The following is a 56,261-nucleotide window of genomic DNA, read 5'->3' as shown; positions in this document are numbered from 1 at the left end:
GCACCGGGCCCGCGCATGGCACCTTCGCGACCACCTGCACCCCCGGCCCCTGGCACATCGCCCGGATGATCGAGGCTGCCGACAGCTTCCCGATGAACCTCGCCTTTGCCGGCAAGGGCAACGCCTCCCGCCCCGAAAGCCTCGTCGAGATGGTGCGGGCCGGGGCCTGTGCGCTGAAGCTCCACGAGGATTGGGGCACGACGCCCGCGGCGATCGACACCTGCCTGTCGGTGGCGGACGCCCACGACATCCAGGTCATGATCCACACCGACACATTGAACGAGTCGGGCTTCGTCGAGGACACGATCGCGGCCTTCAAGGGGCGCACCATCCATGCCTTCCATACGGAGGGCGCGGGCGGCGGTCACGCGCCGGACATCATCAAGGTCGCCGGGCTGCCGAACGTCCTCCCGTCGTCGACCAACCCGACCCGGCCCTACACGAAGAACACGATCGACGAGCATCTCGACATGCTCATGGTCTGCCACCACCTCGATCCGTCGATTCCCGAGGACCTCGCCTTCGCGGAGAGCCGGATCCGGCGCGAGACGATCGCGGCCGAGGACATCCTGCACGATATCGGTGCGCTCTCCATGATGTCGTCGGACAGCCAGGCCATGGGCCGGGTCGGCGAGGTGGTGATCCGCACGTGGCAGACCGCCGACAAGATGAAGCGCCAGCGTGGCGCGCTTGCGGGCGACGCCTCCGGCACCGACAACCTGCGCGCCCGGCGCTACGTCGCCAAGTACACGATCAACCCGGCCATCGCGCACGGCGTGTCGAAGCATATCGGCTCGGTGGAGCCGGGCAAGCTCGCCGATCTGGTGCTCTGGACTCCCGCCTTCTTCGGTGTGAAGCCGGATCTGGTGCTGAAGGGCGGCTGCATCGCGGCCGCGCCGATGGGCGATCCGAACGCCTCGATCCCGACGCCGCAGCCGGTCCATTACCGTCCGATGTTCGGCGCCTACGGCCGCGTGCCCTACGCGACGGCCCTCACCTTCGTCTCCCGGGCGGCGGTGGAGGACGGGTTGCGGGAGCGGCTCGGGGTGCAGAAGCAGCTGGTCCCGGTGGAGAACGTCCGCGGCGGTATCTCCAAGAAGGACATGGTGCTGAACGACGCGACGCCGGTGATCGAAGTCGATCCCGAAACCTACGACGTGCGGGCCGACGGCGAACTCCTGGTCTGCGAGCCCGCCGAGGTGCTGCCGATGGCGCAGCGCTATTTTTTGTTTTGAACGATCACTGGGCAGTCTGACGTGAACGTCCCCAATCACGGGCGGCTCATGATTGAGCCGGCACTGGACGAAGGATTCCTGCCGAGGGGGTCCACCTCGATGGATCGGCGGTGAGATCATGATCCGCGCCACTCGCATCCTCCGCCGTGAGCATCTGTCCGGCGGCGAGATCGTCGACCGGGTCGTACTCGATTCCGGCGCGCGCCATCGCCGCCGCGTCGCCATGCGCGGCGCCGGGGGATTGGCGTTTCTGCTCGATCTGCCGGGGGCGGCCGTGCTGGAGGACGGCGACGCGCTTGTGCTGGAGGATGGCCGCCTCGTCTGGGTCGAGGCGGCACCGGAGCGGCTCCTTGAGATACGTGCCGCGAGCGATCAGGCCCTCAAACGGCTGATCTGGCATATCGGCAACCGGCATATTCCAGCCGAGATCGGTATGGAGGCTGTCTGGATTGCCTACGACCATGTCCTGGCCGACATGGTCCGGGGCCTGGGCGGCACCGCCGAACCGGTGGACCGTCCGTTCCGGCCGGAGGGCGGCGCCTATTCCGGCGGTCATGCCCACGGCCATGATCACCCGCATGGTGGGCATCATCACCACCACGCCGATGGCTGAGGGCCTGGACGCATTGCGCCTGATGGCGTGGTTGTCACCGGGCTATCCGGTCGGCGCCTATGCCTATTCGCACGGGCTGGAATGGGCGGCCGAGACCGGTGACGTGCGTGATGAGGCAAGCCTTACCGACTGGCTGGCCGATGTCTGCGAGCACGGCACCCTGCACAACGACCTGATCCTGGCAGCCCATGCCCATCGGGCGGCATCCTCGTCCGAACCGGAGAGGATCGTCGAGATCAACGATCTTGCTTTGGCCCTTGCGCCGTCGCGCGAGCTGCATCTGGAAACCAGCCAGCAGGGCCGCAGCTTCCTCGACGCCACCCTGGGCGCCTGGCCCTGCGAAGCCCTGGCGGCTCTGGCTGGGCATCTCCCGGGCGCGGTGGCCTATCCGGTGGCGGTCGGTGCGGCGGCGGGCGCCCATGGAATGGCGCTGCCGTCCCTGCTGGCCGCGTACGGCTTGGCCTTCATCCAGAATCTCGTTTCGGCGGCGCTGCGGGCGGCCCCGGTCGGGCAGGCCGCGGGCACGCGGGTGATCGCGGCCCTGACACCGCGCATCGTCCGACTCGCCGAGGCGGCCCGAACGGCGGATCTCGACGCGATCGGATCCGCCACGTTCCGCCTCGATCTCGGCTCCTTCCGGCACGAGACGCAATATTCCCGCATCTTCCGATCCTGAGGACGCAGCATGACATCCGCGAACGGCCCTCTCCGCGTCGGTATCGGCGGCCCGGTGGGCTCCGGCAAGACGGCGTTGATGGAGCAGCTCTGCAAGCGTTTCCGCGACCGCTACGAGATCTGCGCGATCACCAACGACATCTACACCAAGGAGGATGCCCGGATCCTGACCGTGGCCGGGGCCCTGCCGGAGGACCGTATTCTCGGCGTCGAGACCGGCGGCTGTCCGCATACGGCGATCCGCGAGGATGCCTCGATCAACCTCGCCGCAGTGGCCGAGATGAGCCGGCGCTTTCCGAAGCTCGATCTGGTGCTGATCGAATCGGGCGGCGACAACTTGGCGGCAACGTTCTCGCCGGAACTCGCCGATATCACACTCTACGTCATCGACGTGGCCGGCGGCGAGAAGATCCCACGCAAGGGTGGCCCGGGTATCACCCGCTCCGATCTCCTGATCGTCAACAAGACCGATCTGGCGCCGCTCGTTGGGGCCGACCTCTCGGTGATGGAGGCCGACACCAAGCGCATGCGCGGCACGCGGCCCTACGTCTTCGCGTCCTTGCGAGGCGGCGACGGGGCCGATGATGTCGCCCGCTTCGTCGAGGAGGCCGGTGGCCTCGGCCGCTGATCGCCCCTCAAGGCGTCGAGTTCAGCGACCGGCCTCCGCCGAGCGCGATCTTGCCGACGCCTTCGGCGTCAGGCCCATCAACGCATCGAGCCGGCTCATCCGGGCATCGAAATCCTTCACCACCGTTTCCCGCGCCTTGACGGCGGGATCGGGCAGCGGCTTCGCGTGGACGCGGGCCGAGCGGGCGTCGGCCGCTGAAACGAGGAGGAGCGTAGCAAGGGGTAGCAATGTCAGAGCGCGAATCATGACGAGGGTCCCTCATGGATTCACTGCTTGGCGCAGCGGGCTCACCGCGAGAGTATGGTCGCTGAAAGCTTGGCTGCGTGCGCGAGCGCACCTCTCGCGCGACGCCTTCGGCGCGCGGCCGGACGACGATCGCGTTAGGCCTGCGAGCGCCGGACGGTGAGCCACGAGGCCAGGAGCACGAAAGCGCTGACCAGCACGACGAGCAGCGTCGAGGCGGCGTTGATCTCCGGATTCACCCCGAGCCGGACCTGGCCGTAAAGCCGCATCGGCAGGGTGGTCGCGCCCGGGCCCGAGACGAAGCTCGCGATCACGAGGTCGTCGAGCGAAAGCGTGAAGGCGAGGAGGGCCCCGGCGAGAACCGCGGGGGCGAGCAACGGCAGTGTGATGGTGAGGAACACCCGCAACGGCCCGGCGCCGAGATCGGCGGCCGCCTCCTCGAGACCCTGATCCAGGCCGCGCAGGCGCGCCGCCACCACGACGGCCACGAAGCCTGTGCAGAAGGTTGCATGCGCGATCACCAGGGTCGCGATGCCCCGGTCGACGCCGATGCCGATGAACATCAGCAACAGAGATAGGCCGATCATGACCTCCGGCATCACCATCGGCCCGAAGATCAAACCGGTGAACAGTGCCCGTCCGCGGAAGCGGCCGTGGCGCTCCAGGGCGAGGGCTGCGAGGGTTCCGAGAATCGTGGCGATCAGGCTTGCGAGCAGCGCCACCTGCAGCGAGACCCAGGCCGCCGCCATCAAGGGGGCGTCGGCCAGAAGCGCACTGTACCACTTCGTAGAGAAGCCGCCCCAGACGGTCACCAGGGATGAGGCGTTGAACGAGTAGGCGATCAGCACCAGGATCGGCGCGTAGAGAAAGGCGAGCCCGAACACGAGGGCGGTGCGGGTCACCCAGGTCACGGGCGGCCCTCCTCGCCGGAGCGCAAGCTGTCGCGGAACAGCACCACCGGGCCGATGATGATCGCGAGGATCAACACCGCCACCGCCCCGACGAGCGGCCAGTCGCGGTTCGAGAAGAACTCGCTCCACAGCACCCGGCCGAGCATCAGGGTCTCTGAACCGCCGAGCAGGTCCGGGATGACGAACTCGCCCACCATTGGGATGAAGCAGAGACCGGCGCCGGCCGCGATCCCGGGTAGGCTCAGCGGCAGGGTCACCGTCCAAAAGACCCGGGTCGGCGAAGCGCCGAGATCCGCCGCAGCCTCGCGCAGGGCTGGGTCAAGGCGGTTCATCACCGCGTAAAGCGGGAGGACCATGAACGGCAGGTAGGCGTAGACCAGCCCGACGATCACCGCGGCGTCGGTGTTCAGGATGATCAGCGGCTGCGAGACTAGGCCGAGCCGCAGCAGGATCAGATTCAGCAGGCCCTCGGGCTTGAGGATCGCGATCCAGGCGTAGATCCGGATCAGGAAACTCGTCCAGAACGGCACCACCACCAAAGCGACGAGGAGGGGCTGCCGATGCGACGGCGCCCGGGCCAGCGCGTAGGCGAGCGGCGTACCGACCGCGACGAGGATCAGGCTCGCGACTGCTGCGTAGGCCAGCGAGCCGAGGGCGGCGTCGCGATAGAGCGCGTCCGCGGCGAGCGTCGCGTAGTTGTCGAAGTTCAGGGCTTCGAGAAAGGCCGACCAGCCGTCGAGGCCGCCCTGCCAATCCAGCACCGGTAGGTAGGGCGGGATCGCCGTGGCCGGCTCGGACAGGCTGATCTTCAGGGTGATCGCGAAGGGCAGCAGGAAGAAGGCCGCCAGCCAGAGAAGCGGCGGCAGGCGCACCAGCCGGTCGAACAGGCGCCATGGACTTCCGGCTCTCATGGCCGCCATCCGCGGAGGCCGACCGTACCGGCAAGCGTGATCCGAGGCCGGGTCATGCCGGCAGGATCACGGCATCGGCGCTGGCGAAACAGGCGCGGGTTTCCGTGCCTATCGGATCGCCCGCGTCGTCCGGCCGGCCGCTCGACCGCAGCAACGTTCCATCGGGAAGGCGCAGAGTCCGGCGCAGACGGTCGCCCAAAAAGGTCGCGTCGGCGATCGTCACCGGCAGCCCTTCGGTGCCGACGATCAGGTTTTCGGGGCGCACCGCGACGACCACAGAAGCGCCCTCCGACAGCGCGGTCGCAGATGCATGGACAGGCCCGTGCGGGGTCTGCACCATGCGGCTGTCGCCCGCCTCGACAGGGCCGAGCCGTCCGGGGATGAGGTTCACATCACCGAGCAGGCCAGCCACGAACCGGTTGACCGGGCGGCGATACAGTTCGGAGGCCGGTCCGACCTGAGCGAGCCGGCCGCCTTCCATGACGCCGATCCGGTCGGCCAGCATCATCGCTTCCTCCGGATCGTGGGTCACCACCACGAAGGCGGTTCCGAGGCGGCGCTGCACGGCCCGCAACTCGGCCTGGGTCTCCTCGCGCAGGCCGCGATCGAGGGCGCCAAGGGGTTCGTCCAGCAGGAGCAGCTTCGGCTCGCGGGCGAGCGCGCGGGCCAGAGCGACCCGCTGCCGCTGGCCACCGGAAAGGGACTCCGGCCGACGATCGGCGAAGCCGTCAAGCTGGACGAGGCGCAGCAACTCCGACACCCGGGCGGTGGCGGCGGTCCGGCCCAGTCCCGCGAGGCCGTAACCGACATTCCTGGCCACGCTCATATGCGGGAACAGGGCGTAGGACTGGAACATCATGTTCACGGGCCGCCGATGGGGCGGCAGGGCGGTCAGGTCCTGGTCACCGAGGCGGACACGGCCCGAACTCGGGGTCTCGAAGCCCGCGATCATGCGCAGCAGCGTGCTTTTCCCGCAGCCGGACGGCCCGAGCAGGCAGAAGAACTCCCCGGGATCCAAGTCGAGGTTGACCGCATCGACGGCGACGTGTGTGCCGAAGCGTTTGGTCAGATCCTCCAGCCGCAGGCGCAGCGCGGGTGCATCCGCCAAGGCGTCAGGAATCCTCGCGCAACGCCTCGGCCACGCGCGCCTCGAGCAGGTCCGGCCGGCGCAGGACCAGGGCGCCGCGGGTGCGGTCGACCAGCCCCTCGGCGGCCATGGCGGTGAACTCGCGGGTGACCTGTTCGCGGCGGCAGCCGATCCGGGCGGCCAGCACATGATGGTAGGGTGGCGGCGACACGACCCGCTCCCCCGACGTGCCCGACCGCGGAACCGAGAGGCGCAGCAACTCGGCATAGAGCCGGTGCTTCAGGTCGAGGAGCGCATGCTCCATAAGCCGGGTGTTGAGTTCGCGCACGCGCTTGGCCAGCAGACGGAACAGCCGGTCGGCGATGGCTTCGGAGGCGAACACCATCTGCCGGAACACGGCGGCCGGTACCACGCAGACCTCGCCGCGGGTCAGCGCCGTGACGTTGGCCGAGCGGCCGATGCCGTCGATGGCCGCGAGCTCGCCGAAGAAGGCGCCGCCGCGCATCTCGCCCAGGATCACCTCCTTGCCGGACTGGGTCCGGTTCAGGATGCGGACCTCGCCGGAGGCGATGAAATAGACGTCCGTGGAGATGTCGTCGAAATCGACCAGCACCTCGTTCTCGTCGAAGCGGCGCCAATGGCAACGGGTCTCGAACGGACCGAGCTCGATGCCCGGATCCTTGAAGAAGGGTATGGTCCCCAACCGCGCCATCGATCCTGTTCCTTCGGCCCCGGCCTCCGTCCCTGCCCTGACGGGGCCGACCAGCAACTCTGGGCCAGCAACACTTGGGACGGGAGCTGCCCGCATCTCGGAGCCGCGCGCCGACATGGCCGCGCTCGATCGATGAGGCAAATGTGATCGTGACGGCCGCGCGCTGGCCGGTCAAGCCGCGCTTGGTTGAACAGGAGTTTATTAGCGGGAATCGGTGAGGAGGGATAATTTCCCGCGCCATGGCGCCCGACGAATCCCGATGCACCAAGAGTTCGACCTTGCAGATTTCACGTCCGGCCCGGTCATGCCGATCAGCCGGTGCCAGGCGACATTGGCCGATGCGTTCGAGCGGTCCGGCCACAGCTTGCATTCGGGCCGCTATGCCACCATCCGGGTCTACCCGGCGCCCGCAGGGCACGGGATCGTCTTTCGGCGACGCCTGAAGACTGGCCGCACGATCGATGTGCCCGCCTTGTGGCAGTATCGGGAATCGCAGCCTCTCTCGGCGGCAATCCGGCGCGACGGTGCGCTGGTGCGCACCATCGAGCATCTGATGGCATCCCTGCACGCGCTGCGCATCGACAACGTGCTGGCCGAGATCGATGCGGACGAATTGCCGATCTTCGACGGCAGCGCGCTGCCCTGGTGCGAGGCCATCCGGGGCGTCGGCCGGGCCGAGCAGCCCTTCCCCTGCCGGGTCATCCGGATGCGCCGGACGGTGGCGGTCGAGGATGGGCGCCGCCGCATCCAGATCGAGCCAGGCGCGGGCCTTTACGTCACGGGCCATATCGCGCTGGCGCATTTCGGCTCGATGGACTGGTCCGGCCCGATCACGCCGGACAGCTTCGTGCGCGAGATCGCGCCGTCACGCAGCTTCGGCCGATACTTTCGGGCCATGGCCGGCCGCGCCTATGGCTATGCAACGGGACGGGACTTCCTGCAGGGCGTCTCACCGCGCACGGCGGCGCTCCTGATGCGCGGTCGCGTGGTCGGCGGGATGCACGTCCCGGCCGAGCCGGTCCGTCACCGCGTCCTCGACCTCATTGGCGACTTGATGCTGGCTGGCCATCCCGTGGAGGGCCGGGTCGCGGCCTTTCATACCGGGCACGAGTTGAACCACGCCTTGGTCGGGTCGCTGCTGCGCCAGATCAACGCCTGGGAGCTGGTCTGAACGGACATTGGCTCAAGCCGTCATCCTCTGGGCCGGCTGTTCGCTGGCCACGGCGACTTGGCGGAAGGCCCGGACGAGATCGCCATCGAGCTTCGGGCCCATCGCCGTCAGGATCGCGTAGGCTTCCCGGATCGACTTCGGAGCCTTGTAAGGGCGGATTTCGATGAGCGCCGCGAAAATATCGCAGATCGTGATCAGGCGGACGAGATCCGGAATCTCGGAAGCCCGCAGCCCGTCAGGATAGCCCGACCCGTCGAGATATTCGTGATGCGAGCGGACGGCTGCGAGCGTCCCGGCGTCGTAGCTCCCGTCGATCAGCATGGCATGGCCAATTGCCGGATGCCGATCCATCTCGATCCGCTCATCCGGGGTCAGCGGCGCCGGCTTGTTCAGGATAACCAAGGGGATCCGCGCCTTGCCGATGTCGTGCAGCAACGCGCCCTTGGTCAGGTGATGAGCGTCGGCCTCGTTCAGGCCCAGGCTCTGGGCGAAGGCTGCGGCCAAGCCGGCGACCGTCAGGCAATGCCGGTGCGTCACATCGTCGAAGCCAGCGACGATGTTCAACCAGTCGCGGACCTTCGTTTCGCGGATTGCCCGGTTGACGATGGTGGTGCCGGCATCGACAAGCGCGGCAGGCGGCGCCGTGTCGCCGCGGAAGATCGCCGCGAAGGCGGACCGCGCCTCCTCGGCGCAGCGCCGCAGGTCACCACCGTCCCCGAGCTCTGATCCGGCCTTGCTGAGGGCGGAGATCGTGTTGGCGAGCAGCATGTTTGCCGCCGAGGCGGGAAGGCTCCGGGTGGCCCCAAGGGCGGTCGCCTGGATCTCGCCGCGCCCGAGATTGCCATGAATCAGCGCGAGGAACGGCGTGGCCCTGTTGCGCGCGACGGCGAGCGCCCGGCGCAGCCGGAGGACGGCATCCGATGTCAGCGCGCTCACGTCGCTGATGACCAGCGTGGCGCCCGTCGGCGGCTCTGCGTCGCCGTAGAGATCGTGGACGACGAGGTCCGGACCCCCGCCGAGATTGCGCACCAGGCGCTCTCCACGGCCGAGATCATCGGTCAGGATCACGGTGCGACCCAAAACGCCTCTCCCACCACACGCCTTCCGACGGGCGTACCAATCAGCGGAACGGCCTTCACCGTCCCGCACCGCAACCTGGAAAGCCAGGCTTCCGGTCAACCGCCGCTGATCGAGCGGCTCAATGTCTACGGCATAAGCACCGATGAATGTCACATATTCGTCCGAGAGTGATGCGATTCCGTTAAAGGGACCTCCGACGTTTTCGGATTTCAGCACCACAATAAAGTTTCCGCCAATGCGACTGCTTGCTCAGCCCGGCGGCAGACGACAGCGCTGATAGGGCGCTTGCCTCCCCGGGCTCGGACGGCCAGAACGCCGCCATGCTGCGCGTCCATGACCTCACCTATCGCATCGGCGACCGCCTGATCCTCGATGCTGCGAATTTCTCGATTCCGGAAGGGGCGCGGGTGGGGCTTGTCGGGCGCAACGGCGCCGGCAAGACGACGCTGTTTAAGGCGATCCTCGGCGATCTGTCGGTGGACGCGAAATCGGTGTCGCTGCCCAAGGGCATGCGGATCGGCGCGGTCGCCCAGGAAGCCCCGGCCGGCCCGGAGACTCTGCATGCGGTGGTGCTCGCCGCCGACACCGAGCGATCCCGGCTGATGGCGGAAGCCGAGCATGCCGACGGTCTGCGTCGGGCCGAGATCGAGACCCGGCTGGTCGATATCGGCGCGCATTCGGCGCCCGCGCGCGCCGCCGCGATCCTGCACGGGCTGGGCTTCGTCGCGGCCGCGCAGGCACGCCCCTGCTCGGACTTCTCCGGTGGCTGGCGGATGCGCGTGGCCCTCGCCGCCGTGCTGTTCTCCGAGCCCGACCTGCTGCTCCTGGACGAGCCGACCAACTACCTCGATATCGAGGGCACGCTCTGGCTCTACGATTATCTCGAGCGCTACCCACGCACTGCGATCATCATCAGCCACGACCGCGACCTGCTGGATACCAGCGTCGATCACATCCTGCATCTCGACCGCGGCAAGCTGACGATCTACCGCGGCGGCTATACGAGCTTTGCCAAGCAACTCTCCGAAAAGCGCATGCTGCTCGCTAAGGCGAAAGTGAAGCAGGATGCCGAGCGAGCGCATCTGCAGAGCTTCATCGACCGGTTCAAGGCGAAGGCGACCAAGGCCCGCCAAGCCCAGTCCCGGGTGAAACGGCTCGCCAAGATGGAGCCGATCGCGGCCCTGATCGAGGACGACGTGCCGGTCATCCATCTGCCGAGCCCGGAAAAGCCGCTGTCGCCGCCGATCGTCGCGATGGAACGGGTCAAGGCTGGCTACGGCGACCGGGTCGTACTCAGCGGGCTCGACCTCAACCTCGCGCCCGACGACCGAGTCGCTCTGCTCGGCGCCAACGGCAACGGCAAGTCGACCTTCTGCAAGCTGATCGGCGGGCGGATGGGGCCGATCGCCGGGGAAATGCGGCGCTCGTCCAAGATGGAAGTGGCGTATTTCGCCCAGCATCAGCTCGACGAGCTGCGCCCGGCCGAGAGCGCCTACGCGCATGTGCGCACGCTGATGCCGGACGTGCCGGAGGCGAAGGTGCGCTCGGCCACCGCCCGGCTCGGCTTCGGCGCCAACAAGGCCGACACGCCGGTGGAAAAGCTCTCCGGCGGCGAGAAGGCGCGGCTGCTCATGGGGCTCGCAGCCTTCCACGGCCCGCACCTGCTGATCCTCGACGAGCCCACCAACCATCTCGACATCGAGAGCCGCCAGGCCTTGGTCGAGGCGATCAACGACTACGAGGGCGCCGTCATTTTGGTGAGCCACGACCGCTTTCTCGTCGAGGCCTGCGCCGATCGGCTATGGCTGGTGGCCGACGGCACGGTGAAGACCTTCGACGGCGATATGGACGATTACCGCCGCTTCGTCCTGTCCGGACCGGAGCGCGAGGAGACGCGCGACGCGGAGCCGGCGGGCGGCCAGAAGGCCGAGGCCCGCCGGGCCGGCGTCGAGCGCCGAGCCGCCCGCGCCCCGTTGCGGAAGAAGCTCGACGGGATCGAGGCCCGCATGGCCAAGCTCATCGCGGCGATCCAGAAGATCGACGCGGCGCTAGAGGATGGTTCGGCCTTCCGGGAGAATGCCGCGAAGGCTGGCGAGATTGCCAAGATGCGCGCGGACGCGGCAAGCGCGCTGGCCGCCGCCGAGGAGGAATGGTTGATGGTCAGCGAAGAGATCGAGGCGGCCTGAGGCATTGTTTCCAGGACTGATCACGATAGCCCCGGTTTCAAAAGGTCTCCGACCTTTTGCGGGTCCCAGGCAGAGCCCTGGTCTCTCGTGGGCCAAGCCCTGAAGTCTTGTCCCGAACACCGCCAAAGGACCTGCCCTTTGGTATCCCGGTCTTGGGCGCCTTACACCGAGGCTTCGAGGGCACGCTCAAGGATGTCGACGCCCTGATCGATTTCCGCATCCGAGACGGTCAGCGGCGGGGCGATGCGGAACACGCCGCCCATGCCGGGCAGCTGAACGATGTTCATGCTGAGGCCGCACTCCAGGCAGCGCCGGGTGATCGCATCCCCGAGTTCCGGCGCCGGGACCTTGGTCCCACGATCCGCCACGATCTCCATTCCTTGCAGCAGCCCGCGCCCGCGCAGGTCGCCGATGCAGGCGAAGCGCTGCTGCAACGCTCGCAGGCGCGCCGATAGCCTGTCGCCGGCTTCCGCGGCTCGAGCAGCGAGGCCGTCCCGCTGGACGATCTCCAGCACCTTCAGGCCCACCGCCGCCGGAAGCGGGTCGGAGACGTGGGTGGTGTAGAACAGGAAGCCGCGCTCGTGGCAGCGTTCCTCGATCTCGGCCGTGGTGACGAGTGCCGCGAGCGGCAGGCCGGCCCCCAGGGTCTTCGACAGGGTGAGGATGTCCGGCACCACGCCGTCGCGCTCACAGGCGAACATCAGGCCGGTGCGGCCGATGCCGGTCTGGGCCTCGTCGAGGATGAGAAGCATGCCCCGCTCGACGCATTTGCGCTTGAGGGCCGCCAGATAGCCGAGAGGCAAGTCGATGATGCCGCCTGAGCTGAGGATCGGTTCGGCCAGGAAGGCTGCGAGATTGCCGGTGGATTGCTGGTCGATCAGAGCGAAGGCGTAGTCCAGCTCGGCCTGCCAATCCACGGCGCCGTCCTTCTCAAAGGTCGGGCGGTAGGCATTCGGAGCCGGGATCGCGAAGGATCCGACCGCGGCCGGGCCGTAGCCCTTGCGTCCGGCGCTGTAGGTCGCCGCGGCGGCGCCCGCGGTCATGCCGTGCCAGGACTGGGCGAAGCTCACCACCTCCCAGCCACCGGTGGCCAGCTTGGCCATGCGCAAAGCCGCCTCGTTGGCCTCGCCGCCGGTGGTGAGCAGCATCGCGCGCTCCAGGCTGCCGGGCGCGAGGCGGGCGAGTTCCGTGGCAAGATCGACCACCGGGCGGGTGAGCATGCCGCTGAACAGATGGTCGAGATGCGCTGCGTGATCGGCCACCACGGCGGCGATCTCAGGATGGCCGTGGCCCAGAATGGCGCTCATCTGGCCAGAGGTGAAGTCGAGGATGGCGCGACCGTCGGCATCGTAGACGAAGCTGCCCTGCGCGCGCTCGATGATCAGTGGCGCGAAGGTCCCCCCGTAACGCACGAGATGCCGGCGCGCCCGGGTCCAGAAATCGGGGTCTGCGTTTCGGGACATGGCTTGCTCCGATCCATTGAAAGCCAAGCCATGCTAAGGACGGGAACTCCATCATGGTAGCTTATAGATCTGAACCGAGGCTTCAGAAATCCTGATGGCTGCAAGCCTGGACATCGACCTCTTGCGCAGCTTCGCCCACGTCGCCGAGAGCGGCGCTTTGAGTCGGGCCGCGGAACGGGTCGGACGCAGCCAAGCCGCGCTCAGCATGCAAATGAAGCGCCTGGAGGACATCGTGGGCCATCCGCTCCTGAGCCGGACCGGTCGCGGTGTGGTCCTGACGGTCCATGGCGAGCGCCTTCTGGTCCATGCGCATCGGATTTTGGCCTCGCACGACGACGCCCTGGCAGAACTCACCGGTGGTCGCCTGGACGGGACGCTGCGCTTCGGCTGCCCGGACGATTACGCTGACGCCTTCTTGCCGGCGTTGCTGCGCAGCTTCGCCCAGCTCCATCCGGCCGTGGTGATCGAAGTCGTCTGCGCCGCGACGCCCCGGCTCGTGAGCCAGTACGAGCGGGGCGGCCTCGATCTGGCGCTGATCTCGGTCCCCCTCGATGCCGAGCGGGCGATCCTGCGCCGCGAGGCGCTCGTCTGGGTCGGTGCCAAGGATGGCGCGACCGACCGGCCGGACCCGCTCCACCTCGCGCTCGGCGACCCGGATACGCTCGACCATCGCGCGGCGCTCGCGGCCTTGTCTCAGGCCGGGCGCAGCTACCGGATCGCCTATGCGAGCGGCAGCCTCTCGGGCCTTCTCGCTGTGGTGCGGTCCGGGCAGGCAATCGCGGTGCTCACCCGGGCCGCCGTACCCGGCGATTTGCGCGTCCTTTCGCGAACCGCCGGCTTACCGCCCCTGCCGAAGATCGGTCTCGTGGTCCGGCTCGAGGAGCGACACGCCTCGCCGCTCACCCGCGCCTTCGCGGCTCATATCCGGACCCTGCTGCCAGTTCTGTGAAGCGTCAGAACTGGTCTGAATCGCCGCCCGCCCGCCGCTCAGCCGAGCGCAGATGGACTGAACGTGCAGGCCGATATCTCTGCCCCGGATCACCGCGGCGGGAACCACTGGTCCGTGATTTTGGGCCAAACCGAAACGATCTTCTTGTTATCGACATTGATCCAGTGGATATCCAAGCCCGGATGCTCGGTTTTGAAGTCCTTATAGTGCGAATCGTTGCACAACAGGTAAAGGTGATTGCGCTCACGAGGTTCGTGTCCACTTGGGTGATGCCATCGAGATGGGCATCCCATCGCGCGGCTTCTTCCGCTTGGCGAACCGCCTTGCGCTCGACTGCGTTCGGGTCCGCCGAGGCCGGCGTATCGCTACCGCCAACCGGATGCGCTGGGTTCGCAGACGCACTGCCGGCTTCGATATCGGAACGAGCATATCCGTCGCGCGCAGGTTCAACGGCATTCTGAGCGTCGTTGGTCTGTGGCGGCTCAGGCGACTGCGGAACTATCGCAGCTGTATCCTGCCCCGGGGCTCTCGCTTGGACAAGGGACAGGACGGCATCAGCTGTCTGTGTCGAGAGGGCGTAGGTCAACCGCGGATCCAGCGCCACTGGCACGGGCAGCGCACCCGCGATCACCGATGCCACGCGCTCCGGAGCATGCGCCTGTAAGGGCGTCAAGGCAGCAACGGAGGACGGCCCTACAGGACTGACAGCGAACATGTTACCGGCTCCGGAGGATTGGCCTAAGGCCATGCCACATGATGATCACACCTCGACGTAGATTGATTTGCTCAATCGCCGAAACGACGATGGTCGAATATTTTGTTATTGTGGTGGTTTCGCAATAAAAGAGCGGCAAATATATCGTTCCTGTTTTCGAGCGCTGCGCGTTCGAAATTGTACATTCCCGAAGGTATTGCCGGACACACTGGCTGGCGCATCCCGGTTCAAAATCAGAACACATTACACATGCATCAATATACGCAGGTCAAAAATTAATATGCACTGTCAGCCGAAATAATCTGCGCAACACAATTGTGAAATTATCGACATCTAATGCATGGCGCACGGTCATCATGCGATCATCTTCCGAAGGCTATCGTGGCCGAGGAAGTAAAGGCTCGGACCGTCATACTCCAAGCTTTGCAATAGGCACACCGTAGCATTGGCTTGTCAATGTGCCCTGCCGTCTAGCGGCGCACATGGAGACCTACAACAATCCCTCGCAGATAGTATTTATACCGATCGAAAGAGCGCGCTGAAAGCTCATTAACGTCGGGAGAAATTGGCGACACTGGTCCTGTGTCTCGATCCACCATCTATACCGGCCGCCCTTCTAATTGTCGCCAAACCATAGAAATCTATGGGCTGGACGGGCAACGCGCCGGTCAGAAGGCCTGGGCCGCGGTCGAAGCGTGTATGCGCAAGTCATGGACCCGTCGCGAGAGCGTGCTCGGCCAGCGAATCGGCGGCTGGCTCAAGCCCTAGCCGCCGCAGCGTTCTGAGCGCGACCACGCCCGAGCCCGATCACCAGCAGACAGCCGGCGCCCGAGAGCGCAACGAGCGGCAGCAGGCCGAGCGGGTAACTGCCGGTGGCGTCCTTGATGACGCCGAGCAGGTAGGTCCCGACGAACCCGCCGATATTCCCGATGGCGTTGATCTGCGCGATACCGGCCGCCGCAGCGCCTGCCGACAGCCATTCGGTCGACAGCGCCCAGAACGGGCCTTTCACCATGTATGTCGCGGTCACGGCGAGGCACAGGATCAGGATCGTCGGAAGCAACTGGGTGGTGGCGATCGAAGCCGCAAGGCTCAGCGCCAGCAGGCCGAGCGGCAGCGCGGTGTGCCAGACACGCTCGCGCCTCCGATCCGACGAGCGGCCCCATAGGATCATCAGCACCGAGGCGATGCCGAACGGAATGGAATTCAGTAGTCCAGTCTCCAGGTTCGTCAGCCCGAACGACTTGATGATCTGCGGCTGCCAGAGTGACAGGCATTGACTGGCGCCCGAGGCGCCTGCGTAGATCAGTGAGGCGGCCAGCACGTAGCGGTTACGCATCACCTGCCAGACCGAGAGATGGCGGGCTGGCGCCGCCTCGCCCGCGACCATGGAGCTGCGCTCGGCGGCAAGCCGGTCTTGGAGCCACGCGCTCTGCTGCGGTGTCAGCCAGCGCGCCCGGCCGGGCCCGTCGGGCAGCACTGCGAAGGCGATGATGCCGAGCAGCACGGCCGGGAGGGCCTCCAGGATGAACAACCACTGCCAGCCGCGGAAGCCGAGCATCCCGTCGGTGTTGAGGATCGAAGCGGAGATCGGCGAGCCGAGGAAGCTCGAGATCGGGATCGCCACCATGAACACGGCCACGATCCGTCCCCGATAGGCCCGGGGGAACCAGTAGGTGAGGTACAGGATCACCCCGGGAAAGAAGCCCGCCTCGGCCGCACCGAGCAGCAAGCGCACCGCGTAGAACGAGGCAGGTCCGACCACGAAGGCCATGGCCGCCGATACCAGCCCCCAGGTGATCATGATCCGGGCAATCCAGATCCGGGCGCCGAATCGCTCCATAGCGAGGTTGCTCGGCACTTCGCACAGCACGTAGGACACGTAGAACAGGCCGCCGCCCAGCCCGAACTGCGCCGCCGACAATCCGATATCGTGGTTCATCTGCAAGGCGGCGAAGCCGGCATTCACCCGGTCCACGAAGGCGATGAAGTAGGCGAGCATCAGGAACGGCAGGATCCGCCAGGTCACCTTGCGTAGGGTCGCCCGTTCGATCTCCGGGATTGCATCCGGCACGTTTGTCGGGGCCATCGTAATCCTCCGGGCTCTGGCACGTCCGGCTTGGATCAGAGGCGACGGGGCTTCCAGTACCAGCGCACGACAACTTCGCTCGACTGTCATGGCTCCGCATGACGCGCGGCTTCGCACCCACGATACGCCTCAATAGCCGCCGGTCCGGTTTGCCCGCGACCCGCGGACATGCGAGAGAAGCCGCATGTTGACGGTCGATAGCCTCTGGCGCGTGCGGCACCGGCTCGCGCAGATCGGGAAAAAGCGCACGGGCTCGCCCCGCATCCTGGTGGTCGGCGTCTGCCAAGCCGGCTCCATGGCCAAGGTGCTGCGCTTCCTCCTGCCCGACGCGCAGGTGGACTTCGTCTCGGCCTTCACGGCAAACCGCCGCTTCCCGAAGCTGGTCGACCTGATGGCGCATGCCGACGGCTACGACCACGTTTATTCCAGCATCTACCTACCGCGGTTCAAGGACGGCGGCACGATCGACCGGTTCCGGACCCATCCGAAGGTCCGGCTGATCCCGACCATCGTGTTCGGCGCCTACCATCCCGACCTGATCCATGTCGGCGTGCAGGATGCCGTCTCGCTCAACGGTCTGATCTCCGGGCCGATGGGGCATTCGCACTCGGCGATCACGCTTTATGCCTACCTGGCCGGGTTCTCGCAGGCGCAAGCCTTGCGCCTGTTCGCGGAGCCGGTGTTCGAGCGCCTCGGCTATTTCGATCTGTGGAACGAGTCGGTCTCCTACCTGCGCGGCCTTGGCACCCAGGCGCAGTACGATCTCGACACGCACCTCACGCGCTGGGCGCGGCGGGGCTGCTTCATGCACTCGATCAACCACACCAAGCTCTACGTGGTCGCCGATCTCGCCCGCGGACTCCTGACCAAGTCCGGCGTCGCCTATCCCGAATGCGATCTCGACGCGTTCGTACCGGACGATCTCGGTGGGCAGGGCAGCTGGCCGGTCTATCCGGAGATCGCTGCCCATTACGGCGTTCCCGGGAGCGCCCTGTTCTTCAAAGCCGAGACACGTCGCTCGGGCCCCGCCCGCACCATGACCCGGCAGGAATTCGTGGCCGCGGCCTACGCGAATTATGACCGGCGCCCGCGCGAGGCGCTGGTTTCGCAGCGCGTTCAAGGCTGGCGCAACGATCCGGCGACGGTGGATTTCTTCCGCGAGGCCGCAGGCCGCGAGATCAGTCCGATTCGCCCTGCCGAGCGTGCTCCGGCTCTCGCCGCGGGCGGCTTGGCCGGTCACGCATCCTGATTGGACGGCACAGTCTCCCCTCAACCGGCGCTCGCGCTATCCGGGCTGGGGCCTTACCGAGGTCGAAGAACCCGATGAGCCGTCCGCCTGGCAAGAACGGTCGTGCCGGACCCTATGGCTTAGCCGCCGTCCTGACGTTCATCGGCTCGGCCGCCGGACTCGTCGGCTGGAGCCGGTTCGCCGTGAATCGGCATATGGACCTGCCGCCCGCCCTGCCCGGCCAGCTTGAAACACTGGCGACGGAGCGTGCCGGCGCGGTCTCACTCTACGGTTCGCCTGAGCAGGAGGGTGTACCGCTCCTGTTGATCCATTCGATCAACGCGGCGGCGAACGCCTATGAGGTCCGGCCTCTCTACAAGCACTACCGCACGTCCCGACCCGTCTATGCCCTCGACCTGCCGGGCTTCGGATTCTCCGAGCGGTCCCGCCGCCGCTACACCCCGCGGCTGATGGTGGAAGCGATCCACGCGGCTGTGGCTGAGATTCGCAGCCGGCACCGGCACGGCGCGGTCGACGCCATGGCACTGTCGTTGTCGTGCTCCTACCTCGCCCGCGCGGCGGTGGAGCGTCCCGACGATTACCGCAGCCTCGGGCTGATCAGCCCGACGGGCTTCGACGCCAGGCTCTCCGGCGAGGGACCGCCGGACGGCCATCGCGGCCGCGACACCCTGCGTGATCTGCTCGACCGTCCGCCGTTCGGCCGGCCCCTGTTTGACGCGCTGGCCTCGCGGCCAAGCATGCGCTTCTTCCTGCAGAAGACATTTGGAACGAAGGATATTGACGAGGGCCTGTTCGCCTACGATTACGCCTCGGCACATCAGCCGGGGGCGGAGCACGCCCCTTATTGCTTCATCGCCGGCCACCTGTTTCCGACCGACACGACGCGGCTCTACGAAGAGCTGCGCCTGCCGGTCTGGATGGTGCATGGACGCCGCGGCGACTTCGTCGATTACCGGCTCGCGCCCCGGGTCGCCGGACGGCCGAACTGGCGCGTCATCAGCTTGCCGACCGGCGCCTTCCCCCATTTCGAGCGGCTGGGCGACATGACGGCCGATTACGACGCGTTCCTGGCCGACCTCACCTGGGCGCCGCCTCGGTCACCGGCGTGATGCGGTAGCGCAGCCACACGACACCGCCCGAGAGGGTCTCGCAGGCGGTCAGGTCGAGCTTGCATCGGCCGCCCATCGAGTCTGCTTCCTCGCCGGCGAAGTCGAACAGGGCCGGCGTGCCGGACACTCCGTCGACCGCCGGGGCGAGCAGCAGGCTCAGCTCGTCGATGACGCCGGCTTTCAGCATCGAGCCGTTGATGTGGCCGCCGCCCTCGACGAGCAGCCGCTCGATCCCGAAGAGGGCGCGCAGCTTGGTCACCGCCAGCGCGAAATCGACCGTCCTGTCGCCCGCGAACAGGTAGGACTGGCCGCCGGCCGCCGGCGCCCGCAGGCGGGCGTCCGGTACGGATTCGGTGAGCACGACCACGATGTGGTCACCCTCGATCTCGTTCCGGGCACCCCAATCCAGGCGCCCCCGGGCGTCAAGGGCCACGGCGTAGCCGGACGCCCCGCGTTTCGCCACATGGTCCTCCCGGGGGATCGGGTTCGTTTCGTCGATGACCGGTTCGGGCAGGGGATCGGCGCTGTCGGCGTAGCCCTGCATGGTCACCCGCCCGCACATCCAGGCATCGCCTTTCAGCTCGCCGTGGACGCGCTCGTAATGGCTGTCGGCGTCGAGGGTCTTCCAGCGGCGGACTTTGATCCGGCCATCCACTGAGGTTGTCATGTGACAGATGACGTAGGGGTGCTGTGCGTCGGCCATATCGTGTTCCGGGTTCAGGATCCGGCCGGAACGATAGGGGCGAGAACCTCGCCGGCAACGCGCGGACCGCCTTTTGCCGCGTCAGCGCAGGCCCAGAAGGCGGCGCAGCCGGTCGACGAGGTTGGGGTTCAGCTCCCGCCGCACCCGGCTTTCCGCGAAGGCGTCGACTGAGAAGCGGTCGGTGGGCACGCGCCGCAGGAAACGCTCGGCGATCTCGTAGACCACGAGATCGGGCTTCACCGCGGCGACGTAGGCCCAATCGATCTCGGCGGACCAGATCGCGTGCACCTCGGCAAAACTTTCGGCCAGCATCGCGGTGAGGCGCGGCCCCTGGTCGAAGACGTAGGAATCGCCGAACAGCACGATCCGCCGCGGGTCCGCGGCCTCAGGGTTCCGCATGACCGCACGCGATCCAACGAAGAACCCGCCCCGGCCGGCGACCCGGCCGGTCTCGCGCAGCTGCACCAGCGCGTTGGCTTCGCTGCGCTGCGCCAGCCGCGGAAACGCGTGGGCGAAGTAGGTTTCATCCACCGGCGGCTTGAGCTTGCCGCCGAGGTCGAACACGAAGCGCGCGGTCTCGCCGGACGCCGCGAGCACATGCGCAGCCGGCGTCACGCCGAGGGCAGCGCAGAGCGCCCGGTAGGCGGCGATGTAGCCGCGATGGTTCCAGTGCGTGTCGGTCTTGAGGTAGACCGGCCCCTCCGCCCGGGCCGCCCGCAGGGGCTCATAGAGATCAACCAGTTCGGCCTCGGATTCCGCGAGGAGCCGGCCGAGGCGCTTGCCGGGCGGGTCATTCAGGCTGGGAAACGGCCTGTCCAGCGTGTCGGCATGGATCGCCAGTTTCTCCGGCACGACCGCGTGGACATAGGTCGCGCCGAGCGCCCTCGCCCGGCGGACGCGGGTTCCGACCAACCGGCCCCAACGGCGCAGCAGGCGCCGGGAGGCCGGGGAATCGGTGTAGAGGTCGACCAGCTCGTTCTTGCGGCCGATCCAGAACAGCCAGCCGTCCCGCCCGACCGCGATACCGCGCGCGCCTGTCTGAGCCAAAGATCCGCCATCTCTCGTCAACGCCTTCCGGCGACGCGAAGCCATGCCGTTCGCGGCCGCGGGACACAAGCCGGAAACATCGCTTTGCAGCGGAGCGTCCGATCGCGTCATGGCCAGTGACGGCGCAGTCCTGGCATCACTTGCGCCTAGGAGGCGTGCAGCAGGACGGCCCCGCACAGGACAGCAAGTCTTTGGATCGCCGTTGAGCACGCAGGAGCGCTGTCGATCGACGACCCATTAGATTGAGCGGCGCATTGCCAAACCCGGAGGTGCAGTCCAGCTGGATCAAGATAAATCCCGAGTGGCTATTCATCGCCTGATAGACCGCTGTCATGCAGTTCCCGAACGGCATTTGGACGAAGCTGGCGTAGCGCGTCCGGTCGGAGGCCGATGGCTGATGCTTCTACGATACGGAGCCTGCCGGCTCCGAACTCTTCTGAATTTACGTCGCGCGGTGTCTCAGCTTCGCCAGAGAGATTTGCTCTGATACCTGGCCCGGTGCAGATCTTTGGGACGTCTGAAACCCGCATCGTGGTGGAATACTCATCGCGAACGCCGGAGGCGATCGATCGGGCTGGCACGCTGCTCGGCCGGCTGATGCGCGTCAGCTGAGGCTCCGCCATCGCCTCACGGTGGACCGGTCCGGTCCCGGTCTTTAAGTGAGTATCGGCCGCCCGGAGCGGCGACAGCCCGTGGAATCCGATGATCGACCTGACGCTCGAGGCCGCCCGCAGCATCGTGGACACCGCCCTGCGGGAAGCCCGCACCCGCGGACTGAAGCCGATGGCCGTCGTGGTCTACGATGCCCGGGGCGCGCTCAAATCCGTCGCCGTCGAGGATGGCACATCCCTGCGCCGGGCCGAGATCGCGAGCGGCAAGGCCAACGGCGCCCTGGCTTTGGGCCTCGGCTCCCGGGCGATCCATGCCCGCGCCGAGGCGCAGCCCTATTTCGTGGCGGCGGTGAGCCACGTGGCGGGCCCGGCCGCACTCGTGCCAGTGGCGGGCGGCGTACTGATCCGCTCCCAGGAGGGACGGCTGCTCGGCGCGGTCGGCATCTCCGGGGACACCTCGGACAACGACGAGATCTGCGCGGTGGCGGGCATCGAGGCCGCCGGCCTGATGGCCGAGACCGGCGCCTGAGGATGGCGATCCGCCGGCGCGCGTGGCTGGCCGGCGCCACCGCCCTCGCGGTCGCGCGGCCAGCCTGGGCCGGCGAAGCCGCGCTCTACCGGCGCGGCAACGACGCGGACCCGGAGACGCTCGACCCGCACCGCTCCTCCTCGGTGGCGGAAGCGCATATCCTGCGCGACCTGTTCGACGGCTTCCTGACTTACGACAATCACGGCGCCATCATCCCAGGCGCCGCCCGATCCTGGACCGTCTCCGAGGACGGCCTGACCTTCCGCTTCGTCCTACGCCCTGATGGAAAATGGTCCACCGGCGAGCCGGTGACGGCGGAGGATTTCGTCTACGCGTTCCGCCGCATGCTCGCCCCGGCCACGGGGGCGAAATACGCCGAGATTCTTTCGCCGATCCGCGGGGCGGCGGCTGTGAACCGCGGCGAGATTGCCGGCGATGCCCTCGGGGTGATTGCGGAGGGATCGCTCGCTCTCTTGATCACCCTCGAACAGCCGACGCCCTATTTCCTCGAACTCCTGACCCACCAGACCGCCCTGCCGGTGCATCGGGGCTCGGTGGAGCGGTACGGCGACTCCTTCACCCGGCCGGGCAACTTCGTCACCAACGGGCCCTACCGGCTAATCGACCGGGTGCCGGGCGGCGCCATCACCCTGGAGGTCAATCCGCACCATCCCGACGCTGCCGCCATTGCGATCCGGCGCGTCGCCTTCCTGCCCATGGCGGACATGTCGGCGGCCGTGCGCCGCTACGCCGCCGGGGAGCTCGATTCCCTGTCCGAGCTGCCGGTCGACCAGATCGTCGACCTACGCCGCCGCTTCGGTAGCCAAGTGGTGCTCGGGCCCTCGCTCGGTCTCGAAGTCCTGGCGATCAACACCCGCAAGGCGCCCTTCTCAGACCGGCGCGTCCGCCAGGCTCTGTCCCTGCTCATCGACCGCGAATACCTCGCCGAAGGGCTCTACGGCGGTACGATGAGCCCGGCCTATTCCATCTGCCCGCCGGGCATCGACAATTACCGCACGCCCCCCGAGACGGAGGGCCGGCAGGGCCTGCCGATCGACCACGAGGCGGAGGCGCGGCGCCTGCCGCGGCGGCCTGGGTTCGGCCCCGGCCGGCCGCTCACCGTCGAGTACCGGTTCAATGTCAGCGACAACAACCGCAACACCGCCGTGGCGGTCGCCGAGATGTGGCGCGACCTCGGGATCGAGACCCGGTTCGTCTACACCGACGCCAAGACGCATTTCGCCTTCCTGCGCGACGGCGGGGCCTTCGACGTCGCCCGCTACGCCTGGATCGCCGACTATTCCGACCCGCAGAATTTCCTGTTTCTGCTCCAGAGCGGAAACGATGGATTGAACGCCGGCCGCTGGTCGGACGCGGGCTATGACGCACTCCTGGCCAAGGCCGCCTCCGAGCGTGACCTCACCCGCCGGGCCGACATGCTCTACGACGCCGAGACCATCGCGCTCCGCGAGCTGCCCTGGATCCCGCTGATGCATTACCGCTCGAAGGCGCTGATCGCGCCGCGGCTGCACGGCTACACACCGAACGTTCGCAACGCCGCGCCGACCCGCTTCCTGAGGCTCGACGCGTGATCCGCTTCATCCTGTGGCGCCTCGCGCAGTCGGTGCCGACGCTGTTCGCGGTCGTCGCCGTCAGCTTCTTCCTGATGCGGCTCGCGCCTGGCGGCCCCTTTGACCTGGAACGCCCGCTGGCGCCGGCCGCCATGGCGAACCTGCGCCGGGTCTACGGTTTGGACCAGCCGCTCATCGTCCAGTTCGGCAGCTACCTGGCGGCCCTGGCGCAGGGCGATCTGGGCCCCTCCTTCTCGTTCCGTGACATGAGCGTCCTCGACCTGATCGCCCGGGGCCTGCCGGTTTCGGCGACGCTGGGCGCTCTGGCGCTGGCGCTCGCGGCCTGCCTCGGCATCGGGCTCGGGACCGTGGCGGCGCTCCAGCGCGGCGGCGGAATCCACCGGCTCCTCGGCCTCGGGGCGGCGCTGACCCTGTCGCTGCCGAGCTTCGTCGTCGCGCCGCTCCTGCAGATCGCCTTCGGGCTGAGCCTCCGCTGGCTGCCCTTAAGCGGCTGGGAGGGCGGGGCGCCGAGCCACCTGATCCTGCCGGTGGTGACCCTGGCGCTGCCGCAGATTGGCGCCCTAGCCCGGCTGACGCGGGCTTCGCTCGGCGAAGTCCTGCGCACCCAGCCGGTGCGGACCATGCGCAGCCTCGGGCTGCCGCCGGCCGATATAACCCGGCACGCCCTGCGCGGCGCGCTCCTACCTGTGGTGGCATATCTGGCGCCGCTGGCGGCGGCCCTGCTCACCGGATCCGTGGTGGTCGAAACGATCTTCGGCCTGCCCGGGATCGGGCGCTACTTCGTGGAAGGCGCGCTCAACCGCGACTACACGCTGGTGATGGGCACCGTCCTGCTGGTCGCGGCCCTGGTGATTGCCCTCAACCTGATCGCCGACCTCGCCTGCGCCTGGCTCGATCCGCGCCTGCGGAACGCCGCGTGAGAGCCACCCGTGCCATGGCCGGTCCGGCCGCTCGCACCCTGTCGCGTCTCGCGCGCGAGCGGGTGGCGATGGCCTCCCTGACTGTCCTGATCCTGATCACGCTGGCCTGCCTGTTCGGGCCGGCGCTGACCGGGCACGATCCGACCCGAGCCTATCCGGACCTGCGCCAGCTCCCCGCCGGCCTGACGGCGCAGCCCGATCCCGACCATCTGCGCCCGGCCCTGGAACGCCTCGCCTTCCGCATGCGCGCACGCCTCGACGACGTCGCCCGTGACGGCGATGCGCTGCGCCTCACGCTCAGCTCCGAGGTCGGGGTAGACCGGCGCAGCCTCGTCTACCTGCCGCGCTCCGACCTGTTCGGCGAGCCGAACGTGATCGCCGATCCAGAAGGCGGGAAGCGCCTGATCGTGGCGGTGCCGCTCCGGCGACTGTCCTTCCCGCTCGGCACCGATGTGCACGGCCGCGACCTGCTCACCCGCTGCCTTGTCGCCGGCCGGGTCTCGCTGCTGATTGGGCTCACCGCCACCCTGGTCGCGCTGCTCATCGGCGTCGGCTACGGCGCGACGGCGGGGTTCGTCGGCGGCGCCGTCGATGCCGTGATGATGCGGCTGGTGGATGTGCTCTACGCCCTGCCCTTCGTGTTCTTCGTCATCGTGCTGCTGGTGTTCTTCCGGGCGAGCCTGACGCTGATGCTGGTTGTGATCGGCGCCGTCGAATGGCTCGACATGGCCCGCATCGTTCGGGCGCAGACCCTGTCGTTGCGCGAGCGCGACTTCGTCCGCGCCGCCCGCGCCCTCGGGCTCGGCACGCCCCGGATCATTCTGCGCCACATCGTGCCGAACACGTTCGGGCCGGTGGCGGTGGCCGCGACCCTGCTGGTGCCGCAGGTGATCCTGCTGGAGAGCTTTCTGTCGTTCCTTGGGCTCGGCGTGCAGGAGCCGCAAACGAGCTGGGGCGTGCTGATCGCCGAGGGTGCCCGAGCGATCGAATCCGCGCCGCACATGCTGGCCGGCCCGGCCGCGTTTCTGATCACGACGCTGGTTGCCCTGACACTGCTCGGCGACGGCTTGGCCGATGCCGTCGACCCGCGGGCCGAGTAGCCTCAGCTCAGCAGCCGTATCGGCGCACCGGCGAGCCACGCCTCGATATCCTCCACCGCCTGGGTGAAGAACGTCCGGTAATTGTTAAGTGTGACGTAGCCGACATGCGGCAGCGCCAAAACATTCGGCAGGTGCCGGAATGGGCTGTCGGCTGGGAGCGGCTCAGTCTCGAACACGTCGAGCCCCGCCCCCGCGATCCAGCCCTCCTCCAGGGCCCGGACCAGGGCGGCCTGATCGACGATAGGCGCCCGCGATGTGTTCACCAGAATGGCGCTCGGCCGCATCCGGTGCAGCTCGGCCTCGCCCAGTAACCCGCGCGTCCGGTCTCCGAGGACGAGGTGGATCGTCACCACGTCGCTCGCGTCCAGCAATGCCTCCTTGGCTTCGGCGCGCTCGACCCCGGCGGCGGCCGCCCGGGCGTCGTCGAGGTTCGGGCTCCAGGCGATCACCCGCATGCCAAAGGTGCGGCCGATCGCGGCGACCCGCGTGCCGATCTTGCCGAGCCCGAGCACGCCCAGGGTCGCCCCGGCCAGATCTGTCCCCACGGTGCTCTGCCACGGGCCGCCCTCGCGCAGGTTCCGGTTCTCGAACGGGAGATGGCGGGCGAGGCCGAGGATGAGCGCCCAGGTCAGCTCCGTCGGTGGCGTCGGGCTCGACTCCGTGCCGCAGACCGTTATGCCGCGTGCCCGCGCCGCCGCCACGTCGATCGCCAAGTTGCGCATGCCGCTGGTGACCAGCAGCTTCAGCCGGGGCAGACGCGCCAGCAGATCCGCCGGAAAGGGCGTGCGCTCGCGCATGATGACCAGAATCTCGGCCTGCTCGATCCTGGAAACCAGGGCGTCCCGATCCGCGATGTGATCGATGATGGTCGAGACCGCGACCCGGTCGGACAGACGCGCCCAATCAGCGAGGCCGAGCGCTGCGTTCTGGTAATCGTCGAGGATCAGGCAGGTCTGCACGGCGGTCTCTCTTCAGGGCTCGGGCTTGCAACGCCCTCGAAAGCGCGGCGTTCGTCGGGCCCACGCACCGGCTTCCGGAAAAGGCGTTACACGCGATCGCCGACGGCCCTCGACGATCAGCCAACGACCGTCAACCGGCGGCCGCCAACGCCGAGGCCGCCGCCGCGACCCCAGCTGCCCCGGGATCCTCGACACCGGCGAGATCCGCGGCCGCGAGGTAGCTGGACCGGCCGGTGGCGGCTCTGTCCATCCGGGCCGTGGCGGCGGCGCCCGTGCGAGCGGCGGCGGAAGCGGCATCGAGGCCCCCGGATTTCAGGGCTTCGAGCGCCGGGATCAGGGCGTCCAGCAGCGTGCGGTCGCCCGGGCCGGCGCCGCCGTAGTTCCGCACGCGGGCCACGCCCTGGGCCAGGGCGTCGGGCCAGGAGGCGCCGTCCGTGAGCGCGGACGCGGCGGCAGCGAAGAAAATAGAGGCCAGCACGCCGCTGGAGCCGCCGACCGCGCGGCCGATCCGCTCGGCGAGCGCACGGCACAGGGCGGGCGGATCGGTCTGCGGCAGCCGGTCGAGATCTGTCGCGACCGCCCGGGCCGCGCCCGCGAAGGTGGTACCGGTATCGCCGTCTCCGACTTTCGCGTCCAGGGCGTTGAGCGTCCCCTCGGCGGCGATGAGCGCCCGCGTCACGGCGGCGATCCGGGCGGCCACGATCGGATCCCGCGACGGCGTGAAGGCCTCGCCCGCTAGTCCCTCCGGGATCGGGCGCAGGACCGGCGGGGCGATCCGCACCGCGCCGGGCCAAGCCGGCATGGGCACCGGCGCTAGGAGGGCCGCTTCGATCTCGTCGTCCAGGGGCAGGATCGACAGCGAGGCACCGTGCATGTCGAGGGCGGTCATCAGCGGTGCCGGACCCAGCAGAAGGCGCACGCGCCGGCCGAGCTCCGTGCTCAGAACGGCCTGTGTCAGAACCTGCATCTCCAGGGCGGTCGCCGAACCGAGATTGTTGACCAGCAGCGCCAGCGGCCCAGCGCCCGAAAACCGCTCGGTCATCAGCTGCGCCAAATCGCCCGCCTGCGGCAGCGTGATCCGCTCGACCCCGGGCTCGCCATGAATGCCGAGGCCGAGTTCCGCCTGCCCCTCGGCTAACCGCTCGCTGCGCGGCGACCCGGCGGCCGTGGCGGTGGAGACCGCGATGCCGAGAGACTGGGCCGAGTCCGCCACCCTTCGGGCGAGGGCCGCCACAGTCTCCAGCGACGCGCCATTCTCCGCCGCGTGACCCGCCACCTTGTGCACGAACAGGGTTCCGGCCACGCCCCTGGGCTGCTTCGCCTCCGGCAGAGCGATGTCGTCGGCCACGATCACGGTCTCGACCTTTTTGCCGAGCGTTCGGGCGCGTTCGGCGGCGAGACCGAAATTCAGGCGGTCACCCGCGTAGTTCTTGATGATCAGCAGGCAGCCGGCCGGTCCGGTCACGGCCAAGATGCCGGCGAGCACCGCGTCGACGCTGGGCGAGGCGAAGACATCGCCGCACACCGCCGCGCTGAGCATGCCCGGGCCAACGAAGCCGGCATGGGCCGGCTCGTGGCCGGAGCCGCCGCCGGAGATCACCGCGACCTTGCCGGGATCCAGTTCGGCCCGCAGCACGACGCGGATCCCGGGATCGCCGTCGAGCCGGGCGAGGCGACCGCCGCTGGCGGCCAGCAGGCCCGCAATGGCGTCGGTGACCAGGGTGGCGCGGGTCTCGATGAAATGGGCCATGGCGTGACCTTCTGCGATCGCGGTCCGCAGGTGTTTCCCTGCGCGCCGTCACAGCGGATTGTCTGAGCAATCGCGGCCGCCGGCGCAACGGCCGGCGGCAGGTTTCCTCAGGCCCCGGCCTATTCCTTCACGGCGCCGGTGAGCGCGGAGACGTAATACTCGACGAAGAACGAGTAGAGGATCACCAGCGGCAGGGAGCCGAGCAGGGCGCCGGCCATGAGCGAGCCCCACTTGTAGACGTCGCCGTCTACGAACTCGCTGACCACCGCGATCGGCACGGTCTTGTTCTGCGTCGAGGATAGGAAGGTCAGCGCGTAGATGAACTCGTTCCAGCACAGCGTCAGCGAGAAGATGCCGGCCGAGATCAGGCCCGGGAAGGCGAGCGGCAGGATGATCTTGGTCAGGATCTGCCAGCGGCTGGCTCCGTCCATGAGCGCGCATTCCTCCAGCTCGTACGGGATGGTCTTGAAGTAGCCCATCAGGAGCCAGGTCGAGAACGGGATCAGGATGGTCGGATAGGCCAGGATCAGGGCGATCGGCGAGTCGAACAGCCCGTAGGCCTGGATGATCGTGGCGAGCGGGATGAACAGGATCGAGGGTGGCACCAGGTAGGCGAGGAAGATCGCGGCGCCGACCCAGCCCGCGCCGTTGAAGCGGACGCGCACACAGGCATAAGCGGCGAGCACGCTGGCGAACAGCGACAGGATCGTGGCGGCCACCGACACGTACATCGTGTTCCAGAGCCAGCGCGGATACTGCGTCTCGAACAGCAGCTTGTTGATGTGCTTGAGCGTCGGATCCACCACCCAGAACGGGTTGAACCGCTCCATATCGATCAGCTGCTCGTCCGGTTTGATCGCCGTCAGCGCCATCCAGTAGAACGGGAACAGCAGCACCGCGAGGATGATCAGGAGCGGCAGGTAGGTGGTGACGAGCCGCCGGGGCAGGCGCTCGAGATAGGCCATTCCCTCGCTGTCGTCGGTTAGGCCCGCGGGACGGGCGGCCATGACCGGCGCGAGGCGCGGGTCGGCATGGGCGGGCGGAGCGGGCGCGCTCATCGGTCGGTTCCCCCGGATTGCCAGGCCCGGCGCTGGAGGCCGAACCACGAGATGCCGATCGCGGCGAGCAGGAACGGCACCATCGCGGTGGCGATCGCCGCGCCCTCGCCGAGCGTCCCGGAGAGGACGCCGCGCTGGTACGACAGGGTCGCCATCAGGTGTGTGGCGTTGACCGGGCCGCCCCGGGTCATCGCCCAGATCAGCTGGAAGTCGGTGAAGGTGAACAGCACCGAGAAGGTCATCACCACGGCGATGATCGGCGTCAGCAGCGGCAGGGTGATACGCGAGAAGATCTGCCAGTTCGAGGCGCCGTCGAGCGTCGCGGCCTCGTAGAGCGAGGGCGAGACCGTCTGCAGCCCCGCCAGCAGCGTGATCGCGATGAACGGCACGCCGCGCCAGATGTTGGCGAAGATCACGCAGGCCCGCGCCATGCTGGGCTCGCCGAGGAAATCGATGTTGCCGTCGATGACCCCGAGGTGGCGTAGCGACCACGAGATGATCGAGAACTGGCTGTCGAAGATCCACCAGAACGCGATCGCCGAGAGCACCGTGGGCACCACGAACGGGATCAGCACGATCGACCGGACGATCGACTTGAACGGCATGTTCTTGTTGAGCAGCAGCGCCAGGTAGAGGCCGACCGCGAACTTCACTACCGACGCCACGGCCGTGTACAGGCAGGTGTTGAACACCGAGAGCCAGAACACGTCGTCGTCCCAGAGCCAGGCGTAATTCTCCAGGCCGATGAAGACGCCCTCCCGGCCGATCCGGGTGTTGGTGAAGGACAGCCAGATGCCCTTCAGCAGCGGATAGGCCAGGAACAGGCCGAGGATCAGCGCGGTCGGCAGCATGAACCAGAAGCCCGCCCAGCCGCGGCTGACGCGCAGGCGCTGCCAGGCCGAGCGCGTCGGGACCGCGAGCGGGGCAGGCTGGGTCAGGGCCGTGTGCGCCATGGGTTCGCCTCGGGAAATGGGCCGGGATGCGTCGCCGCCTCAGGTGTTGCGGAAGATGCGCTGGGCTGCGCGCTCGGCGTTGCGGATCGCCGTCTTCACGTCCTCACGGCCGGTGCAGTGGCTCGCGAACATGTCGACCACCACGAAGTCGGCCAGCACCGCGGCGATGCGCTCGCTCACCGGCGCCTGGCCGCCGGCCGCGAGTGAGCGCCGTCCCGCCTCGGCGAAGACGGCGTTCTTCGGGTCGCTCGTCCAAATCGGATTCTTGGGGTAATTCGACAGCGGCTCACAGAGGTAGCCCTGCGCGCCCTCGATCCAGGGATTGTAGTTCGACGCCTCCATCATGAAACTGATGAACGCCTTACAAGCGTTGGGCGCCTTCGAATACTTGAACGCCAGGATCGGGAAGGCGAGCTGGAACTCGGTGGGTTTGCCGGCCGGGCCGATCGGCCAGACCGCGTGGTCCATGTCCTCGGCGAGCTTCGGGTTGTCCTTCTTGACGGCGGCGTAGATCGAGATGCCGTTATGGGTGAGGTACAGGTCGCCCGCCAGGAACGCCTTGTTGTTCGAGGAATCATTCCAGGACACGGTTCCGGGCACGAAGGTCTCGTACATCGACTTGACGTATTCGAGCGCCTTGGCGGTCTCGGGCGAGTTGATCACGATCTTCTCGTTGGCGTCGACCAGGTTGCCGCCATGGGACCAGAGCGCCCAGTGGCACCAGGTGTTGGCGTCGCCGGTGGCGTGCCCGAGGGCGAAACCGGCGGGGGTGTTGTTCTTCTTGAGCGCCCGGCACAGCTCGAGGAAGCCCGCGGTATCCTCGGGGAACTTGCTGAACCCGGCTTTCTGCATGGCCGAGATGCGATAGTTCGGATAACCGCCATTGAAGCCGACCGGGATCGCGATCCACTTGCCCTTGACCTTGCCGTAGGCCTCTGCCGACGGGAACCAGGGGCCGTACTTCTTGGCCAACGACTCGGCGACGTCCTCCAGCGGCAGGCACTTGTCCGGGAACAGCGCCGGGAACGAGAACAGACCCCAGACCATGTCGGGCCCCTGCCCGGTATTGGCAGCCACGGATGCTTTCGGCTGAATGTCGTCGAAGGATTCGTTGGTCACCGAGACCTTGACGCCGGTCGCCTTGGTGAAGGCATCCACCATCCGCAGGAACGCCTCGTCCTCGCTGGGGATAAAGCGTTTCCAGCGCAGAATAGACAGGCTGGCGCCGGGCTCAGGCTTCCACTCGGCATTCTGCGCCCAGGCCCGGGCGAAGCCGAGGAGGTCGCCGCTGGCGGCGAGGCCGGTCGCGGCGGCACCCGCCAGGAGGGAACGGCGGTCGAGTTTGGGCATCGTGGCGTCACTCCCTGGATGGATCGGGTGCGATCAGGTCGGCAGGCGCCGGCCCGTCTCGGCATCGAAGAAATGCACGCGGTTTGGCCGCAGATGGACGGTCTCGCCCGGCCCTTCGCTCACGCGTTCGCGCAGCACGCAGGTAAAATCCTGGCTGTGGGCCCGCACCGCCAGCATCGTCTCCGAGCCGGTCGGCTCGACCACCACGACCTCGGCGGCGATCCCGTCCGGCGCGAGATCGAAATGCTCGGGCCGCATCCCGAGGACGAGCTTGCGGCCCTCGGCGCCGGCCGGCGCCTCGGCCAGGGGGATGATCAGCCCCGAATCGCCGGCGAAGGCCAGATGGCCGTTCCTCCGGACCGTCCCGAGCACGAAGTTCATCGCCGGGGAGCCGATGAAACCCGCCACGAACAGGTTGTCGGGCCGGTCGTAGAGTTCCAGGGGCGGGCCGATCTGCTCGACCACGCCGTCATGCATCACCACGATCCGGTCGGCCATGGTCATGGCCTCGATCTGGTCGTGGGTGACGTAGATGGTCGTGGTCTTCAGGCGCTGATGCAGTTCCTTGATTTCGGTGCGCATCGCCACGCGCAGCTTGGCGTCGAGATTCGAGAGCGGCTCGTCGAACAGGAAGACCTGGGGGTCGCGCACGATCGCCCGCCCCATGGCGACGCGCTGGCGCTGCCCGCCCGAGAGCTGGCGCGGGTAGCGGTCGAGGAGGGGCGCCAGGCCAAGGATCTGCGCGGCCTTGCTGACCCGCGTATTGATCTCGGCCGACCCCGCCTTCCGGATCCGCATGGAGAAGGCCATGTTCTCCCGCACCGTGAGATGCGGATAGAGCGCGTAATTCTGGAACACCATCGCGATGTCCCGCTCCTTGGGCGGAACATCGTTGACGACACGCTCGCCGATACGGATCTCGCCGCCGGAGATATTCTCCAAGCCGGCGATCATGCGCAGCAAGGTCGACTTTCCGCAGCCCGAAGGCCCGACCAGGATCACGAACTCACCATCCCGGATGTCCACGGACACACCGTGCAGGACGTTCGTCGACCCGAAAGCCTTGCGAACCTCGCGGATTCCCACCGAGGCCATGCTTCCTCCCGATCAGGGTCGCTCTGATGGCGACTCCTCTACAAGCAGTACAGAGGAGTGCCTTTCGGAAAGCAAGCCGACCGCACCTGAATTTTAAATCATAGGCGGCTTCTGTCAGGGGGAGCCCTGTGGATTTTTTGTGCAGGCGGTGAAATTGCGCGGCGCGGCTGCCAGAAGATCGACGGTCTCAGTTCGCAGTTCCGGATCGGTGACGAGCCTGTCCGCATGAAACATTCTCCCGGAGCCCGAATCGACGGCCGATGCTAAGGCGGGACCACAGTGGATCCGCCGGCGCCGCGCCTTTCCAGACGGAGCGCGCGCAGCCGCAACGCGGCACGATAACCCGACGCATGAGGACAGCATGGCTTTATCCGGTCTGACCGCCCGCGAGATCCTGCCCGCCGATGCCGGTCGCGGTGCCTTAGTCGGGCGGGTGTGGCGCCCGGATGTCGGTGGCCCAAGCGTCGTGGCGATTCGGGCGGGTTCGGAGGGCGAGATGCGGGTCGTGGACATCACCGCCCAGTTCGCCACCGTCAGCGACCTGTGCGAGGCGCCGGACCCCGCCACGGCCCTGCGCGCCGCCGAGGGCGTGGATCTCGGCAGCCTCGAGACAATCGTCGCCAACACCCCGCCCGACAGCCGCGATACCGGGCGTCCGTGGCTCCTCGCCCCGGTAGATCTCCAGGCGCTGAAGGCCGCCGGTGTCACCTTCGCCACCTCCATGCTGGAGCGGGTCATCGAGGAGCGGGCACGGGGCGACCTCGCTGCCGCTTCGGCGATCCGCGCCGAGGTCGAGCGCTTGGTCGGCCGCGACCTGCGCCGGCTGAAACCTGGCTCGCCGGAGGCGATGGCGTTGAAGGAGGTGCTGGTCGCTCAGGGCGCCTGGAGCCAGTATCTCGAGGTCGGAATCGGGCCGGACGCGGAGATCTTCACCAAGGCGCAGCCGCTCTCCGCGGTCGGCTGCGGCGCCGATGCCGGGCTTCACCCGGAGTCGTATTGGAACAACCCCGAGCCGGAAGTCGCGCTGGCCGTCTCATCCCGCCAAAACATCGTCGGGGCGACGCTCGCCAATGACGTGAACCTGCGCGACTTCGAAGGGCGATCTGCGCTGCTGCTCGGTAAGGCGAAGGACAACAACGCCTCCTGTGCTTTGGGGCCGTTCCTTCGCCTGTTCGACGAAACCTTTGGCCTCGACGACATCCGGCGCACCACCGTGACCCTCGAAGTCATCGGCACCGACGGGTTCCGGATGGAGGGGACCTCGCCGCTGTCCGAGATCAGCCGGGATCCGGAGGAATTGGTCGCGGCCCTGATGGGGCGCACGCACGATTACCCGGACGGGGCGGTCCTGCTGTTGGGCACGATGTTCGCGCCAATTCAGGATCGGTACGGCCCCGGACTGGGCTTCACCCACGCCGAGTACGACCGCGTCGTCGTGGCGAGCCCCGAACTCGGCCGCCTCGTCAACCGCATGCGTCCCTGCGATGCCTGCGAGCCCTGGACGTTCGGCGCCGGCGCGCTGATGCGCAACCTCGCGGCACGCGGCATTCTGTGACAGAGCCTCGCGCTAAAGCTCTCCGGAACAAGCCGATGACAGAAGCCGGATCCATCCTCGCGCGTCTTTCCGACATCGTCGGACCGTCCGGCCTCGTCACCGGCGAGGAGCTGCGCGGCCGCTCGGCGAACTGGACCCGGCCGACCGAACCCTGCGCGGCGCTCGCTCTGATCCGACCGCGGAACACCACCGAGACGAGCGCCGTGATGGCGGCCTGCCATGAAGCCGGGGTCGCGGTGGTCCCGCGCGGCGGCGCCACCGGCCTGGTCGACGGCACCCTCTGCGCCCCGGACGAGATCACCCTGTCCACCGAGCGCATGACCGGCATCGAGCCGGTGGATCCACTGGGCATGACCGTGGTGGTCGGAACCGGCGCGACCATCGAGAGCGTGCAGAACGTGGCCACCGAGAACGGCCTGTTCTTCCCCCTCGATCTCGGCGCCCGCGGCTCGGCCACGATCGGCGGCGCGATCTCGACAAATGCTGGCGGCCTTCGGGTGCTGCGTTACGGCATGATGCGCGAGATGGTACTGGGTCTGGAAGCGGTGCTGGCCGACGGCACGATCGTCTCATCCATGCGTCCGCTGATCAAGAACAACACCGGGCTCGACCTGAAGCAGGTCTTCATCGGCACCGAGGGGACGCTCGGCATCGTCACCCGCGCCGTCCTGCGCCTGCGACCGGAACCGGCCGGCTACGCCACCGCGCTGATCGCCTGCCCGGGGGTCGATGACGGCGCACGGGTGCTGCGCGCCACACAAAGCGCGTTCCAGGGGCGCGTGTCCTCCTTCGAGGGCCTCTGGCCGGACTTTTATAAGCTTATGACGGCCCCCGGCCGGGCGACGCCTCCGCTGAGCTACGACTACCCGTTCTACGCCATCATCGAGGTCGAGTGCGTGCCGGAGGAGGCAGACCGGTTCCTCGGCCTGCTGGAGGGCCTGATGGGCGAGGGCACGATCCTCGACGCGGCGGTGGCCTCCTCGGAGGAGCAGCGCCGGGGGATGTGGCGCATTCGCGACCGGGTCGAGCACCTGAACGCGGACGGGATCGAGCGCGCCTTCGACGTCAGCGTGCCGCTCTCTAAGATGGACGGCTACGTTCTCGGAGCGCTGGACGGTCTCGCGGCGATCCCCGGCTGCCGGGCCGTCGTCTACGGCCATATTGGCGACAACAACCTGCACTGGAACACGACCCGCCTCGACGCCGCCGGCAACGCGGCCATCGACGCCGCGATCTACGCGCCGCTCGCCGAGCTGAACGGCTCCGTTTCTGCCGAGCACGGGATCGGACTGGAAAAGCGCGGCAAGCTGTCCCTGTCGCGCTCACCGGAGGAGATCGGCGCCATGCGGCTGATCAAGCGTGCGCTCGATCCGGATAACCGGCTGAACCCGGGCAAGATCTTCTGAAGGCGTGTGGGGTGGCACGAGTTCCATCGGAGACGGCGGTCAAACCGCTGCGGCTGACCGTCCGGCTAACCCCGCGCGGGGGACGCGACGCCGTGGACGGTTGGATCCGCGACGCGGACGGCGTCCCGTGCCTCAAGGTGCGCGTGGCCGCCCCTCCGGTTGATGGCGCCGCCAACACGGCGCTAGAACGATTGATTGCCAGCTCTCTCAGGATCGCGGCCGGCGCCGTTCAGATCGTCGCCGGCCATCAGGGCCGGGTGAAGCGCCTGGAGATTACCGGCGTGGATGATGAGGCCGTTGCCAAAGTTTTTGGTGTGCCGGGATAGATGCCCCATCCATTTCCGAATGCGAAGAACGCCATCGGCCCTCACCGTCATCGCTAGCGTAGCAAAGCGACCCAGGGTAACGCGCGATCACAGAACGTGGCGCAACACTGGGTCGCTTCGCTCGCGATGGCGACACACGGCGAAAGGACCGTCGGCACGCGAGAGCGCTCAAAGTACGATGGCTTCAGCGATGAGGTCGGGGATATCGTCCAACATGTCCTCGGGCTGAAGCGGCGCGAGCGTCGCCATAAGCATACTGAGCTGAATTGCTGGCTGGATGGCAGGATTACCGTCAAGCCGCGGCGCATTCATCACTCCCTTCTCAGGAAGTTCTAAGTCCCGCTTATGGCGATTGGATCGGATACGCCTCTTTAGGATTGCACGCACGCTGTGCTTCACGGAAACCTCCCGAGCACACACCGCGACGTATGCCGGCATTGGAGGGTCCACAAGCGCCCTCCCCCCGGTCACGGTTGGATCAACGATCCATCTCGGCCCGAACGCTCCTCAGAACGCGACCTTATCCCCGCCCTTCAGCGCCAGCATCTCGCGCGCCTCGTCGGGCGAGGCGACCGCAAGGCCCAGCCCCTCGATGATGGAGCGGACGCGGCGTACCTGCGCCGCGTTGGTCTCGGCGAGCTTGCCGGGGCCGTCCCACAGGCTGTCCTCCAAGCCGACGCGGACGTTGCCGCCCATTGTGGCGGCCATGGCGGCGATGTTCATCTGATTGCGGCCGGCCCCCAGCACCGACCATTGATACTGATCACCGAACAGCCGATCGGCGGTGCGCTTCATGTGCATCACGTCGTCTGGATGGGCGCCAATGCCGCCTTGCAGGCCGAACACCGTCTGGATGAACAGCGGCGCCTTCACCAGCCCGCGGTCGAAGAAGTACTTGAGATTGTAGAGGTGGGCGGTGTCATAGCACTCGAACTCGAACTTTGTGCCGTTCGGTGCGCAGGTGGTCAGGATATGCTCGATCTGGCCGAACGAGTTGCGGAAGATGATATCCTTGTTGCCGAGATAGTCGCGCTCCCACTGGTGCTTCAGGTCCTTGAAGCGGTCGAGCATGCCGAACAGGCCGAAATTCATCGAGCCGAGGTTGAGCGAGGCCACCTCCGGCTGGAAGGTCGCAGCCGGACGCACCCGCTCCTCGATCGACATGGTCGGCGCGCCGCCGGTGGTGAGGTTCACCACGCAGCCCGAGCGCTGCTTGATCACCGGCAGGAACTTGGCGAACGCCTCCGGCGACTGATCGGGCTGACCGGTCTCGGGATTGCGAGCGTGGAGGTGGACGATGGCCGCCCCGGCCTCGGCGGCACCGATGGCGGCGTCGGCGATCTCCTCCGGCGTCACCGGGAGGTGTGGCGACATGCTGGGCGTGTGAATCGCGCCGGTGACGGCGCAGGTGATGATGACTTTCCGCTGGGGGGCCATGCTCAGTCCTTCCGTGAAAGCTTGTGGGCTCGCAGGGCCGCGAGCCGGGCGTCCCGGCGGCGCATGCGGGCGGGGAGATCCGCGGGCGCCCGCCATTGCGCCAGGATCGCCTCGGTGGCCGGCGCCTCGTAGACAGCGGGCGGGGCCGGGTCGGCGGCGAGGCTCTTGTAGAAGCCGGTGTAGCGCGCACAGTAATCGGCGATGCCGCCGGGGGCGTTCAGCTCGATCGTCTCGAATGGCCCCATGAAGCTCCAGCGCAGGCCGAGTCCATCCGAGACGGTCTTGTCGAGATCCTGCGGCGTGACGTAGCCCTCCGAGGCTAGGCGGAACGCCTCGGCCAACAGCGCGCCCTGCAGTCGGTTGAGGATGAAGCCCTCGATCTCCTTGAGGACGGTGATCGGCACCTGCCCGATCGTTTCGTAGGTTTCCCGGGCGCGTGCGAGAGCGTCGGTGTCCGTCCAGGGCGCCCCGGAAATCTCTACCAGCGGGATCAGATGTGGCGGGTTGACCGGATGGCCGATCAGGCAGCGCCCGCGCCCGGGCAGATCTTCCGTGAACAGCGAGCAGCGGATCGCCGAAGAAGACGAGGCGATGACCGCATCCGGGGGGGCCAGCGCGTCCAGTTCAGCGAACAGGGCCCGCTTCACATCGAGCCGTTCCGGCCCGTTCTCCTGAACGAAGCCGACGCCGTCGAGACAGGCAGCCAGGCTTTCGGGCGCCCAGATGCGATCCGCCGCCCCTTGTGGATCCGGACAAAGCCCATGCTCGGCCAGAGTCCTCAGGCCCTCTGCACAAAGCGGGATCGCGGCCTCGGCGACGTCGTCCACGGCATCAAACAGCCGCACATCCCAGCCCGAGCGGGCGAAGATCATCGCCCAGGCTCGGCCGATCAGGCCGGCGCCGATGATCGCGACGCTATCGGTCATAATCACAAAACCTTCCGCCGCAGCTCCTGATCCTCGCGCGGCTCACGCGGCTCACTAGGCCGAGCATTCTCGATGGACTCCGGCAGCTCTCACTCAAACTGTGATCACAGATCACTAGCGCGATAGTGCCGGATTCGTCTAGTCTCGGCATATGACTTCCACGTTGGCCCTGGCCGAACTGCCTCAACTCGATCGGCGCACCCTCGCCGACACCGCCTACGAGGCCCTGGCGGATCTCCTTGCCGCCGGGCGGCTGGCGCCCGGCGACCGGCTGTCCCTGCGCCAGAGCGCGGCGGCGCTCGGCGTCTCGGTAATGCCGGTGCGCGAGGCTGTGAGCCGCCTCGTGGCCGACGGCGTGCTCGAAGTCGCGCCGACGCGCGCGATCCGGGTCCCGATCATGACCGCGCGGGACTTCCGGGCGCTCGCCGAGACCCGCATGGCGATCGAAGGCATGGCCGCCGCCCGCACCGCCGAGCATCGGAGCAAGGCGGACCTCGCCGCGATCCGCCGGGCCGAGGCGGCGTTCCGGGCCGAGGCCGAGTCTGCGGAGCCCGATCGCACCCGTGCGGTCCGGCTCAACCGCGACCTGCATTTCGCGATCTACGCCGCCTGCGGGCTGGCGCCGCTCCAAGAGGTCATCGCCCGGCTGTGGCTTAAGGCGGGGCCGGTCATCAACCTCGACCTGCGCGCCCATCCCGAGCGGCTGCTCCAGGGCTTCGCGCTGCGGCGACATGCCGAGGCGCTCGTCGCGATCGAGGCCCGGGACGGGCCTGCCGCCGCAGCAGCCCTGGCTGCCGATATCCGCGAGGCGGCAGATTTCATCCTGTCCCGCGGGGGTCTGCGGGACGCGTAGTTTTGGTGCCCATCGTCCGCGTCAGAAAGGCGGCAAGCGCCTTCGGTACGATGGTTAGGACGGGAGGAACGATATGGATCTCGGAATCGCCGGCTTACGCGTGCTCGTGACGGCGGGCGCCGCCGGCATCGGACGCGGCATCGTCGATGCGTTCCTCGAGGAAGGGGCGCGGGTCTTCGCCTGCGACATTGACGAGGCGGCGCTCGAGGCGCTGCCCGCGGAGGTCGCCCGCAGCCGGACCGACGTCGCCGACCGGGAACAGGTCGCCGCCATGATGGATCAGGCGGTCGATCACCTCGGTGGCCTCGACGTGCTGGTGAACAATGCCGGCATCACCGGGCCGACCGGGCGGGTGGAAGAGATCGCCCCCGAGGAGTGGGACCGCTGCCTCACGGTCTGCCTGACGAGCCAGTTCAATTGCGCCCGGCTCGCTGTGCCTTACCTGCGCGCGAGCAGCAACGGCTCGATCGTCAACCTGTCCTCGGCGGCCGGCAAGTTCGGCTTCGGCCTCCGCAGCCCCTACGCGGCGGCGAAATGGGGCGTGATCGGCTTCACGAAGTCCCTGGCGATCGAGCTGGGCGAGGCCGGCATCCGGGTGAACGCGATCCTGCCCGGTCTGGTCGCGGGCGATCGCCAGCGCCGAGTCCTGGAGGCCAAGGCGCAGCAGCAGGGCACGAGCTTCGCCGAGATGGAGGCCCGCGCCTTCTCGTTCGTGTCAGTGAAGAACTACGTCACCGCCCGCCAGCTCGCCGACCAGATCCTCTTGCTCTGCTCGCCCCGGGGCCGGACCATCTCGGGGCAAGCGATCTCCATCGACGGCGACACCCGGATGCTGTCCTGAAACACTTCGCCCTGGCTTACGCTGCGGCCCGGATCGCGGCAGATTGGAGCCGAAGCGGCACGACGACCGCGCCAAGGGGAGGATCGGAGCATGCGTCTCGCCGGCAAGACAGCATTGGTCACGGCCGCAGGCCAGGGCATCGGCCGGGCCAGTGTCCTGGCGATGGCGCGTGAAGGCGCGCAGGTGCTGGCCACCGATGTCCGGGCGGAGGCGCTCCGGACCTTCGACGGGGTGGAGAACGTCACCACCGCGCCCCTCGACGTGCTGGACCGGACGCAGATCGAGGCGGTAGCCGGCGGGCTCAACCGGATCGACGTGCTGTTCAACTGCGCCGGCTACGTCCATTCCGGCACGGTGCTCGACGCCAGCGATGCCGATTTCGACTTCGCGGTGAACCTCAACGTCCGGTCGCAGTTCTGGACGATCCGCGCGGTCCTGCCCCGGATGCTGGAGGCCGGCGCCTGTAGCATCGTCAACATGGCGAGCGTCGCCGGATCGCTGCGCGGGCTGCCGAACCGCTTCGTCTACGGGCTGACCAAGGCCGCGGTGATCGGCCTGACCAAGTCGGTGGCGGCGGATTACGTCGGCCGCGGAATCCGCTGCAATTGCATCTGCCCCGGCACGGTCGACACGCCCTCGCTCGCCGACCGGATCAACGCGTTCGACGATCCCGCGGAGGCCCGCAAGGCCTTCATCGCCCGCCAGCCCATGGGCTGGCTGGCGAAGGCCGAGGAGATCGCCCCGCTGGTGGTCTTCCTGGCGAGCGACGAGGCCGCGTTCGTGACAGGCCAGAGCTATTCTATCGACGGTGGCATGACGATCTGACGGTCCGCCCGACGGGGCTAGCCGGAGTCGATTGATCGTCCACATCGCCGGTGCGGCACGACCACGGCTTTCCCGATCGTGAATTTTGAATACAATCCTTTCAATGGGCGGGGACGCGCCCTTGGGAGGAATCGGCCGTGACGCAAGCCAAGGCTCGGAGTGCGGTGTCGCCGCGCGCGGCGGCGCGTCACGATGGCGGATTGGCCCGCAAGCTCGCGGAACAGCTTCAGGGGGAAGCGCGGTTCGACGCGTTCACCCGCGGCCGCTACAGCACCGATGCCTCGATCTACCAGATCATGCCGGCCGGCGTGGTCCTGCCGCGCTCGGCCGCGGATATCGCGGCCACCCTACGGATCGCGGCCGATCACGGCGCGCCGGTGATCCTGCGCGGGGGCGGCACCTCGCAGAACGGCCAGCCGATCGGCTCGGGGCTGGTGGTCGATTGCGCGCGCCACTTCAACGGCGTCCGCGCCTATGATCCCGAGGCCGGGACGATCACGGTCGAGCCCGGCATGGTGCTGGAGCGCCTGAACACCCGGGTGAAGGCCGATGGCTGGTTCTTCCCCGTCGAGCCCTCGACGGCGACCCGCTGCACCATCGGCGGCATGGCCGGCAACAATTCCTGCGGCGCCCGCTCGCTGCGCTACGGCAAGATGAGCGACAACGTCCTTGCGATGGACGCGCTGCTGCCCGACGGCGAGGCGTTCGGCTTCGGCCTGACCGGCAACGCGACCACCGGCGTTACCGGCTCGGCACACGTCGAATCCATGGCCGAGCGCATGCGCGCCCTCGCCCTGCTTCATCGCGACGAGATCGAAGCCCGCTACCCGAAGGTGCAGCGGCGCGTGGGCGGCTACAACCTCGACGCCCTGGTCGAGCCGCGTCCAAACCTCGCGCATCTGCTGGTCGGCTCGGAAGGGACGCTGGCTGCCACCACCTCGGTCACCCTCAAGCTGTCGCGCCTGCCGGCGCACCGGGTGATGGGCGTCTGCCACTTTCCGTCGTTCCGGGCCGCCATGGAGACGACGCAGCACATCGTCGCCCTCGATCCCGTGGCGGTAGAGCTGGTCGACAACAACGTACTGGTGCTGGGCGCCGACATCCCGCTGTTCCGGGCGACGCTGGCAGACATCACCCGCGGCAAGCCGAACTGCCTGCTGCTGGCGGAGTTCGCCGGGGACGATCTCCCCGCCCTCAAGCGCGACCTGAAGCGGCTCGACGCCTGCATGGCCGATCACGGCTTCGCGGATGCGGTCGTCGAGATCGTCGAGCCGGCCCGCCAGCGCTCAGTCTGGGAGGTGCGCGAGGCCTGCCTCAACATCATGATGTCGATGAAGGGCGACGCGAAACCGGTCTCGTTCATCGAGGATTGCGCGGTGCCGTTGGAGCACCTCGCCGACTACACCGATGCGGTGACCGAGGTGTTCACCAAGCACGGTACCCGCGGCACCTGGTACGCCCACGCCTCCGTGGGCTGCCTGCATGTCCGCCCGATCCTCGACATGAAGGAGGGCGGCGACGTGAATCGGATGCGCGCCATCGCGGAGGAGACCTCCGAGCTGGTGCGCCGCTACAAGGGCTCCTATTCCGGCGAGCACGGCGACGGCATCTCGCGCTCGGAATACATCGCGCCGCTGTTCGGCCCGGTCCTGACCCGCGCCTTCGAGACCGTGAAGGACGCGTTTGACCCGGAAAACCGGCTCAATCCCGGCAAGATTGTCCGGCCGCTGACCATGGACGACCGGAGCCTGTTCCGGTTCAAGCCCGATTACGCGGTGACGGAGCCGCTCAAGCCCGCCCTCGACTGGTCGGATTGGGGCGGCTTCGGCTCGGCCGTCGAGATGTGCAACAACAACGGCACCTGCCGGAAGCTCGCCGGCGGGGCGATGTGCCCGTCCTACCGCGCGACCCGCGAGGAGGAGCACCTCACCCGCGGCCGCGCCAATACCCTGCGGCTCGCCATCTCCGGCCAGCTCGGGCCGGACGCCTTCACCAGCAAGGCGATGAAGCGCACCCTCGACCTGTGCGTCTCCTGCAAGGCCTGCCGTCGGGAATGCCCGACGGGCGTCGACATGGCCAAGATGAAGGTCGAGTTCCTACACCACTACCACGCCCGCCACGGCCTGCCCCTGCGCGACCGGCTGATCGGCCTGATGCCGCATTATGCCGGCATCGCCGCCAAGCTCGCGCCGCTCCTCAACCTCCGCGACCGGCACCCGGCGCTGGCCGCCCTATCGGAGCGGATGGTCGGGCTCTCGGCGAAGCGCTCGCTGCCGCGCTGGCGGCGTCCCTGGAGCGAGCAGGGTGAGGCGGCTCACCCCAAAGACGTGACGGGGGATTTCCGTGACGTCATCCTGTTTGGCGACACGTTCAACCGCGCCTTCGAGCGGGAGAACCTGGAAGCGGCCGAGCGGGTGCTTCAGGCCGCGGGTTACCGCATCCACCGGGTCTATCCGAACCGCGGGCGTCGGCCGCTCTGCTGTGGGCGAACCTGGCTTGCCTCGGGCCAGACCGACCGGGCCCGCGCCGAAGCGCGCCGGACCCTCGACACGCTCCTGCCCTTCGTCCGGGCCGGCGCCCGGGTGGTCGGCCTCGAACCGTCCTGCCTGCTGACCTTCCGTGATGAGTTCTCGGCCTTGCTGCCGGGCGACGAGGCTGCGCTTCTCGCCAAGCAGGCGTTCCTATTCGAGGAATTGCTGGCCGGCGATCTGGCGGCGGGCCGGATCACGCTGCCGCTGGTGGATCAGGGCGGCCGCGTGGCGCACCTGCATGGGCATTGTCACCAGAAATCCTTTGGCGTGATGGGCTCGGTGGAGACGGTGCTGCGAACCGTCCCGGGCCTCGACGTGCGTGTCATCGAATCGAGTTGCTGCGGCATGGCGGGGGCGTTCGGCTATGGCGCCGAGACGATCGAGACCTCCTTGGCCATGGCCGAACTGTCTCTATTCCCGGCGTTGCGGGCGGCCGCCCCCGGCGATCTCGTCGTGGCCGACGGCACGAGCTGCCGGCACCAGATCCACGACGGCCTCGGCATCCGCGCGGAGCATGTGGTCCGCGTTCTCGATGACGCGCTCGTGCGCACGGCGCCGCCTCGACACTGAATTGCCGGGCACCTACACATGCACTCAGGTTGCTTTGACCGTGCGTGCACTCTGGGCCCATGAACAAGATCGACCCCGGCATCGGAATTAGCCGTCGCTATCTCCACGACGAGGTGGCGGACCGGATGCGTGAACTGATCCGCTCCGGCGAAATGGAGCCGAAGGCGCGCATCAACGAGGGCGAGCTGACGGAGCGGTTCGGAATCTCGCGCACGCCGCTGCGGGAGGCGATTAAGATCCTGGCGACCGAGGGCCTGCTCGAGCTGCTGCCGAACCGCGGTGCCAGGGTCGCCAGCATTTCCGAGACCGAGCTCGAGGAAATGATGGAGGTGATTGCCGCGCTCGAGGCCACGGCCGGCGATCTCGCCTGCCGGACGATCTCGGAGGCCGAGATTGATGCGATCGAGGCCGATCACCGGGCCATGGTGGCGGCCTGGAAGGCTGGCGACGAGGCCGGGTATTTCAGCCACAACCGGCGGATCCACGAAGGCATTATGGCGGCGAGCCGCAACGGCATCCTGGCGAACATCTATGAGGGCCTGTCGGGCCGCATCCAGCGGTCGCGCTATTCGGCCCACCAGACCCCGGACCAATGGGCTCGCGCCGTGTCCGAGCACGAGCACATGATCGCCCTGCTGCGCGCCCGGGACGGGGGCGCCCTGGCGATCCTGATGCGCGAGCACATCCGCGGGAAAAAGCCTGTGATTGCAGCGAATTACGGGGTCGCGGACGTCGGCTGAGCGGTCATCTCGAACCAGAACGAGGCACCCGGCGTGCGGGAATCGTTGGGATAGAGAAACGGGATGTCGGGGCCCGGCCCACGGGCGGCGAAGACCGCTTGGATCCGGGCGCGCATCGCCGGTTCCTGGCAAAGGTACATGACCGGGACCGTCACCCGGAACGGGGGCGCACCGCACATCAGCATCGCGGCCAGCAGGTACTGCTCGTTGTAGAGACGACAGTTCCACGCGGCAGGGTAGTCATCCGGGATGAAGATGTCGTGGATTTGCACGATCACACCCGGCGCGAGACGCGGCATCACTTCGAAGAAGAACACCGTCACGTCGGAATTGGCGAAGGATCGGTGCGATCCGTCGAAGAACACGATGTCCCCGGCGCGCAACTCGTCGAAGAGTTTCAGATCACAACCTTCGAGTGGACTGCGAAGAGTCCAATCGCAGATCGCATCGATCTCACGCCGGGGCATCGGGTCGATCGAGGTGATTGTCGTCGGCAGATTCAGCGCGTCGATCGCGTAGCGGGCAAAGCAGGTCGAGCACCCGGATCCGATCTCGAGATAGCGGGCCGGCCGCTTCCAGGCGAGCAGGGTCATGAGCGCTGCAGCGTCGAGGGCGGTGAACCAGGTGTTGTTCCAGTGCGGCGTCACCGAGCCGGTCGCTCCCGCTTCGTGCGGAACGCTGTGGAGCAGATCGACCTGACTCTCCAGCGCATCGAGGAACGATCCGTAGGCGGCGGTTTCCCGGGCCAAGACCGACCGCAGGTGACCGTGCGGCGCGCTGCCGGGGGTCCAGCGGGAGGATGGCACCACCGGGTGATAATCGTGAACCGTGTGGCTCCAGCGGAACGGTTCGGTGCTGGCCCGGAAAATATCGACCCCGGCGCGGCGCCCGGCGCTTCTCACGATGTCCTTCAGCATAATCGTCCTCGATTCCAGAGGGCGACCATGCCGATTACTCAACTTCTAGTCGAGTCAGAACCCGGAGCTACGCAATCCCCGCGCGCATTGCGGTTAAGCGGCGCTTGCGGCCCGGTCAGGCCGCGTTCGATGCCCGGAGGCCGGCGACGAGGTCGGTGAACCGGTCACCCTGGACGATGACGTGGCTGCGCAGGGCCTCGGCGGCACCGGCTTCGTTCCCGGCCACGATCGCGGCGACGATCGCCTCGTGCTCGGCGAGCGATTGCGGCAGCCGCTGCCGGACCCGCAATTGCAACCGCCGGTAGGGTGCCAGCCGACGATGCAACGACAAGGCCTGGTCGGCCAAGAAGGCGTTGCGGCTCGCCCGGTACACCACCGTGTGGAACACGTAATTCTCGGCGTAATAGCTCTCGGTATCCGCCTCGGCCATCGCCGCCGTGCAACCGGCGAGCGCCGCCTGCAGCGCCTCGGCATCCTCCGGGACGAGGCGGCGCGCGGCGAGCCGGCCGCAGGCGGCCTCGATCTCGGCCATGGCCTCGAACATGGCGAGCAGCAGGTGCGGCTCCGGGGCGCTGACGATGGCGCCACGCCGCGGCTTGGTCTGGACCAGGCCGGTGGCCGCCAATTGCAGCAGGGCCTCCCGGATCGGCGTGCGCGAGACCCCGAAGCGCGCCGCGAGCTGGTTCTCGTCCAGGCGTGAGCCGAGAGCGAGTTCGCCCGAGACGATCTCGTCCTCGATCCGCTGGCGCAGACGCTGGGCGTGACTCATGCCTCCATCCCTCCGCGCCGACAGATCAGCGCTGCATCTGCCCGATTCCTGGCTCGCCGCCGGGCTTGATGCCCATCACATATGCTCCACCGTTGACAAAATATACAAGACGGTTTTTCTTGCATACAAGCGCTGTTGATCAGTATTGCGGCGCACAAAATGGACGCTGCTCGTATTGCGGCGCGGGAGAAAGCTATGACGCCGACACGTCGCACGCTGGTCGCGGCCGCCTTCGCGGCGCCCGCCATCCTGAGGTTCGGTCTCGGCGCCGCCCAGGCTGCTACCGTCCTCAAGCTGTCGCACCAATTCCCGGGCGGCACGATCGACGAGGGCGATTTCCGCGACCGCATGTGCCGGAAATTCGCTCAGGCGGTCGGCGAGCGCTCCAAGGGCGCCCTGGAGGTCCAGGTCTATCCCGGCTCTTCGCTGATGAAGACGAACGCCCAGTTCGGCGCCATGCGCAAGGGCGCGCTCGACATGTCGCTCTACCCGAGCCCCTACGCGGGTGGCGAGGTGGCGGAGCTGAATATCGGGCTGATGCCGGCGCTCGTGACCTCCTACGCGCAGGCCGTGGCCTGGAAGACCGCGCCGGTGGGCCGCAAGCTCACCGAGCTGCTGGAATCCAAGGGCATCGTCCTGGTCTCGTGGGTCTGGCAGGCCGGCGGCGTCGCCAGCCGGGATCGGGGATTGATCGCGCCGGCCGACGCCAAGGGCATGAAGGTCCGCGGCGGCTCCCGCGAGATGGATCTGATGATGAAGCAGGCCGGCGCCGCGACGCTCTCGATCCCCTCGAACGAATCCTACGCGGCGATGCAGACCGGGGCGTGCGACGCGGTCATCACCTCGTCCACCAGCCTGATCTCGTTCCGGCTGGAGGAACTCTCGAAGGCGCTCACCTCCGGCCGGGAGCGCTCCTACTGGTTCATGCTCGAGCCGATCATGATGTCCAAGACCGTGTTCTCCGGCCTGCCCAAGGACCAGCAGGACCTGATCATGGCCGTGGGTGCCGAGCTCGAGGCCTTCGGCCAGGCCGGCGCCAAGGAAGACGACACCCGCGTCGAGCAGATCTTCTCCAAGGCCGGCGCCAAGGTCTCGCAGCTCGACGATCAGGTGCTCGGCCAGTGGCGGGAGATCGCCCGCGAGACCGCCTGGAAGGATTACGCCGGCCGTAACGCGACCTGCGCGGAACTGCTGAAGCTTGCGGAGCAGGTCGCGTGAGCCACGGCTTCGACGCGGCCACCGCGATCCCGGACGCGAAGGGCGCCGAGGAGCCCCGGCTCCCCGGCCTGCTCGGGCTCTTCGACCGGACGCTGCGCGGCATCAACCGCGTGATCCTCGGCCTCGGGGGGCTCTGTCTCGTCGGTGCCTGCCTGGTGCTGAGCCACAGCGTCGTGGTCCGCTACCTGCTGAAGGAACCGACCGACTGGCAGGACGAGATGGCGGTCTTCCTGATCGTCGGGGCGACCTTCTTCTCGGCCGCCGGAGTCCAGGCCAAGCGCGGCCATGTCGCGATCGAGGCCCTGACCGGGCTGCTGCCGCCGGCGGTCAACCGGGTCCGTCTGCTGTTCGTGGACGTCGTCAGCCTCGCCTTCTGCGCGTTCTTCGCCTGGAAGAGCTGGACCCTCGACCACGAGGCCTGGGTCGACGGCCAGACCTCGCAATCGACCTGGGGGCCGCCGCTCTGGATCCCCTACACGCTGATGGCCGCCGGCATGAGCCTGCTGTGCCTGCAGTTCGTCCTGCAGATCGCCGAGGCCCTGCTCTACGGGCCGCGGGCGGCGGGCTGGGCCAAGCCGAAGATCGGCATCGGTGCCGACGTCAACAGGGACATGCACGGTGCGCCCGGGGTCACGCCCCAGGGGCCCGATCCGATCGGCCGCACGGTCGACGCGAGGGTGAAACGATGAGCACGGCGGCGATCGGCTTCCTCTACGCGGGGGCCACCCTCGGGGCGATGCTGTCGGGCATCCCCATCGCGTTCGCGCTGGGCGCCGTGGCGCTGGCCTTCATGGTCGTGTTCATGCCGGCCGCGTCCCTCGATACGGTGGCCCAGAACGTCTACGAGGAGATGGCCTCGATCACCCTGCTGTCGATCCCGCTGTTCATCCTGAAGGGCGCGGCGATCGGCCGGTCCCGGGCGGGGCAGGACCTCTACTCGGCGATGCATGCCTGGATGCACCGGATCCCCGGGGGGCTCGGCATCGCCAACGTCTTCGCCTGTGCGCTGTTCGCCGCCATGGCGGGCTCGAGCCCGGCGACCTGCGCCGCCATCGGCTCGGCCGGCATCCCGGAGATGCGCAAGCGCGGCTACTCGCCGGGCTTCGCGGCCGGGATCATCGCGGCCGGCGGCACCCTCGGGATCCTGCTGCCGCCCTCGATCACCATGATCCTGTACGCGGTCGCCTCCGAGCAGTCCCTCGGGCGGCTGTTCCTGGCCGGCATCGGGCCGGGTCTGTTGCTGGTCGCCCTGTTCGCGGCCTGGTCGATGTACCGGTTCCGCTCGGAATTCGCCGCCGCCAAGGCGGTGCTGGAGCGCGGCGGCCCGGCCTCGCCGATCCTGGCCGACGAGCAGTACAGCATGGCCCAGCGCTTCTCGACGCTGCCGCGGGTGCTCCCCTTCGTGATCCTGCTTACCGGCGTGATGGTGGCGCTCTACGGCGGCTACGCGACCCCCTCGGAGACGGCCGGTCTCGGCGGCCTGCTAGCGCTCGGCCTGATCGCCGCCATCTACGGCGTCTGGCGGTTCCGGGACGTCAGCCCGATCCTGATCGCGACGCTGCGGGAATCGACCATGCTGATGCTGATCATCGGCATGTCGCTGCTCTACGCCTACGTAATGAGCTACCTGCACCTGTCGCAGTCGGCCGCGGCCGCGATCGTGGCGATGCAGCTCTCCCCCTGGGTGCTGCTGGTGACGATCCTCGCCCTGGTGATCGTGCTCGGCTTCTTCCTGCCGCCGGTCTCGATCATCCTGATGACCGCGCCGATCATCCTGCCGCCGCTCAAGGCCGCGGGCTTCGACCTGGTGTGGTTCGGCGTGGTGATGACCATCACCATGGAGATGGGCCTGATCCACCCGCCGGTGGGCCTGAACATCTTCGTCATCAAGAACATCGCCCCCGACATCCCGCTCTCGGACATCATCTGGGGCACCCTGCCCTTCGTGATGCTGATGGCGGTGGCGATCCTGATCCTCTGCCTCGTGCCGGGCATCGCCCTCTGGCTGCCGGACCTGCTGCTGGCGACGACGCGATAGGGGGCGGCCTTTCCCTCAAGCGGCGGCGCCGGTAATCTTGGCTCCGTAACCGGCGCCGCCGCCCTATCTATCGATGATGACCGACCTTCAGACCATCCAGATGCTGCACAGGGCGAACGTGATCGCCGAGGACGAGATCGATGCCAGCGTCGAAGCGTTCCTGAATGGCGCGGTGACCGAGCCGTACCGGTTCCGCAGCGGCCACCGGCTCAACCTCGTCAAGGCGGTGCGCAGCCATCCCGGCGCGCAGGAATTCGTCGGCCGGGCGAATGTCGGCACTCAGCTGAAGCGGCCCTTCGTGCGGGCGGCGATCCTGCAGGCGCGTCCGCTGAAGGCGTGAGACGGGAGCCGGACGCGGAAGGGCGTTCAGCCCGATACTCCCACCCGTGCCCGCACGCTGCGATGCCGGGCGATCGAGGGCCGCTGGCGCGGGCCTCTCGGTACGCGAGCTTGGATTCCAAACACCGGTCGAACAGGCGCGCGGGGACCCGTATCGGGGCCTCCTGCAAGATGGCATGACCGGCGCTATCGCCATTAGTTTCCCGTGCGCCATCCGTCTGCTGTCGAACCCGGGCGGCGCGACCGACAGGCGCGAGAGGCGGCTTCGACCCTACCCTGGCGTCAATTCCACCGTCACCGGCACGTGATCGGACGGCTTGTCGAGGCCCCGCAGGTGCTTCTGCACGGCGGCCGAGACCAGGCGGTCGGCAGCCTGGGGGGAGAGCAGCAGATGGTCGATGCGGATGCCGGCATTCCGCTGCCAGCAGCCGGCCTGATAGTCCCAGAAGGTGTAGAGGCCGTCCCGCGGGTCGCAGGCGCGCAGGCCGTCGGTGTAGCCCTCGGCCAGGAGCGCGCGGAACGCCGCCCGGGTGGTGGGCAGGTACAGCGCATCGGAGCGCCACGCCTCCGGGTCGGCCGCGTCGGCGGGCTCGGGGATGACGTTGTAGTCGCCCGCCAGCACCACGGCATGCTCGTCCTCCATGAGGGCGCGGGCGTGGAGCCGCAGCCGTTCCAGGAAGGCGAGCTTGTAGGGGTATTTCGGGCTGTCCACCGGGTTGCCGTTCGGCAGGTAGATCGAGGCCACCCGCACCGGCTTGGTGTCGGCGCCGGAGATCAGCGCCTCGATGTAGCGGGACTGCTCGTCGGACTCGTCCCTCGGCAGGCCGCGGCGGATCTCGGTCATCGCCAGCGGCGCCCGCACCAGCATCGCCACGCCGTTATAGGCCTTCTGGCCCAGGGTCTCGACCGCGTAGCCGGCACCTTCGACCTCGGCGCGGGGGAACGCGTCGTCCTGGCACTTCAGCTCCTGCAGGCAAACCACGTCGGGTTTTGCCTCGTCGAGGAAGCCCAGCAGATGCGGCAGCCGCTGCTTGATCGAGTTGACGTTCCAGGTCGTGATCCGCATCGCCTCGCTTCCGGTCGCCGCCTGGCCGTCATCCCCGCTTCGCGGCGCGCTGACAAGGCCATCACCGCGCAAGATTGGGGAGGTATGGACACCGGGATGACGATGGGGTGGTTCGAGCCGGTGATGGCGTACTGCGAGCGGACCGGGCCGGATTTCTGGGCCGAACCGCTCAACGCGGCGTCGAACGCCGCCTTTCTGCTGGCGGCTGCGGCCGCCGCACGCCGCGCCGGCGCCGCCGATCCGCCCGATCGCGCCTGCCTCGGACTGGCCGGGCTGATCGCCCTGGTCGGGATCGGCTCGTTCCTGTTCCACACCCTGGCGGTGACCTGGGCGATGTATGCCGACATCATCCCGATCACGGTCTTCATCGTCGCATACCTCGTCCTGGCGCTCCACCGGTTCCTGAAGCTGCCCCGCCTCCGGGTGGAGGCGGCGACCGCCGGCTTCATCCTGTTCAGCTTCACCCTGGTGCCGACCCTCGACGGGCTGACCGGGTCCGACATCTCCGCCCGCACCAACGGCTCGATCGATTACCTGCCGGCCGCTCTGGCCCTGTTCACCGTGGCGGCGCTCGACCGTCCGGAGACGCGGTTCGTCGGCACCGGCCGGCGACTCGTTGTCGTGGGCGTGCTGTTCCTGATCTCGCTCACCGTGCGCACCATCGACCAGCTGGCCTGCGCGGTGCTGCCGACCGGGACGCACGCGCTCTGGCATCTGCTCAACGCCCTCGTGCTCTACGCCCTCGTCGCCACGGCGATCCGGCACCGGGCCGTCGCGGGCTGAGCGGGAGATCGATCCGGGACCCGCGGTTTTCTTGCGGGCGGGCCGGAATTCTTGCAGAGATGCGGCGCATCGGAGGCCCGGTCATCTGCGGGGCCCCGGCACGGAAGGAATCATGACAGTGAGCTACCGCATCGGCGTCGCCGGGCTCGGCACCGTCGGCGCGTCCGTCGTCCGGATGATCGCCCGCCGCCGTGACACCCTGCTGGCCTCCGGCCTCGACATCCGCGTCGCTGCCGTGTCGTCCCGCGACCGGAGCCGCGACCGCGGGCTCGATCTCGCCGGGGTGACCTGGTTCGACGATCCGGTGGCGCTGGCGCGCTCTGGCGACGTCGACCGCGTGGTCGAGCTGATCGGCGGCGCCGAGGGGCCGGCCAAGGCCGTGGTCGAGGCGGCGCTTCAGGCCGGCAAGACCGTCGTGACCGCCAACAAAGCCCTGCTCGCCCGCCACGGTGCGGCGCTGGCGGCCCTCGCCGAGGCCAGCGGCGTCGCGCTCGCCTACGAGGCCGCGGTGGCCGGCGGCATCCCGGTGATCAAGACCCTGCGCGAGGGCCTGCCCGGCAACGCCGTGGCGCGCGTCTACGGGATCCTCAACGGCACCTGCAATTACATCCTCAGCCGCATGGAGCGCGAGGGCCTGACCTTCGAGGCCTGCCTCAAGGATGCGCAGGCCCTGGGCTATGCCGAGGCGGACCCGACCTTCGACGTCGAGGGCTTCGACACCGCCCACAAGCTCGCGATCCTGACGAGCCTCGCCTACGGCACCGCCATCGACGCCGACGGCGTCTCCGTGGAGGGCATCTCCCGGGTGCAGCCCCTCGACCTGCGCATGGCCGACGAGCTCGGCTACCGGATCAAGCTCCTCGGCGTCGCCCAGGCCTCGGAGGCCGGGATCGAGCAGCGCGTCCACCCCACCATGGTGCCGAAATCCTCCGCCATCGCCCAGGTGATGGGCGTGACCAACGCGGTCACCATCGACGCCGATGCGGTCGGCGAACTGACCCTGATCGGCCCCGGCGCCGGAGGCGAGGCGACCGCCTCCGCGGTGGTGGCGGACATCGCCGACGTCGCCCGCGGCATCGTGCGCCCGACCTTCGGGGTGCCTGCTTCGGCGATGCGCGCCAGCGAGCGCGTCGAGATGCAGCGCCACGAGGGCGGCTATTACATCCGCCTCACCGTGCACGACCGCCCCGGCGTCGCCGCGGGCGTGGCCCAGCGCATGGCCGAGCGGGAAATCTCGCTGGAGAGCATCCTGCAGCGCCGCACCGAAGGCGCCGGATCCGATCCGCGCGGCCGCTCCGGACGCCCGGTGCCGCTGGTGCTGATCACCTACGCGGCCACCGAGGGCACGATTCGCGCGGCCCTCGACGCGATCGACGCGGATGGCTTATTGGCTGAACCACCGCAGGTGATCCGCATTGAACGGGAATAAGAGTGCATCAAATGGGCAGAGTGCCTAAATCTTGATGCAGGATAAGTGATAAAGATACGCCAAGCGTAGGCTGATTGGTGTCGGTCGACGACGATCAAGGCGGGATCCGACCTCAAGATCGGGCCCGGACACAGGCAGGAAACGATGGCCGTGGCCCCTAAGACTGACCCGCGTGGCGTCCCGCGCACGCTCGCCCTCGAACTCGCCCGCGTCACGGAGCGGGCCGCCATCGCGGCGGCGCGGCTCCGCGGCAAGGGCGACGAGAAGGCCGCCGACCAAGCGGCGGTCGACGCGATGCGCGACGAGCTCAACGGCCTGCCGATCCGCGGCACCGTGGTGATCGGGGAAGGCGAGCGGGACGAGGCGCCGATGCTGTTCATCGGCGAGCAGCTCGGGCAGGGCGAGGGGCCGGAAGTCGACATCGCGGTCGATCCGCTGGAGGGCACGACGCTCTGCGCCAAGGACATGCCCGGCGCGATCGCCGTGATGGCCATGGCCGAGCGCGGCTCCCTGCTGGCCGCGCCTGACGTCTACATGCAGAAGATCGCGATCGGCCCGGGCTACAAGCCGGGCATCGTCGATCTCGACGCGAGCCCCGCCGACAACATCGCGGCGCTCGCCCGGGCCAAGGGCGTCGAGCCCGATCAGATCACCGCGCTGATCCTCGACCGCCCGCGTCACGCGAATCTCGTCGCCGAGGTCAGGGCCGCGGGCGCTGCAGTCCGGCTGATCTCGGACGGCGACATCGCCGGCATCATCTTCACGGCGAGCCCCGCCGAGACCGGTATCGACATCTATCTCGGAACCGGCGCCGCCCCCGAAGGCGTCCTGGCCGCCGCGGCCATGCGGTGCATCGGCGGCCAGATGCAGGGCCGGCTGATCCTCGACACGCCCGAGCGCCGCCGCCGGGCCGCCGAGATGGGCATCGACGATTACAACCGGAAATACGATCTGGTCGATCTCGCCAGCGGCGACGTGATCGTGGCCGCCACCGGCGTGACCGATGGTGCGCTGCTCCGCGGCGTCCGGTTCCGGCCGGACCGGATCCAGACCGAGACGGTGGTCTACCGCTCGGAAGCCGGGACGGTCCGGCGGATCCTCGGGGAGCACCGCCGCGGCGTGGCCTGACGGCGCTCCCGATCTTTCGAAAACATCAGTTCAGGACGACGACCTTCGAGCCGACGTTGACCCGGCTGAACAGGTCGATCGCGTCCTGGTTGATCATCCGGATGCAGCCCGAGGACACGCTCCTGCCGATCGAGAACGGCTCGAGGGTGCCGTGGATGCGGAACAGCGTGTCCTTGTTGCCCTGCCAGAGATACATGGCGCGGGCGCCCAGCGGGTTGCGCAGGCCGCCTTCGACGCCGAGACCGCTCTGGAGCTTGTCGACCTCGCTGGCGAGCTTCGGGCTGCGGGCGATCATCTCCTTGGGCGGATACCAATCCGGCCACGCCTGCTTCGAGTTGACCGTTGCGGTCCCGGACCACGAAAACCCTTGCTTGCCAACGCCGACGCCGTAGCGGCGGGCACGCCCGCCCTGCTCGACCAGGGTGAGCTGGTGCGCGCGGGGATCGACGATGATCGTGCCCGGCTCGTAGGGGCCGTTATAGGCGATCTCCTGCCGGAGGAAGGCCGGGTTCATCTTCTTGTAGTTGAAGGCTTGGACCGGGAACACGTCGTCCTGGATCGGGCCATAGGCCTTGGCGTAGTCGATCGGCCCATCATCGGGAGCACGGAGCACGGCCTTCGCCTTGGCGGCCTCGATGGGGGAGAGCCCCTCGGCCGGCGGCGCTCCGGCGGCCCGGCGGGGCGGCGCGGCCGGATCGTCATAGTCCGGCGCGTAGACCGGGGCCGCCTGCGGAACCGACGCGGCCGGGGGTGCTGGGCGGACCACCGGGGGACGGCCGGTATACGGCAGGTAGCGGTCGCCACGGCGCACGTAGAACGCACCGTTCTGGTCCTGATAGAGCTGGCCGTCGTCGCCGAACCCGTCGATGCCGGACGCGGCGACCGGGCCGCGGCCCTGTGCGTGGGCTGTGGAGGCGAGCGCCAGGACGGTGAAGCCGGCCAGGAACAGGCGGCGGATCGGGGCGGACATGGTTCGGTTTTCCCTGGATGGCGCGGCGTCACCGGATACGTGCGGCGGCGCGCGATCGAGCAAGCCAACACGAATACAAGGCCACGCTCATTCCAGGCCTTAGCAAAGATCGCGCGGCACCGCCAAGTTGCATAGGTCCCTTATGACCGTCGTCTGATGTCTCCCCCGGTACTTCTCCTCACCTGTGTTGCGTTCCTGCCTCAACGCATGACCCGTCCGTTCACCCTGCTGCGTGAACGGACGGGACGGCACGGGTTTCAAGCCGGATCGCGCTTGCGCCAGTCGGCAACCTCCGGTTGATGCCGTCCCTCGGCATCTTCGCCGAGCGAGGGTCTTGATCGTGCGCGCAAGCGTTTTACGGGGTGCTGCTCTGCTCGCCGCCGCCCTGGTTGTCAGTGCGCCCGCCGAGGCCCGCCGGGGCGACCCGGCCGGACCCGCCACAATGGTGGAACCGCCCAAGATCGTGGAGCCCGCCAAGGTCGTGGAGCCCACCGGAACTTGGACCTCCGGCACCCAGCCCGAGCGCGATTGCGGCCGGGCCCGTCGCAAGTTCTGGCTGCCTCAGGAAGGCTGGATCGTCCGCACTGTCGTATCGTGCCGGTGAGAGGGACGCGGCTCGGCGCCGCCCGATTCCCAAGCAGTGCTGCCCGGATGAAGGGCAATCTTTCTTCCCGATAAGATCGAGTCACGAGATAAGCGCTGCCACCCGCATCGTCATTGCGAGCGTAGCGAAGCAACCCAGGACAGCGCGCCGTCTCAGAGCGTAGCGTTTCCTAGAGGCTGTTATGGACCTGGGTCGGGCTGATGCTCAGATGAGCGGGGATGAGCGCGACCCGCAAGCTGTATCCGTCCGATGTTTCCGATGAGGAGTGGGCGCTGGTTGCGCCCTACCTGACGCTGC

At 68.1% G+C, this 56,261-nt stretch carries 52 protein-coding genes (1 of these 52 running past the window's edge); 29 read left to right on the top strand and 23 right to left on the bottom strand.

Going from position 1 to position 56,261, the window contains the following annotated elements; translation table 11 throughout:
• The 4 genes from ureC to ureG all read left to right on the top strand — a co-directional run.
• Positions 1–1,235, top strand: partial view of an urease subunit alpha gene (gene ureC, locus AO398_RS11315; protein WP_058192159.1) — the 3' portion only. Its footprint begins 493 nt before the window's first position; only the last 1,235 of its 1,728 coding nucleotides appear in the window; the start codon falls outside the window, past its left edge; the stop codon is at positions 1,233–1,235.
• A 118-nt stretch (positions 1,236–1,353) separates the two neighbouring features.
• Entirely contained in the window at positions 1,354–1,848 is a 495-nt protein-coding gene (locus AO398_RS11310) for an urease accessory protein UreE (protein WP_058192158.1), read from the top strand.
• Complete coding sequence (locus AO398_RS11305; protein ID WP_244498736.1) at positions 1,814–2,524, top strand: urease accessory UreF family protein; 711 nt, start codon at positions 1,814–1,816, stop codon at positions 2,522–2,524. Before AO398_RS11310 ends, AO398_RS11305 begins: the two co-directional genes overlap by 35 nt.
• 9 nt (positions 2,525–2,533) lie before the next feature.
• Complete coding sequence (gene ureG, locus AO398_RS11300) at positions 2,534–3,151, top strand: urease accessory protein UreG (protein WP_058192156.1); 618 nt, start codon at positions 2,534–2,536, stop codon at positions 3,149–3,151.
• A 21-nt stretch (positions 3,152–3,172) separates the two neighbouring features.
• Here ureG and AO398_RS11295 read toward each other — a convergent pair whose 3' ends face one another.
• The 5 genes from AO398_RS11295 to AO398_RS11275 all read right to left on the bottom strand — a co-directional run bounded on the left by AO398_RS11295 (position 3,173) and on the right by AO398_RS11275 (position 7,015).
• On the bottom strand, positions 3,173–3,397 hold the full coding sequence (locus AO398_RS11295) for a hypothetical protein (protein ID WP_058192155.1): 225 nt from the start codon (positions 3,395–3,397) through the stop codon (positions 3,173–3,175).
• 134 nt (positions 3,398–3,531) lie between these two features.
• Positions 3,532–4,305, bottom strand: a complete 774-nt coding sequence (locus AO398_RS11290) for an ABC transporter permease subunit (protein ID WP_058192154.1) — start codon at positions 4,303–4,305, stop codon at positions 3,532–3,534.
• A complete protein-coding gene (locus AO398_RS11285) occupies positions 4,302–5,216 on the bottom strand; it encodes an ABC transporter permease subunit (protein ID WP_152997492.1) in 915 nt (304 codons plus the stop codon). Before AO398_RS11285 ends, AO398_RS11290 begins: the two co-directional genes overlap by 4 nt.
• Positions 5,217–5,268: 52 nt before the next feature.
• Positions 5,269–6,324 (bottom strand): ABC transporter ATP-binding protein, encoded by a 1,056-nt coding sequence (locus tag AO398_RS11280; RefSeq protein ID WP_058192152.1) that lies wholly within the window; start codon positions 6,322–6,324, stop codon positions 5,269–5,271.
• 4 nt (positions 6,325–6,328) lie between these two features.
• Positions 6,329–7,015: a Crp/Fnr family transcriptional regulator gene (locus AO398_RS11275; protein WP_007562140.1), complete on the bottom strand. Its 687-nt coding sequence runs from the start codon at positions 7,013–7,015 to the stop codon at positions 6,329–6,331.
• Positions 7,016–7,274: 259 nt separating this feature from the next.
• Between AO398_RS11275 and AO398_RS11270 the strand changes: the two genes are divergently transcribed.
• Positions 7,275–8,186, top strand: a complete 912-nt coding sequence (locus AO398_RS11270; RefSeq protein WP_058192151.1) for a UDP-3-O-acyl-N-acetylglucosamine deacetylase — start codon at positions 7,275–7,277, stop codon at positions 8,184–8,186.
• Positions 8,187–8,198: 12 nt separating this feature from the next.
• Here the strand turns inward: AO398_RS11270 and AO398_RS11265 are convergent, their stop codons facing one another.
• Positions 8,199–9,485: an HD domain-containing phosphohydrolase gene (locus AO398_RS11265; RefSeq protein ID WP_244498735.1), complete on the bottom strand. Its 1,287-nt coding sequence runs from the start codon at positions 9,483–9,485 to the stop codon at positions 8,199–8,201.
• 101 nt (positions 9,486–9,586) lie between these two features.
• Between AO398_RS11265 and AO398_RS11260 the strand changes: the two genes are divergently transcribed.
• Positions 9,587–11,452, top strand: a complete 1,866-nt coding sequence (locus AO398_RS11260) for an ABC-F family ATP-binding cassette domain-containing protein (protein WP_058192149.1) — start codon at positions 9,587–9,589, stop codon at positions 11,450–11,452.
• 161 nt (positions 11,453–11,613) lie between these two features.
• On the opposite strand, the gene AO398_RS11255 is transcribed toward AO398_RS11260, so the two are convergent.
• Positions 11,614–12,915 carry an aspartate aminotransferase family protein gene (locus tag AO398_RS11255; protein WP_058192148.1) on the bottom strand — a complete coding sequence of 434 codons (1,302 nt, stop codon included), beginning with the start codon at positions 12,913–12,915 and terminating at the stop codon, positions 11,614–11,616.
• Between the two features lie 94 nt (positions 12,916–13,009).
• Here AO398_RS11255 and AO398_RS11250 point away from each other — a divergent pair, with 94 nt between their 5' ends.
• Positions 13,010–13,864, top strand: a complete 855-nt coding sequence (locus AO398_RS11250; RefSeq protein ID WP_058192147.1) for a LysR family transcriptional regulator — start codon at positions 13,010–13,012, stop codon at positions 13,862–13,864.
• A gap of 1,472 nt (positions 13,865–15,336) precedes the next feature.
• On the opposite strand, the gene AO398_RS11245 is transcribed toward AO398_RS11250, so the two are convergent.
• Complete coding sequence (locus AO398_RS11245) at positions 15,337–16,668, bottom strand: MFS transporter (RefSeq protein ID WP_058192146.1); 1,332 nt, start codon at positions 16,666–16,668, stop codon at positions 15,337–15,339.
• A 184-nt stretch (positions 16,669–16,852) separates the two neighbouring features.
• Between AO398_RS11245 and AO398_RS11240 the strand changes: the two genes are divergently transcribed.
• On the top strand, positions 16,853–17,917 hold the full coding sequence (locus tag AO398_RS11240) for a WcbI family polysaccharide biosynthesis putative acetyltransferase (RefSeq protein WP_058192145.1): 1,065 nt from the start codon (positions 16,853–16,855) through the stop codon (positions 17,915–17,917).
• A gap of 74 nt (positions 17,918–17,991) precedes the next feature.
• The gene (locus AO398_RS11235) at positions 17,992–19,026 is read left to right on the top strand and encodes an alpha/beta hydrolase (RefSeq protein WP_058192144.1); all 1,035 of its coding nucleotides are present in this window, start codon (positions 17,992–17,994) and stop codon (positions 19,024–19,026) included.
• Here the strand turns inward: AO398_RS11235 and AO398_RS11230 are convergent.
• On the bottom strand, positions 18,995–19,729 hold the full coding sequence (locus tag AO398_RS11230; RefSeq protein ID WP_058192143.1) for a RibD family protein: 735 nt from the start codon (positions 19,727–19,729) through the stop codon (positions 18,995–18,997). The genes AO398_RS11235 and AO398_RS11230 overlap by 32 nt on opposite strands.
• An 81-nt stretch (positions 19,730–19,810) precedes the next feature.
• On the bottom strand, positions 19,811–20,776 hold the full coding sequence (locus AO398_RS11225; RefSeq protein WP_244498734.1) for a hypothetical protein: 966 nt from the start codon (positions 20,774–20,776) through the stop codon (positions 19,811–19,813).
• A gap of 702 nt (positions 20,777–21,478) precedes the next feature.
• On the opposite strand from AO398_RS11225, the gene AO398_RS11220 reads away from it, so the two are divergent.
• From AO398_RS11220 to AO398_RS11205, 4 genes are read left to right on the top strand one after another with little or no spacing between them, the layout of a single operon-like run.
• Positions 21,479–21,916 carry a heme-binding protein gene (locus AO398_RS11220; protein ID WP_058192141.1) on the top strand — a complete coding sequence of 146 codons (438 nt, stop codon included), beginning with the start codon at positions 21,479–21,481 and terminating at the stop codon, positions 21,914–21,916.
• Positions 21,917–21,918: 2 nt separating this feature from the next.
• A complete protein-coding gene (locus tag AO398_RS11215; RefSeq protein WP_058192140.1) occupies positions 21,919–23,508 on the top strand; it encodes a peptide ABC transporter substrate-binding protein in 1,590 nt (529 codons plus the stop codon).
• Positions 23,505–24,428 carry an ABC transporter permease subunit gene (locus AO398_RS11210; RefSeq protein WP_058192139.1) on the top strand — a complete coding sequence of 308 codons (924 nt, stop codon included), beginning with the start codon at positions 23,505–23,507 and terminating at the stop codon, positions 24,426–24,428. Before AO398_RS11215 ends, AO398_RS11210 begins: the two co-directional genes overlap by 4 nt.
• A 14-nt stretch (positions 24,429–24,442) precedes the next feature.
• Positions 24,443–25,528, top strand: a complete 1,086-nt coding sequence (locus tag AO398_RS11205) for an ABC transporter permease (protein WP_058192138.1) — start codon at positions 24,443–24,445, stop codon at positions 25,526–25,528.
• A gap of 2 nt (positions 25,529–25,530) precedes the next feature.
• Here the strand turns inward: AO398_RS11205 and AO398_RS11200 are convergent, their stop codons facing one another.
• The 6 genes from AO398_RS11200 to ugpC form a co-directional block, all read right to left on the bottom strand.
• Positions 25,531–26,487, bottom strand: coding sequence for a D-2-hydroxyacid dehydrogenase family protein (locus AO398_RS11200; RefSeq protein WP_201025747.1), 957 nt, complete (start codon positions 26,485–26,487; stop codon positions 25,531–25,533).
• A 130-nt stretch (positions 26,488–26,617) separates the two neighbouring features.
• Positions 26,618–28,237 carry a dihydroxyacetone kinase subunit DhaK gene (locus tag AO398_RS11195; protein WP_058192137.1) on the bottom strand — a complete coding sequence of 540 codons (1,620 nt, stop codon included), beginning with the start codon at positions 28,235–28,237 and terminating at the stop codon, positions 26,618–26,620.
• Positions 28,238–28,356: 119 nt separating this feature from the next.
• On the bottom strand, positions 28,357–29,244 hold the full coding sequence (locus AO398_RS11190; protein WP_152997494.1) for a carbohydrate ABC transporter permease: 888 nt from the start codon (positions 29,242–29,244) through the stop codon (positions 28,357–28,359).
• 47 nt (positions 29,245–29,291) lie between these two features.
• Complete coding sequence (locus tag AO398_RS11185; RefSeq protein WP_058192135.1) at positions 29,292–30,248, bottom strand: sugar ABC transporter permease; 957 nt, start codon at positions 30,246–30,248, stop codon at positions 29,292–29,294.
• A 39-nt stretch (positions 30,249–30,287) separates the two neighbouring features.
• Positions 30,288–31,598 (bottom strand): ABC transporter substrate-binding protein, encoded by a 1,311-nt coding sequence (locus AO398_RS11180; RefSeq protein WP_058192134.1) that lies wholly within the window; start codon positions 31,596–31,598, stop codon positions 30,288–30,290.
• A gap of 33 nt (positions 31,599–31,631) precedes the next feature.
• Positions 31,632–32,693, bottom strand: a complete 1,062-nt coding sequence (gene ugpC, locus AO398_RS11175; protein ID WP_058192133.1) for a sn-glycerol-3-phosphate ABC transporter ATP-binding protein UgpC — start codon at positions 32,691–32,693, stop codon at positions 31,632–31,634.
• Between the two features lie 361 nt (positions 32,694–33,054).
• On the opposite strand from ugpC, the gene AO398_RS11170 reads away from it, so the two are divergent.
• From AO398_RS11170 to AO398_RS27455, 3 genes are read left to right on the top strand one after another with little or no spacing between them, the layout of a single operon-like run.
• Positions 33,055–34,248: a fumarylacetoacetate hydrolase family protein gene (locus AO398_RS11170; RefSeq protein ID WP_058192132.1), complete on the top strand. Its 1,194-nt coding sequence runs from the start codon at positions 33,055–33,057 to the stop codon at positions 34,246–34,248.
• A 35-nt stretch (positions 34,249–34,283) separates the two neighbouring features.
• On the top strand, positions 34,284–35,654 hold the full coding sequence (locus AO398_RS11165) for an FAD-binding oxidoreductase (protein WP_058192131.1): 1,371 nt from the start codon (positions 34,284–34,286) through the stop codon (positions 35,652–35,654).
• Between the two features lie 47 nt (positions 35,655–35,701).
• Entirely contained in the window at positions 35,702–35,980 is a 279-nt protein-coding gene (locus tag AO398_RS27455; protein WP_082643236.1) for a DUF167 family protein, read from the top strand.
• Between the two features lie 168 nt (positions 35,981–36,148).
• On the opposite strand, the gene AO398_RS28280 is transcribed toward AO398_RS27455, so the two are convergent.
• The 3 genes from AO398_RS28280 to AO398_RS11155 form a co-directional block, all read right to left on the bottom strand.
• Positions 36,149–36,379: a hypothetical protein gene (locus AO398_RS28280; protein ID WP_152997491.1), complete on the bottom strand. Its 231-nt coding sequence runs from the start codon at positions 36,377–36,379 to the stop codon at positions 36,149–36,151.
• A gap of 108 nt (positions 36,380–36,487) precedes the next feature.
• Positions 36,488–37,417, bottom strand: coding sequence for a 3-keto-5-aminohexanoate cleavage protein (locus AO398_RS11160; protein WP_058192130.1), 930 nt, complete (start codon positions 37,415–37,417; stop codon positions 36,488–36,490).
• Between the two features lie 2 nt (positions 37,418–37,419).
• Positions 37,420–38,343 (bottom strand): 3-hydroxyacyl-CoA dehydrogenase, encoded by a 924-nt coding sequence (locus AO398_RS11155; RefSeq protein ID WP_058192129.1) that lies wholly within the window; start codon positions 38,341–38,343, stop codon positions 37,420–37,422.
• A gap of 151 nt (positions 38,344–38,494) precedes the next feature.
• On the opposite strand from AO398_RS11155, the gene AO398_RS11150 reads away from it, so the two are divergent.
• From AO398_RS11150 to AO398_RS11130, 5 genes are all read left to right on the top strand, one after another.
• The gene (locus AO398_RS11150; RefSeq protein ID WP_058192128.1) at positions 38,495–39,196 is read left to right on the top strand and encodes a GntR family transcriptional regulator; all 702 of its coding nucleotides are present in this window, start codon (positions 38,495–38,497) and stop codon (positions 39,194–39,196) included.
• 73 nt (positions 39,197–39,269) lie between these two features.
• A complete protein-coding gene (locus AO398_RS11145; RefSeq protein WP_058192127.1) occupies positions 39,270–40,037 on the top strand; it encodes an SDR family oxidoreductase in 768 nt (255 codons plus the stop codon).
• 90 nt (positions 40,038–40,127) lie between these two features.
• Entirely contained in the window at positions 40,128–40,862 is a 735-nt protein-coding gene (locus AO398_RS11140; RefSeq protein WP_058192126.1) for an SDR family oxidoreductase, read from the top strand.
• 137 nt (positions 40,863–40,999) lie between these two features.
• Positions 41,000–43,963 carry an FAD-binding and (Fe-S)-binding domain-containing protein gene (locus tag AO398_RS11135; RefSeq protein ID WP_058192125.1) on the top strand — a complete coding sequence of 988 codons (2,964 nt, stop codon included), beginning with the start codon at positions 41,000–41,002 and terminating at the stop codon, positions 43,961–43,963.
• Between the two features lie 59 nt (positions 43,964–44,022).
• Positions 44,023–44,703 carry a GntR family transcriptional regulator gene (locus tag AO398_RS11130; RefSeq protein WP_058192124.1) on the top strand — a complete coding sequence of 227 codons (681 nt, stop codon included), beginning with the start codon at positions 44,023–44,025 and terminating at the stop codon, positions 44,701–44,703.
• Here AO398_RS11130 and AO398_RS11125 read toward each other — a convergent pair.
• Together AO398_RS11125 and AO398_RS11120 are read right to left on the bottom strand one after the other, a co-directional pair.
• A complete protein-coding gene (locus AO398_RS11125) occupies positions 44,679–45,620 on the bottom strand; it encodes a class I SAM-dependent methyltransferase (protein WP_058192123.1) in 942 nt (313 codons plus the stop codon). The two genes, AO398_RS11130 and AO398_RS11125, sit on opposite strands and share 25 nt — an antisense overlap.
• Positions 45,621–45,735: 115 nt before the next feature.
• On the bottom strand, positions 45,736–46,389 hold the full coding sequence (locus AO398_RS11120; RefSeq protein WP_058192122.1) for a GntR family transcriptional regulator: 654 nt from the start codon (positions 46,387–46,389) through the stop codon (positions 45,736–45,738).
• Between the two features lie 195 nt (positions 46,390–46,584).
• On the opposite strand from AO398_RS11120, the gene dctP reads away from it, so the two are divergent.
• The 4 genes from dctP (at position 46,585) to AO398_RS11100 (ending at position 49,985) form a co-directional block, all read left to right on the top strand.
• The gene (gene dctP, locus AO398_RS11115; protein WP_058192121.1) at positions 46,585–47,607 is read left to right on the top strand and encodes a TRAP transporter substrate-binding protein DctP; all 1,023 of its coding nucleotides are present in this window, start codon (positions 46,585–46,587) and stop codon (positions 47,605–47,607) included.
• A complete protein-coding gene (locus AO398_RS11110) occupies positions 47,604–48,296 on the top strand; it encodes a TRAP transporter small permease (protein ID WP_058192120.1) in 693 nt (230 codons plus the stop codon). The genes dctP and AO398_RS11110 overlap by 4 nt, the downstream gene beginning before the upstream one ends.
• Positions 48,293–49,645 (top strand): TRAP transporter large permease, encoded by a 1,353-nt coding sequence (locus AO398_RS11105; protein ID WP_058192119.1) that lies wholly within the window; start codon positions 48,293–48,295, stop codon positions 49,643–49,645. The genes AO398_RS11110 and AO398_RS11105 overlap by 4 nt, the downstream gene beginning before the upstream one ends.
• A gap of 73 nt (positions 49,646–49,718) precedes the next feature.
• A complete protein-coding gene (locus AO398_RS11100; protein ID WP_244498733.1) occupies positions 49,719–49,985 on the top strand; it encodes a hypothetical protein in 267 nt (88 codons plus the stop codon).
• A 270-nt stretch (positions 49,986–50,255) separates the two neighbouring features.
• On the opposite strand, the gene xth is transcribed toward AO398_RS11100, so the two are convergent.
• Positions 50,256–51,050: an exodeoxyribonuclease III gene (gene xth / locus AO398_RS11095; RefSeq protein ID WP_058192117.1), complete on the bottom strand. Its 795-nt coding sequence runs from the start codon at positions 51,048–51,050 to the stop codon at positions 50,256–50,258.
• Between the two features lie 102 nt (positions 51,051–51,152).
• Here xth and AO398_RS11090 point away from each other — a divergent pair, with 102 nt between their 5' ends.
• The 3 genes from AO398_RS11090 to glpX all read left to right on the top strand — a co-directional run bounded on the left by AO398_RS11090 (position 51,153) and on the right by glpX (position 54,390).
• A complete protein-coding gene (locus AO398_RS11090) occupies positions 51,153–51,833 on the top strand; it encodes a ceramidase domain-containing protein (protein ID WP_201025748.1) in 681 nt (226 codons plus the stop codon).
• 112 nt (positions 51,834–51,945) lie between these two features.
• The gene (locus AO398_RS11085) at positions 51,946–53,262 is read left to right on the top strand and encodes a homoserine dehydrogenase (RefSeq protein ID WP_058192116.1); all 1,317 of its coding nucleotides are present in this window, start codon (positions 51,946–51,948) and stop codon (positions 53,260–53,262) included.
• A gap of 144 nt (positions 53,263–53,406) precedes the next feature.
• Positions 53,407–54,390, top strand: a complete 984-nt coding sequence (gene glpX, locus AO398_RS11080; RefSeq protein ID WP_058192115.1) for a class II fructose-bisphosphatase — start codon at positions 53,407–53,409, stop codon at positions 54,388–54,390.
• Between the two features lie 25 nt (positions 54,391–54,415).
• Here the strand turns inward: glpX and AO398_RS11075 are convergent, their stop codons facing one another.
• Complete coding sequence (locus tag AO398_RS11075; RefSeq protein WP_058192114.1) at positions 54,416–55,360, bottom strand: L,D-transpeptidase; 945 nt, start codon at positions 55,358–55,360, stop codon at positions 54,416–54,418.
• 334 nt (positions 55,361–55,694) lie between these two features.
• Here AO398_RS11075 and AO398_RS28275 point away from each other — a divergent pair, with 334 nt between their 5' ends.
• Positions 55,695–55,964: a hypothetical protein gene (locus tag AO398_RS28275; RefSeq protein ID WP_210171927.1), complete on the top strand. Its 270-nt coding sequence runs from the start codon at positions 55,695–55,697 to the stop codon at positions 55,962–55,964.
• Positions 55,965–56,261: the final 297 nt, after the last annotated feature.

The organism is Methylobacterium sp. GXS13 (assembly GCF_001455965.1).
GTDB lineage: Bacteria > Pseudomonadota > Alphaproteobacteria > Rhizobiales > Beijerinckiaceae > Methylobacterium.
Note: the sequence above shows the minus strand (reverse complement) of the source record. Positions and strands in the feature narration are given on the sequence as shown.

What these genes read in the sequence shown, in the direction of transcription:
- AO398_RS11310 (WP_058192158.1), top strand. Translation starts at nt 1,354, where the DNA reads ATGATCCGCGCCACTCGCATCCTCCGCCGTGAGCATCTGTCCGGCGGC.
- AO398_RS11305 (WP_244498736.1), top strand. Translation starts at nt 1,814, where the DNA reads ATGGTGGGCATCATCACCACCACGCCGATGGCTGAGGGCCTGGACGCA.
- ureG (WP_058192156.1), top strand. Translation starts at nt 2,534, where the DNA reads ATGACATCCGCGAACGGCCCTCTCCGCGTCGGTATCGGCGGCCCGGTG.
- AO398_RS11295 (WP_058192155.1), bottom strand. Translation starts at nt 3,397, where the DNA reads ATGATTCGCGCTCTGACATTGCTACCCCTTGCTACGCTCCTCCTCGTT.
- AO398_RS11285 (WP_152997492.1), bottom strand. Translation starts at nt 5,216, where the DNA reads ATGAGAGCCGGAAGTCCATGGCGCCTGTTCGACCGGCTGGTGCGCCTG.
- AO398_RS11275 (WP_007562140.1), bottom strand. Translation starts at nt 7,015, where the DNA reads ATGGCGCGGTTGGGGACCATACCCTTCTTCAAGGATCCGGGCATCGAG.
- AO398_RS11270 (WP_058192151.1), top strand. Translation starts at nt 7,275, where the DNA reads ATGCACCAAGAGTTCGACCTTGCAGATTTCACGTCCGGCCCGGTCATG.
- AO398_RS11260 (WP_058192149.1), top strand. Translation starts at nt 9,587, where the DNA reads ATGCTGCGCGTCCATGACCTCACCTATCGCATCGGCGACCGCCTGATC.
- AO398_RS11255 (WP_058192148.1), bottom strand. Translation starts at nt 12,915, where the DNA reads ATGTCCCGAAACGCAGACCCCGATTTCTGGACCCGGGCGCGCCGGCAT.
- AO398_RS11250 (WP_058192147.1), top strand. Translation starts at nt 13,010, where the DNA reads ATGGCTGCAAGCCTGGACATCGACCTCTTGCGCAGCTTCGCCCACGTC.
- AO398_RS11245 (WP_058192146.1), bottom strand. Translation starts at nt 16,668, where the DNA reads ATGGCCCCGACAAACGTGCCGGATGCAATCCCGGAGATCGAACGGGCG.
- AO398_RS11240 (WP_058192145.1), top strand. Translation starts at nt 16,853, where the DNA reads ATGTTGACGGTCGATAGCCTCTGGCGCGTGCGGCACCGGCTCGCGCAG.
- AO398_RS11235 (WP_058192144.1), top strand. Translation starts at nt 17,992, where the DNA reads ATGAGCCGTCCGCCTGGCAAGAACGGTCGTGCCGGACCCTATGGCTTA.
- AO398_RS11230 (WP_058192143.1), bottom strand. Translation starts at nt 19,729, where the DNA reads ATGGCCGACGCACAGCACCCCTACGTCATCTGTCACATGACAACCTCA.
- AO398_RS11220 (WP_058192141.1), top strand. Translation starts at nt 21,479, where the DNA reads ATGATCGACCTGACGCTCGAGGCCGCCCGCAGCATCGTGGACACCGCC.
- AO398_RS11215 (WP_058192140.1), top strand. Translation starts at nt 21,919, where the DNA reads ATGGCGATCCGCCGGCGCGCGTGGCTGGCCGGCGCCACCGCCCTCGCG.
- AO398_RS11205 (WP_058192138.1), top strand. Translation starts at nt 24,443, where the DNA reads ATGGCCGGTCCGGCCGCTCGCACCCTGTCGCGTCTCGCGCGCGAGCGG.
- AO398_RS11195 (WP_058192137.1), bottom strand. Translation starts at nt 28,237, where the DNA reads ATGGCCCATTTCATCGAGACCCGCGCCACCCTGGTCACCGACGCCATT.
- AO398_RS11190 (WP_152997494.1), bottom strand. Translation starts at nt 29,244, where the DNA reads ATGGCCGCCCGTCCCGCGGGCCTAACCGACGACAGCGAGGGAATGGCC.
- AO398_RS11185 (WP_058192135.1), bottom strand. Translation starts at nt 30,248, where the DNA reads ATGGCGCACACGGCCCTGACCCAGCCTGCCCCGCTCGCGGTCCCGACG.
- AO398_RS11180 (WP_058192134.1), bottom strand. Translation starts at nt 31,598, where the DNA reads ATGCCCAAACTCGACCGCCGTTCCCTCCTGGCGGGTGCCGCCGCGACC.
- ugpC (WP_058192133.1), bottom strand. Translation starts at nt 32,693, where the DNA reads ATGGCCTCGGTGGGAATCCGCGAGGTTCGCAAGGCTTTCGGGTCGACG.
- AO398_RS11170 (WP_058192132.1), top strand. Translation starts at nt 33,055, where the DNA reads ATGGCTTTATCCGGTCTGACCGCCCGCGAGATCCTGCCCGCCGATGCC.
- AO398_RS11165 (WP_058192131.1), top strand. Translation starts at nt 34,284, where the DNA reads ATGACAGAAGCCGGATCCATCCTCGCGCGTCTTTCCGACATCGTCGGA.
- AO398_RS11160 (WP_058192130.1), bottom strand. Translation starts at nt 37,417, where the DNA reads ATGGCCCCCCAGCGGAAAGTCATCATCACCTGCGCCGTCACCGGCGCG.
- AO398_RS11155 (WP_058192129.1), bottom strand. Translation starts at nt 38,343, where the DNA reads ATGACCGATAGCGTCGCGATCATCGGCGCCGGCCTGATCGGCCGAGCC.
- AO398_RS11150 (WP_058192128.1), top strand. Translation starts at nt 38,495, where the DNA reads ATGACTTCCACGTTGGCCCTGGCCGAACTGCCTCAACTCGATCGGCGC.
- AO398_RS11145 (WP_058192127.1), top strand. Translation starts at nt 39,270, where the DNA reads ATGGATCTCGGAATCGCCGGCTTACGCGTGCTCGTGACGGCGGGCGCC.
- AO398_RS11140 (WP_058192126.1), top strand. Translation starts at nt 40,128, where the DNA reads ATGCGTCTCGCCGGCAAGACAGCATTGGTCACGGCCGCAGGCCAGGGC.
- AO398_RS11130 (WP_058192124.1), top strand. Translation starts at nt 44,023, where the DNA reads ATGAACAAGATCGACCCCGGCATCGGAATTAGCCGTCGCTATCTCCAC.
- AO398_RS11125 (WP_058192123.1), bottom strand. Translation starts at nt 45,620, where the DNA reads ATGCTGAAGGACATCGTGAGAAGCGCCGGGCGCCGCGCCGGGGTCGAT.
- AO398_RS11120 (WP_058192122.1), bottom strand. Translation starts at nt 46,389, where the DNA reads ATGAGTCACGCCCAGCGTCTGCGCCAGCGGATCGAGGACGAGATCGTC.
- dctP (WP_058192121.1), top strand. Translation starts at nt 46,585, where the DNA reads ATGACGCCGACACGTCGCACGCTGGTCGCGGCCGCCTTCGCGGCGCCC.
- AO398_RS11105 (WP_058192119.1), top strand. Translation starts at nt 48,293, where the DNA reads ATGAGCACGGCGGCGATCGGCTTCCTCTACGCGGGGGCCACCCTCGGG.
- AO398_RS11100 (WP_244498733.1), top strand. Translation starts at nt 49,719, where the DNA reads ATGATGACCGACCTTCAGACCATCCAGATGCTGCACAGGGCGAACGTG.
- xth (WP_058192117.1), bottom strand. Translation starts at nt 51,050, where the DNA reads ATGCGGATCACGACCTGGAACGTCAACTCGATCAAGCAGCGGCTGCCG.
- AO398_RS11090 (WP_201025748.1), top strand. Translation starts at nt 51,153, where the DNA reads ATGGGGTGGTTCGAGCCGGTGATGGCGTACTGCGAGCGGACCGGGCCG.
- AO398_RS11085 (WP_058192116.1), top strand. Translation starts at nt 51,946, where the DNA reads ATGACAGTGAGCTACCGCATCGGCGTCGCCGGGCTCGGCACCGTCGGC.
- glpX (WP_058192115.1), top strand. Translation starts at nt 53,407, where the DNA reads ATGGCCGTGGCCCCTAAGACTGACCCGCGTGGCGTCCCGCGCACGCTC.
- AO398_RS11075 (WP_058192114.1), bottom strand. Translation starts at nt 55,360, where the DNA reads ATGTCCGCCCCGATCCGCCGCCTGTTCCTGGCCGGCTTCACCGTCCTG.